At 52.1% G+C, this 57,671-nt stretch carries 50 protein-coding genes and 1 riboswitch (2 of these 51 cut by a window edge); of the genes, 32 read left to right on the top strand and 18 right to left on the bottom strand.

The window, feature by feature from the left end; all coding sequences use genetic code 11:
• The 8 genes from KP806_RS15760 to KP806_RS15725 form a co-directional block, all read left to right on the top strand.
• Positions 1 to 1,089: the 3' portion of an MATE family efflux transporter gene (locus tag KP806_RS15760; RefSeq protein ID WP_224724665.1), read on the top strand. The gene continues 432 nt to the left of window position 1, outside the view; 1,089 of the gene's 1,521 nt are visible here — the last part of the coding sequence; the start codon falls outside the window, past its left edge; the stop codon is at positions 1,087 to 1,089.
• Positions 1,090 to 1,188: 99 nt separating this feature from the next.
• On the top strand, positions 1,189 to 2,181 hold the full coding sequence (galE, locus tag KP806_RS15755) for a UDP-glucose 4-epimerase GalE (RefSeq protein ID WP_224724664.1): 993 nt from the start codon (positions 1,189 to 1,191) through the stop codon (positions 2,179 to 2,181).
• 265 nt (positions 2,182 to 2,446) lie between these two features.
• Positions 2,447 to 2,531: riboswitch (cyclic di-GMP riboswitch) on the top strand.
• A gap of 47 nt (positions 2,532 to 2,578) precedes the next feature.
• Positions 2,579 to 2,746: a hypothetical protein gene (locus tag KP806_RS15750; RefSeq protein ID WP_224724663.1), complete on the top strand. Its 168-nt coding sequence runs from the start codon at positions 2,579 to 2,581 to the stop codon at positions 2,744 to 2,746.
• A gap of 55 nt (positions 2,747 to 2,801) precedes the next feature.
• Positions 2,802 to 3,680, top strand: coding sequence for a hypothetical protein (locus KP806_RS15745; RefSeq protein ID WP_224724662.1), 879 nt, complete (start codon positions 2,802 to 2,804; stop codon positions 3,678 to 3,680).
• A gap of 213 nt (positions 3,681 to 3,893) precedes the next feature.
• Positions 3,894 to 5,105: an AAA family ATPase gene (locus KP806_RS15740; RefSeq protein WP_224724661.1), complete on the top strand. Its 1,212-nt coding sequence runs from the start codon at positions 3,894 to 3,896 to the stop codon at positions 5,103 to 5,105.
• On the top strand, positions 5,102 to 5,785 hold the full coding sequence (locus tag KP806_RS15735; RefSeq protein ID WP_224724660.1) for a hypothetical protein: 684 nt from the start codon (positions 5,102 to 5,104) through the stop codon (positions 5,783 to 5,785). Before KP806_RS15740 ends, KP806_RS15735 begins: the two co-directional genes overlap by 4 nt.
• A gap of 275 nt (positions 5,786 to 6,060) precedes the next feature.
• Positions 6,061 to 7,053 carry an HD-GYP domain-containing protein gene (locus KP806_RS15730; RefSeq protein ID WP_224724659.1) on the top strand — a complete coding sequence of 331 codons (993 nt, stop codon included), beginning with the start codon at positions 6,061 to 6,063 and terminating at the stop codon, positions 7,051 to 7,053.
• A 225-nt stretch (positions 7,054 to 7,278) separates the two neighbouring features.
• A complete protein-coding gene (locus KP806_RS15725; RefSeq protein WP_224724658.1) occupies positions 7,279 to 8,205 on the top strand; it encodes a copper amine oxidase N-terminal domain-containing protein in 927 nt (308 codons plus the stop codon).
• Between the two features lie 102 nt (positions 8,206 to 8,307).
• On the opposite strand, the gene KP806_RS15720 is transcribed toward KP806_RS15725, so the two are convergent.
• The 3 genes from KP806_RS15720 to KP806_RS27630 form a co-directional block, all read right to left on the bottom strand.
• Complete coding sequence (locus KP806_RS15720) at positions 8,308 to 8,832, bottom strand: hypothetical protein (RefSeq protein ID WP_224724657.1); 525 nt, start codon at positions 8,830 to 8,832, stop codon at positions 8,308 to 8,310.
• Positions 8,832 to 9,617, bottom strand: a complete 786-nt coding sequence (locus tag KP806_RS15715; protein WP_224724656.1) for a hypothetical protein — start codon at positions 9,615 to 9,617, stop codon at positions 8,832 to 8,834. The genes KP806_RS15720 and KP806_RS15715 overlap by 1 nt, the downstream gene beginning before the upstream one ends.
• A gap of 136 nt (positions 9,618 to 9,753) precedes the next feature.
• A complete protein-coding gene (locus tag KP806_RS27630) occupies positions 9,754 to 9,888 on the bottom strand; it encodes a hypothetical protein (protein ID WP_263575725.1) in 135 nt (44 codons plus the stop codon).
• Between the two features lie 194 nt (positions 9,889 to 10,082).
• Here KP806_RS27630 and KP806_RS15710 point away from each other — a divergent pair, with 194 nt between their 5' ends.
• From KP806_RS15710 to KP806_RS15690, 5 genes are all read left to right on the top strand, one after another.
• Positions 10,083 to 11,783 carry a sensor histidine kinase gene (locus tag KP806_RS15710; protein ID WP_224724655.1) on the top strand — a complete coding sequence of 567 codons (1,701 nt, stop codon included), beginning with the start codon at positions 10,083 to 10,085 and terminating at the stop codon, positions 11,781 to 11,783.
• Complete coding sequence (locus tag KP806_RS15705) at positions 11,783 to 13,189, top strand: response regulator transcription factor (protein ID WP_224724654.1); 1,407 nt, start codon at positions 11,783 to 11,785, stop codon at positions 13,187 to 13,189. The genes KP806_RS15710 and KP806_RS15705 overlap by 1 nt, the downstream gene beginning before the upstream one ends.
• A gap of 207 nt (positions 13,190 to 13,396) precedes the next feature.
• Positions 13,397 to 15,046, top strand: a complete 1,650-nt coding sequence (locus tag KP806_RS15700) for an extracellular solute-binding protein (RefSeq protein ID WP_224724653.1) — start codon at positions 13,397 to 13,399, stop codon at positions 15,044 to 15,046.
• 70 nt (positions 15,047 to 15,116) lie between these two features.
• Positions 15,117 to 16,007, top strand: coding sequence for an ABC transporter permease (locus tag KP806_RS15695; protein WP_224724652.1), 891 nt, complete (start codon positions 15,117 to 15,119; stop codon positions 16,005 to 16,007).
• Between the two features lie 15 nt (positions 16,008 to 16,022).
• Entirely contained in the window at positions 16,023 to 16,913 is an 891-nt protein-coding gene (locus tag KP806_RS15690) for a carbohydrate ABC transporter permease (protein ID WP_224724651.1), read from the top strand.
• A 96-nt stretch (positions 16,914 to 17,009) separates the two neighbouring features.
• On the opposite strand, the gene KP806_RS15685 is transcribed toward KP806_RS15690, so the two are convergent.
• The gene (locus tag KP806_RS15685) at positions 17,010 to 18,131 is read right to left on the bottom strand and encodes a Gfo/Idh/MocA family protein (protein ID WP_224724650.1); all 1,122 of its coding nucleotides are present in this window, start codon (positions 18,129 to 18,131) and stop codon (positions 17,010 to 17,012) included.
• Between the two features lie 108 nt (positions 18,132 to 18,239).
• Between KP806_RS15685 and KP806_RS15680 the strand changes: the two genes are divergently transcribed.
• The 9 genes from KP806_RS15680 (at position 18,240) to KP806_RS15640 (ending at position 30,925) form a co-directional block, all read left to right on the top strand.
• Positions 18,240 to 18,566 carry a winged helix-turn-helix transcriptional regulator gene (locus KP806_RS15680; RefSeq protein WP_224724649.1) on the top strand — a complete coding sequence of 109 codons (327 nt, stop codon included), beginning with the start codon at positions 18,240 to 18,242 and terminating at the stop codon, positions 18,564 to 18,566.
• 173 nt (positions 18,567 to 18,739) lie between these two features.
• Complete coding sequence (locus KP806_RS15675) at positions 18,740 to 20,737, top strand: methyl-accepting chemotaxis protein (RefSeq protein ID WP_224724648.1); 1,998 nt, start codon at positions 18,740 to 18,742, stop codon at positions 20,735 to 20,737.
• A 201-nt stretch (positions 20,738 to 20,938) separates the two neighbouring features.
• On the top strand, positions 20,939 to 21,217 hold the full coding sequence (locus KP806_RS28010; RefSeq protein ID WP_397376407.1) for a Spo0E family sporulation regulatory protein-aspartic acid phosphatase: 279 nt from the start codon (positions 20,939 to 20,941) through the stop codon (positions 21,215 to 21,217).
• A 562-nt stretch (positions 21,218 to 21,779) separates the two neighbouring features.
• Positions 21,780 to 22,292, top strand: a complete 513-nt coding sequence (locus tag KP806_RS15665; RefSeq protein ID WP_224724646.1) for a VanZ family protein — start codon at positions 21,780 to 21,782, stop codon at positions 22,290 to 22,292.
• A gap of 129 nt (positions 22,293 to 22,421) precedes the next feature.
• Entirely contained in the window at positions 22,422 to 24,701 is a 2,280-nt protein-coding gene (locus KP806_RS15660) for a choice-of-anchor I family protein (protein WP_224724645.1), read from the top strand.
• A 590-nt stretch (positions 24,702 to 25,291) separates the two neighbouring features.
• A complete protein-coding gene (locus tag KP806_RS15655; protein ID WP_224724644.1) occupies positions 25,292 to 25,645 on the top strand; it encodes a response regulator in 354 nt (117 codons plus the stop codon).
• A gap of 200 nt (positions 25,646 to 25,845) precedes the next feature.
• On the top strand, positions 25,846 to 27,600 hold the full coding sequence (locus KP806_RS15650; protein WP_224724643.1) for a GMC oxidoreductase: 1,755 nt from the start codon (positions 25,846 to 25,848) through the stop codon (positions 27,598 to 27,600).
• Between the two features lie 4 nt (positions 27,601 to 27,604).
• Positions 27,605 to 29,065: a GMC oxidoreductase gene (locus KP806_RS15645; protein WP_224724642.1), complete on the top strand. Its 1,461-nt coding sequence runs from the start codon at positions 27,605 to 27,607 to the stop codon at positions 29,063 to 29,065.
• Positions 29,066 to 29,410: 345 nt separating this feature from the next.
• A complete protein-coding gene (locus KP806_RS15640; protein ID WP_224724641.1) occupies positions 29,411 to 30,925 on the top strand; it encodes a malate:quinone oxidoreductase in 1,515 nt (504 codons plus the stop codon).
• Positions 30,926 to 30,985: 60 nt separating this feature from the next.
• Here KP806_RS15640 and KP806_RS15635 read toward each other — a convergent pair whose 3' ends face one another.
• Positions 30,986 to 32,011, bottom strand: a complete 1,026-nt coding sequence (locus tag KP806_RS15635; protein ID WP_224724640.1) for a zinc-binding alcohol dehydrogenase family protein — start codon at positions 32,009 to 32,011, stop codon at positions 30,986 to 30,988.
• Between the two features lie 124 nt (positions 32,012 to 32,135).
• On the opposite strand from KP806_RS15635, the gene KP806_RS15630 reads away from it, so the two are divergent.
• Complete coding sequence (locus KP806_RS15630; protein WP_224724639.1) at positions 32,136 to 32,492, top strand: winged helix-turn-helix transcriptional regulator; 357 nt, start codon at positions 32,136 to 32,138, stop codon at positions 32,490 to 32,492.
• 163 nt (positions 32,493 to 32,655) lie between these two features.
• The gene (locus tag KP806_RS15625; RefSeq protein WP_224724638.1) at positions 32,656 to 33,684 is read left to right on the top strand and encodes an NADH:flavin oxidoreductase/NADH oxidase; all 1,029 of its coding nucleotides are present in this window, start codon (positions 32,656 to 32,658) and stop codon (positions 33,682 to 33,684) included.
• Between the two features lie 169 nt (positions 33,685 to 33,853).
• Here the strand turns inward: KP806_RS15625 and KP806_RS15620 are convergent, their stop codons facing one another.
• Positions 33,854 to 34,738 (bottom strand): helix-turn-helix transcriptional regulator, encoded by an 885-nt coding sequence (locus KP806_RS15620; protein WP_224724637.1) that lies wholly within the window; start codon positions 34,736 to 34,738, stop codon positions 33,854 to 33,856.
• 164 nt (positions 34,739 to 34,902) lie between these two features.
• Here KP806_RS15620 and KP806_RS15615 point away from each other — a divergent pair, with 164 nt between their 5' ends.
• The 5 genes from KP806_RS15615 to KP806_RS15595 all read left to right on the top strand — a co-directional run bounded on the left by KP806_RS15615 (position 34,903) and on the right by KP806_RS15595 (position 42,465).
• On the top strand, positions 34,903 to 36,315 hold the full coding sequence (locus tag KP806_RS15615) for an MATE family efflux transporter (protein WP_224724636.1): 1,413 nt from the start codon (positions 34,903 to 34,905) through the stop codon (positions 36,313 to 36,315).
• A gap of 91 nt (positions 36,316 to 36,406) precedes the next feature.
• Positions 36,407 to 36,910, top strand: a complete 504-nt coding sequence (gene infC / locus KP806_RS15610) for a translation initiation factor IF-3 (protein ID WP_224724635.1) — start codon at positions 36,407 to 36,409, stop codon at positions 36,908 to 36,910.
• Positions 36,911 to 37,428: 518 nt separating this feature from the next.
• The gene (locus KP806_RS15605; RefSeq protein ID WP_224724634.1) at positions 37,429 to 39,783 is read left to right on the top strand and encodes an FdhF/YdeP family oxidoreductase; all 2,355 of its coding nucleotides are present in this window, start codon (positions 37,429 to 37,431) and stop codon (positions 39,781 to 39,783) included.
• Positions 39,784 to 39,810: 27 nt separating this feature from the next.
• The gene (fdhD, locus tag KP806_RS15600; RefSeq protein WP_224724633.1) at positions 39,811 to 40,638 is read left to right on the top strand and encodes a formate dehydrogenase accessory sulfurtransferase FdhD; all 828 of its coding nucleotides are present in this window, start codon (positions 39,811 to 39,813) and stop codon (positions 40,636 to 40,638) included.
• 108 nt (positions 40,639 to 40,746) lie between these two features.
• The gene (locus KP806_RS15595; protein WP_224724632.1) at positions 40,747 to 42,465 is read left to right on the top strand and encodes an ABC transporter ATP-binding protein; all 1,719 of its coding nucleotides are present in this window, start codon (positions 40,747 to 40,749) and stop codon (positions 42,463 to 42,465) included.
• A gap of 588 nt (positions 42,466 to 43,053) precedes the next feature.
• Here the strand turns inward: KP806_RS15595 and KP806_RS15590 are convergent.
• The 8 genes from KP806_RS15590 to KP806_RS15555 form a co-directional block, all read right to left on the bottom strand.
• On the bottom strand, positions 43,054 to 43,803 hold the full coding sequence (locus KP806_RS15590; RefSeq protein WP_224724771.1) for an ABC transporter permease: 750 nt from the start codon (positions 43,801 to 43,803) through the stop codon (positions 43,054 to 43,056).
• Between the two features lie 2 nt (positions 43,804 to 43,805).
• Positions 43,806 to 44,519 carry an ABC transporter permease gene (locus KP806_RS15585; protein WP_224724631.1) on the bottom strand — a complete coding sequence of 238 codons (714 nt, stop codon included), beginning with the start codon at positions 44,517 to 44,519 and terminating at the stop codon, positions 43,806 to 43,808.
• Positions 44,516 to 45,433: an ABC transporter ATP-binding protein gene (locus KP806_RS15580; protein ID WP_224724630.1), complete on the bottom strand. Its 918-nt coding sequence runs from the start codon at positions 45,431 to 45,433 to the stop codon at positions 44,516 to 44,518. The genes KP806_RS15585 and KP806_RS15580 overlap by 4 nt, the downstream gene beginning before the upstream one ends.
• 94 nt (positions 45,434 to 45,527) lie before the next feature.
• Complete coding sequence (locus tag KP806_RS15575; RefSeq protein ID WP_224724629.1) at positions 45,528 to 46,916, bottom strand: HAMP domain-containing sensor histidine kinase; 1,389 nt, start codon at positions 46,914 to 46,916, stop codon at positions 45,528 to 45,530.
• A complete protein-coding gene (locus tag KP806_RS15570; protein ID WP_224724627.1) occupies positions 46,913 to 47,590 on the bottom strand; it encodes a response regulator transcription factor in 678 nt (225 codons plus the stop codon). The genes KP806_RS15575 and KP806_RS15570 overlap by 4 nt, the downstream gene beginning before the upstream one ends.
• Before the next feature lie 440 nt (positions 47,591 to 48,030).
• On the bottom strand, positions 48,031 to 49,272 hold the full coding sequence (locus KP806_RS15565; protein WP_224724626.1) for a cation:proton antiporter: 1,242 nt from the start codon (positions 49,270 to 49,272) through the stop codon (positions 48,031 to 48,033).
• A gap of 2 nt (positions 49,273 to 49,274) precedes the next feature.
• Positions 49,275 to 49,766 (bottom strand): cation:proton antiporter regulatory subunit, encoded by a 492-nt coding sequence (locus KP806_RS15560; RefSeq protein ID WP_224724625.1) that lies wholly within the window; start codon positions 49,764 to 49,766, stop codon positions 49,275 to 49,277.
• 48 nt (positions 49,767 to 49,814) lie between these two features.
• A complete protein-coding gene (locus KP806_RS15555; protein ID WP_224724624.1) occupies positions 49,815 to 50,180 on the bottom strand; it encodes a hypothetical protein in 366 nt (121 codons plus the stop codon).
• Between the two features lie 202 nt (positions 50,181 to 50,382).
• Between KP806_RS15555 and KP806_RS15550 the strand changes: the two genes are divergently transcribed.
• Positions 50,383 to 50,844 carry a cupin domain-containing protein gene (locus KP806_RS15550; protein ID WP_224724623.1) on the top strand — a complete coding sequence of 154 codons (462 nt, stop codon included), beginning with the start codon at positions 50,383 to 50,385 and terminating at the stop codon, positions 50,842 to 50,844.
• Between the two features lie 78 nt (positions 50,845 to 50,922).
• Here KP806_RS15550 and KP806_RS15545 read toward each other — a convergent pair whose 3' ends face one another.
• Together KP806_RS15545 and KP806_RS15540 are read right to left on the bottom strand one after the other, a co-directional pair.
• Positions 50,923 to 52,587, bottom strand: a complete 1,665-nt coding sequence (locus tag KP806_RS15545) for a PAS domain S-box protein (RefSeq protein ID WP_224724622.1) — start codon at positions 52,585 to 52,587, stop codon at positions 50,923 to 50,925.
• Positions 52,588 to 53,158: 571 nt separating this feature from the next.
• Positions 53,159 to 53,971 (bottom strand): purine-nucleoside phosphorylase, encoded by an 813-nt coding sequence (locus KP806_RS15540; RefSeq protein ID WP_397376411.1) that lies wholly within the window; start codon positions 53,969 to 53,971, stop codon positions 53,159 to 53,161.
• 203 nt (positions 53,972 to 54,174) lie between these two features.
• Between KP806_RS15540 and deoC the strand changes: the two genes are divergently transcribed.
• Entirely contained in the window at positions 54,175 to 54,861 is a 687-nt protein-coding gene (gene deoC, locus KP806_RS15535; RefSeq protein ID WP_224724619.1) for a deoxyribose-phosphate aldolase, read from the top strand.
• A gap of 287 nt (positions 54,862 to 55,148) precedes the next feature.
• Positions 55,149 to 55,973 (top strand): phytanoyl-CoA dioxygenase family protein, encoded by an 825-nt coding sequence (locus tag KP806_RS15530; RefSeq protein ID WP_224724618.1) that lies wholly within the window; start codon positions 55,149 to 55,151, stop codon positions 55,971 to 55,973.
• Here KP806_RS15530 and KP806_RS15525 read toward each other — a convergent pair.
• Positions 55,966 to 56,781 (bottom strand): AraC family transcriptional regulator, encoded by an 816-nt coding sequence (locus KP806_RS15525; RefSeq protein ID WP_224724617.1) that lies wholly within the window; start codon positions 56,779 to 56,781, stop codon positions 55,966 to 55,968. The two genes, KP806_RS15530 and KP806_RS15525, sit on opposite strands and share 8 nt — an antisense overlap.
• 218 nt (positions 56,782 to 56,999) lie before the next feature.
• Positions 57,000 to 57,671, bottom strand: the 3' portion of a protein-coding gene (locus KP806_RS15520) for an aldose epimerase family protein (protein WP_224724616.1). The gene runs 201 nt beyond the window's last position; only the last 672 of its 873 coding nucleotides appear in the window; its start codon lies beyond the right edge, outside the window; the stop codon is at positions 57,000 to 57,002.

The following is a 57,671-nucleotide window of genomic DNA, read 5'->3' as shown; positions in this document are numbered from 1 at the left end:
GCCCCATTTAGTACTAATAAACTATATATTACAAAAGGTATAGAAGCATTAAATGCTATTTTAAAAGCTATATGTGTATTTATACTATTAACGGCTCTTACACCAAAGATTTGGTATGTAAATTTAGGGGCAATTATTGCAGGAGTATTGTCATTTATATTGGGTGTATTTTTTTTCAGAAAGTTGTTACCATTTATAAAATTCAATTATAAAGATTTTCAGCTAAGTAAGTTAAAAGAGATGCTTAGTGCAGGCATATGGAATTCAATAGGCCAAGTTGGTGTGATTTTATTTCTTGCAATAGATATATTAGTAGCGAATAAAACGGTAGGGGCAGAAAAAGCAGGGATATACGCTGCAATTTTACAGTTACCTTTACTGGTAAGATCACTTGCTGGAATTACAGCGAATGTTTTTGCTCCAGTCGTTGTTACACTCTACGCAAAGAAAAATATAAATGCTTTAGTAGAGTATTCTAATAAAGCAGTTAGACTAAATGGATTGCTAATAGCGTTACCTGCCTCGCTAATATGTGGATTGAGTAGTGCGCTATTAAATGTGTGGTTAGGGGAAGAATTTGAAACATATAATTGGCTTTTAGTTTTAAACTCAATTTACTTAGTTTTTGTATTAAGTGTAATGCCACTTAATCATATATTTACTGCAGTTAATAGATTAAAATTGCCTGCAATAGTTACTATAATATTAGGTATTACTAACCTAATACTTGCTTACCTATTATCTGGTCCGGTTGGTCTAGGTCTTTATGGGATAGTCATAGCTAGTGCTAGTTCTCTATGTGTAAAGAATCTTATATTCACACCATTGTACAGTTCATTTGTAACTGGCCAAGCCTTTTATAAATATTATAAAGGTATAATTCAACCAATAATCGGAGCTGCGTTTGCTGTTATAGTCAGTATAATTATTAAATTTTGTTATAATATCTCAAATTGGATGGATCTCATTATAGCTGGATTAATTATTACTATAAGCTATATTTTATTTTCTTATGTTTCGCTTTTAAATAGAGAAGAAAAACAACGAGTGAAAAAGTTAGTTATTAGATTGTTTTATAAAAATAACTAAGTTGACAACCTTTCCTCAAAACTAGTACTTCTCAAAAAATCATTACAGATTTTCTTACAATGACTTGATAACGATAGATACTGAGGTGAAATATTTCATATGAACATTCTAGTAACCGGGGGAGCCGGATATATAGGTTCTCATACATGTGTTGCCTTGTTGGCAGCAGGACATTCAGTAATAATTGCTGACAATCTTCGCAATAGTAAGCGAGAGACTGTTGCGAAAATTATGCAAATTGCAGTTAAAGAAGTTGCTTTCTACGAAATTGATGTCACAGACTCTCGCGCAGTTGATGAAATTTTTATGAACTACAAAATTGATGGTGTTATCCATTTTGCCGGCTTGAAGGCTGTTGGTGAGTCCATAGAAATGCCACTAGATTATTACTATAATAACATAGTTAGCACATTGGTACTTGCAAAAGCCTGTCAGAAATTTAACGTAAATAAATTTGTCTTTAGCTCCTCGGCCACTGTTTATGGAGACAATACTGTACCGTTCGTAGAAACTATGGATCTCTTGCCAACGACTAATCCTTATGGTGAGACCAAATCAATGAGTGAACGGATTCTAACTGATACAGCAAAAGCAAATCCTTCTTTTTCAGTATCAATTCTTAGATATTTCAATCCAGTAGGAGCTCATGAAAGTGGATTAATTGGTGAAGCGCCTAATGGAGTTCCAAATAATCTTATGCCATATGTAACCCAAGTCGCTAAGAGGAAATTAGAGAAATTACGTATATTTGGTAATGACTATCCAACAGTAGATGGTACAGGGGTACGCGATTATATTCATGTTGTAGATCTGGCAGAGGGTCATGTTGCTGCACTTGGTAATCTTATTAATGGTGTTCATACTTATAACTTGGGGACTGGTAAAGGAACTAGTGTACTAGAGTTAATAAAAGCTTTTGATCAAGCAAATAATATTAAAATACCTTATGAAATAAGTGATCGTAGACCTGGAGATATCGCTTCATGCTATGCTGATGCTTCCAAAGCAAAAAACGAACTAGGCTGGGAAGCCAGACTTAATATTTATGACATGTGCCGGGATGCTTGGCGTTTTGAAAAAAATCACAAATAAACAGTATTGAAAGTAATAAGTGCAAGCTACAACCTGATAAACATAAATTCGTTTGCAGTTTATTCGTAAAGCTAACTGTTGCAAAATTGAGCAAATGGATTATTTCAGAGGTTGTCTTGGAGTCTACTTTAAGAAGATAGATAAATAAATTTGACTTTTTAATTTCTAGTAATTAATATATTAAAGAAATTTTAGGCCCAAAAAACCATTTAAATGTCATTATTAATTTGTTAATATACCATTAAATAAAACACCCGCATAACCTACACGATAAAGGCAAAACCATTGAAAAATGGCGGCGCAAAGCTAGAGGGGCTAACCTTGAGAGAGTATGCCAGCCAGCTACCGAATATCGTGCCTCCCGTTGGGGTTATGGGGAAATTAGGAGGTCACCGTTATGGTGTTTCGTACGAATGTGGTAAAAGAATGGCATCAGCTGTGTGTAGTATTCTATGAGAATCTGCTGGATGGCTGCCTGGATGAAGGCAAACGGCTGGAGATCTATAGCAAGATCAATCATCATAGGAGCAAGCTGGCGGGTCTGGCTATGACTTCCGCGAGCTAGCGACGTGTCGGATGTAGAGGTTGAATACACCCATTTTGCAAGCTGACGCCTTGATTTGATCAAGCGTCAGCTTGTTTATGTTTTTACAACTAACTTACATAAGGAGAAGCATAGGGCGGAAGTCGGCAGCTTGCCGCTCTATGCCATTACGACGATGAATAAAATGCAAAAGATTATGCTAATCAGCGCAGCCGCCATTGTTGTGGTCGGTATCGCGCTGTATGGCGGACTTAGCTTGAATGCCAAGCTGAACAAAGTAGACGAGCTGAATGGTCAGATCGCGGATACGGCAAAACCAGGGGGCTCCGGGGCTGATGGGGAGCCGGCCGAGCCGGGTGAGCAGCCAACAGGTGAAACAAGTGAGCTGTCAGGTTCAGTATCGCCGGGAGCTTCAGCTTCACCGCAAACCGGGCAAAATACGGAAACCGCAGGTACGGGTTCTGGAGGTACGGATTCTGAAGATACGCCGGGTACGGACGATACACCAGCCGCAACCGATAAACCGGCAACCTCGCCTGACCAGGGCGGCACGGAGGAGAAGCCGACCGGCAGCTCGCCGGGCAGCACAGCTCCTTCAGCGGAGCAGGCAAAGAAGAAAAAGGCGATCGACGCTTCCGTCACGGGGCAAATGGAGCAGCTTCGGGCTTCCTGCAGAGCAGCCAGCAGCAGTCTGGTGGCGCAAATTACGCAGGAGCTGAAGAGTGATCCGGATGCATCGATGGATACGATTCAAAGCAAATATTTGACGAAGGTGTTCGCGGCCGAGGCGGATTGCGACGCGCAGTTCAATCAGCTGATGGGCGAAGCGCAGGCGGAGTACGGCGCCGCGGGAATCAGCGAGCAATCGATGCCTGACTGGGGCACCCAGTATGAGAACGCCAAGTCGCAGGCGAGAGCGGATGCGCTGACGGAGATCGCAAATGCTATGAACTGAGGAGAATTTCGAATCTGTCATAAGTGAGAAATGGAAGAGAGAACGACCCGTTTGATTGACGAGTCGTTCTCTACTTTTTTATCTTCTTTGCGATTAATCCCTATCAGGACCGTCAATACTGAAACAAGGGGAATGGTGAATGAAAGTTTCCATAGAATATGATTTAATAGATATAAGTGTGTTATTTATGATATGGGATGCGGGGTGCAATCGATGAAGATGAATATCTCGATAAGCAATTTCAAGTCGTTATCGAATGTTGAAATTGAACCTGGGCATATTAATGTTTTTATAGGCGCAAACGGAACGGGTAAAAGTGCATTGCTGGAAGCGTTAGGCGTATTAAGCGCGGCCATCTCGGAGAAGGTAGATGATGCGGCTCTTGGGAGCAAGGGGGTTCGCTTGGGGACTCCATCCTTATATAAATCCTCCTTTCGAACGCAGGACAGGCTGCCTAATACGATTGATTTTCATGTGAATTGGACGAATACGTACGGGAAATGGGAATATAAAGTACATTTGAACAATCCTATCGACAAGCCGAAGCCTGCATGGGAGTATTTCTCAGAGATGCTAAATCATGATGGCAAAAAGGTTTTTGGCAGATCAAGAGCCTCGACCTATAAACTAGAAAATTTTCCCGATATTACACTGGATGCGTTCAAAGGAATGTACTCCTTCCTTCAAGGCGTCAAGAATGAAAGCTTCGGAGAGGGATCCAAGGATCTTTATGAAGTGTTCAGGGATTATGCGATATTTACACCGAATACAACAACAATGAGAGGAATCCAGACCGATCCTTATCAGAGGGAACCGGTTGGCTTATTGGGCGGCAGATTGGCTGAGGCGATTGATGATCTTTTGGATCCAATTGATGAAACGTTTGGGACTATGGATTTGTACGATCTCTTCGATTTATTGCAGTGGACGAAAGGTGTTGCTGTCGGCAAGGCGGCAAAGGATAGCATTTCGCCTAACGTTCCTTTGCCTTCGAAGACGATTCGTTTCACGGACCGGTTTATGAGGGAGGGACGAAATGAGTTAACTCCTTATGATGCTAGTGAAGGATCGTTGTATGTACTTTTCTTATTGACATTGGCCTTACATCCGAAGGCGCCGAAAATGTTCTCGATCGATAACTTCGATCAGGCTCTGAATCCTCGTCTGGCGAGACTGTTAACCAAAACTTTTTGTGATCAAATATTGGAGAATGGAAAGACCGTTTTTATGACGACACATAATCCTCTTGTTCTCGATGGTTTAGATTTGAACGATAAACGAATCAAGTTGTTTACGGTAGAGAGAAATATGGAGGGCCATACGCAGATTGTTCCTGTAAACGTCGACACTAAATTATTGGAGGAAGGCAGCAGCCTGTCTAAGCTCTGGGTTTCCGGCATGCTGGGAGGAGTGCCTAATCTATGAGGCCTCTGACATTTGGCATGGTGACGGAAGGCCCTGTGGATGTCGAAGTGTTAAGTCATATTATACTAAAGGTTCTTCCCGGCAAACATCGTTTTTTGCCCATACAGCCCGATCTGTCCGAAACAGAGGGGTTAGGCGTGAAAAAACATAGCAATGGTTGGAAAGGTGTTCTCACATGGTGTGAGGCGAGTGCAGAGGGCGATGGCATCTTGAGTTATATGGATCAGACGAACGTTGATGTTTTGATTATTCAAGTCGATGCCGATATCGCGAGGGATGCTGAAATCAACTGTGCTCGCCCGTGTCCAATGGCTGAAGATACAGTTATAGAAATCGAGAAATTAATCAAAGAGAAGCTTAAGAGAGAGAATTTTCATGATCGGATCATATGTTGTATTCCTTCTGACAATACCGAAGCATGGGCGCTTGTTGCGTTCGATAACGATCGGCAATATCATGGTGAAGCCAATAAACATGTTGAATGTGTGCACGATCCGGATGATATTCTTTCCAAACCTCCGTTCAGGTTAATCAGAAGGAAGGACGGCAAGCCGAAGAAAAATGTATCCCTCTATAGGGAACAATTGATACCGACTATCGTCGAGAGATGGGACTACATCAGAGAATATTGCTCGCAAGCGGAGAAGCTGCATCAGAGGTTGCTGCAATTATCTGAATAAATTTTGTTGTGATAATAGATAGCAAAATCCCGAACTACAACAGCGTAGAACGGGATTTTTTGTTACAATCCTACTAGGAGATGTTTCACATCTAATAGAACCGGGTAAATAAACAAGGAAGAATGCATGTGAGGCTGTTACTGGAGGACATCGGGGCGGTAATAAGCGATGTTTGTACCTATTTTCCTCAAGACGGCGTTTTAAATACAGGAGGGATCGGAGCATTGAAACGGAACAACGGAAATGGATCAGGGGATGATAAGGGGAGTGGGCGCTTGAAGCCATATGACTATGCCGGTTTAAGGCTCAGCAGGGACATACATAACGATACGGGAGTTTTGCTGCTATCGGCCCGCACGCTGCTTACGTACAAGGAGATTGAGCTGCTCATCCGGCAAAATATCGCTCTAAAAGCCGGCGATGTAAAGCAGGCGACGACGGTGCAGCTGATCGATGACGCGATTAAGGAGATCAATGAGGCGTTCGGCGACAAAGAGGACGGCGGTCCGATCCCCTGTGACAGTATTCACGATCGGATCGTCCCCATGATCGTCCAAATGAGCCGGCATGCCTGCTTGACGAGCTTCTGGGAGCACTTGATTTTGCATGACGAATATACGAGCAGACACAGTATCGGTGTCGCTTTAATGTCGAGGCTGATCGGCAAAGCGATGGGGCTGAACGAAGAGAATTTAACGGAGCTGACGGTTGCGGGATTCCTGCATGACATCGGGAAGGTGGGCATTCCGCAGGAGATTATTAATAAACCCGGCAAGCTGACGACCTCGGAATACGAGCGGATGAAGAGCCATACGACTTACGGCTTCGATATGATGAAAAATACGAAAGGCATTACGAACCGCCAGGCTTTGGTCGCGCTGCAGCATCACGAGCGCGAGGACGGAAGCGGCTATCCTTACGGATTAAAAGGGGACCAGATCGACCCGTTCAGCAAAATCGTTGCGATTGCGGATGTTTTTCATGCGATGATCTCGAGCAGAGTCTATAAAAAGCCTATCCCGTTCTACACGGTGCTTCGGGAAATTTCGCGGCAGGCTTATCATTCTCTTGATGCTGCGGCGTCTCTATGCTTTTTGAAGAGGGTGATGGAGATGATGGTCGGGAATAAAGCCTTGCTCTCGAGCGGGGATGAAGCCACTATTATTATGCTTAATCCGGATGATCCCGTTCATCCGCTGGTTGAGGTGAATGGAAGATATATCGACTTGAGCAAGGAACGGTCCGTTCAGCTGGAGTGCATCGTTTAGGGCGGGACTGACGAGAGGGATGCGCGGCGCGGAAAATTCCATATTTTATCGAATTATGTCGTGGAATATACTATAATCTTTTTAGTATGCAGCTGACGGTTGGCGGGATGTGAGCGGGCCGCAGGAAAGGATGTCATAATGAAGATTAGAAGATGGACCATGATGGCACTTGTATGTTGTGTTTTATTTGGTTTGGCATTGCCGGGCGCGTCGGCGGCTTCCTCGGTGAAGACGAAAACCCAGCCGATCACGCTCGTGTTCGACGGACAGGAGCTGAAGCTGCCGGAGGGCCAGTATTCTTTTATCTACCAGGGGCGTACATATGTGCCGATCCGGTATATCTCTTATGCGCTGCTGAAAATGGTAGCGTGGGACGGCAAGAAAGCAACGGTATCCGAGCCGACAGCGAAGCAGCTGGAAGCGCTGAAGAAGCATCTCTTAAGCGCGGCGGACGGCGGTGCGAAGCCACAGACCGGCGTGACGATCAGCCTGAAGCCGGTAAAGGCTGCGCTGGTGTTTGACGGGGTCGCGAAGACGCTGCCGGCGGGACAGACTCTGTTTAACTACAATGGCTCAATTTATGTGCCTTTGCGCTTCCTTGCGGAGTCGGTCGGTACGGAAATTGGCTGGGATCCGGCTACCAAGACGGTGAGCGGCGAGTCGGCCGCGTACCGGGCGGAGCAGGGCAACGGCGGGGAGACGGACCCGGAGCCGGGTGAAGGCACCGACGGGACGGATGACGGCGGTACGGCGGAAAACGGCGGTGCAGCCGGCGGAGCCGGACCTGGCGCAGGTGCTGGAGCGGGCGGCGGCGTTGTTGGCGGAGGCGGCGGAGGTGCGGTCGAACCGACGTATGAGCAAATTACGTCAGCCGCGAAGTCGTCGTTGGAAGCGCTGCGCGCAAGCTGCCAGGCGACGCTGATGGATTTGGCCATAGACTATTTGGGGGCAAAGGATGCGGACAAACCCGGCATCAAGGCAAACGCAAAGCAGGAAATGGCCAGCTGCACGGCTCGGTTCGAAGCGATTCTCTCCGATACGACAGCGAAGCTGGAGGCAGGCGGGTACAGCACGGCGATTATTGCCGAGTACCGGGCAGCATTCGAGGCTGAGCTGAAGGCGGGGCAAGCGATCGCGGACAGCTTGGGGTAGTTGGGCTTGAGCGTTATGCGCAGAGCATGGAAAAAGCGACCTTGCGGGGTCGCTTTTATTTTTGGCATTTCAATTCCGAACTTCACTTTGTCTGCGATATGATCAATTTTCAAGCAGTGGAAGGTTAATTTGATTGTCAGTGGCCGCTGCCTCGATTTGGGCCGTTTGCATTCGTGTTTTTGCAACTCCCAATGCCAGGTTACCCCAAAGAGTTTGCTCCACAAATTCGGCTTGCTCATTTGTACACTGGACAATTAAGATAACTTCACCAAGTTTAGATTTCGATGCTCTAATCTTTTTTCGTTTTATAAGGTTCTTTATTAAATCGTATACAAAACCAATGGCAAAACCTCCAGCCGCTCCAATTAACCCCCAAAAAACAGGGCCCCAGTGGAGAACAAATCCTCTAGCCACCCCAATCGTCCCGCCCATCATGGCAAGTACAAGCCCAATATCGACTAAAGAGGTACCGTCTGCACCATGCATCGAATCAATAAGCTTCATATCCATTGAACGATTATCAAGCGGAACAGCGTAGATATTGACGATCTCGTTTACCTTCAGTTTGCTTATGGCGAGCTCAACATAATGAGAATGTTGAAAGGTAGAGAAGAACTGTATGTCCATCAGATTTTTTCTCCTTTATGCAATACAAAATTTTCCTGCTGATGGTTTCTTTTTAAAAAATCTGCTTGTTCCCAATCAAACAGTTTTGTTAGCTCTACGGCATTTGAGTAGGAATCATACATACCAAAGAAGTAAATCGATGGGAAGTAAAGGAGCCACTGGGCTCCCATAACTTCTCTGGATTTAGGGAAGTTCCCCAACAAAAAATAGTGAAGGCCTTCGATCATGTTTGAATTTATTACAATAAACATGGTCATTAATAGCGTCAAAACAGCGGCTATGATCCGATGAATATACAGTTGTCCGAGACTTGGAATTGTCATCGACCAAATCAAAGCAATCCATGGTTTTTTCTTATCCAAATAGTTCATCTCGAAGGGGCTCACCGAGAAATTAGGGTATCTGGCATTTTCTCTTCTCGCTAACAGGTGAATCTTATTTTCATCGACCGTAGTTCGGTAGCTGTCCCATATTGCAAATAAATAAACGGGGATATAGAGGTATATGTACTTTTCGTTTAATACAGCCTTTGCCTGGGTTATATTCCCGTTAAACGAATAGATGATGGCTGTATTCAGTTGGGTTAGTTGGTTGATATAAAACTCCCAAAAAAACAACGCAAAGCCAGTAACAAATTTGTGTACCAAGAAATGGCCAAATCCGGGAAACGCAACAGACCATAACGCAATGATTACCGGATTCCGCTGGTGAAGCTGGATTGTACCGAAAGGAGTCACATTGGCTTGATAATAACGATTTCTATATTTGTTTCTAAAATTATTCATTTTGACCGCTCCATGAAAATCAGATATACATGTATATTTTGTCAGTTGGAGACAGTCTATTCATACATCGAATCATAGTTATAAAAACAAAAGCAGCAAGTTCGAAAATGAACTCGCTGCTTTTGTTAGGGTGTCGCTATCTGCCGCTCATCAGCCTGCGCCGCTTGGAGTCGCGGACTTTGATCCATAAATGTCCCTCGTCGTCCTTGAACAGCTTGATTCCTACTATCGTCATCGGAGTCCAAAGCTCCTTGAAATAATAACTTGGCATAAAAGCGCCTCCCGAATTGGCATGTTTCTTATAGTGTACCAACTGTTCGTTAAAAAGTACGTCGATTTATGCTGTCGTAAAAACGAAATTCTTCTGTGCAAACGTTTCCCCAAAGTTATTATGCATGCTAAAATGATTAGAAAAAAAGCAAGCTGGGAGGAATCGTATTTTAGTATGAAAGGTTGTAGAAGAAAATGACGTTGAAGAGAAGAATTTTTTTAATATTTCTAGTCAGTTCTTTGGTGCCCTTTTTAAGTATTTTTATCATTTCGAACTACACGATCGACAAGATATTTGACAATAAAATTAAGAGCGGAATTAATAGTAACCTGAGACAAGTTGAGCTTTCATTAGGGAATTCCATAAGCAATCTCAATCATATTTCACAACAATTAGCATATGGCGGCAATATCGTAAAACAAATAGACGATGTTTTATTCCGATCAATGGATCCCTATCAAAGAATGGAAACAAAAAATCAGTTGAAAAGCGAACTAAACTTGATCACCTTTACCAACCCCAATATTGGACTAGCTTTTTACTATATCCAAAAAGAACATGCCATTCAATTTGAAAACTTCCCTGTGAAAGAAAATTATTCATTAGATTCTTTGCCTTTGCTTGCCAAGTATTATGATATTACGTATTTCGGTCCCCATAAAAGTCTGAACGAGTCCGATAATCAAATCGTGTTGTCAGCGTTAAGAAAGGTAGGATTGCCGGATCGTGATGATGTGTATGTCTATATTGAAACCGGGTTTTCTTTGACCCAAAACATTTTGGAAAACAATGAATACGGAGGAGGCTTATCGCATCTTATTTTGGACGGGAATGGTCGAATCGCTTATAGCGAGGCTCCGGAAATTTTTTCGAGCGGCGCACAATTCCCCAATTTTTCTAAGGAGGAGGGGACCGGTTTATATAAAGATCATTACTGGTTTAAGCAGACCTCTAATCAAAATTGGAGTGTTGTTTCCGTTATTTCGCAGACGGACTATAACAAAGAAAAAAACCAATGGATGCTTCAAATATTGATGGTTTCGCTGTTTTTTATTTGCCTGACGATTTTGCTCGCTTGGGTGCTCTGGAAGATGGTCTACAAGCCGTTAAACCTTTTTCATTCCGAGATGAAATGGATGTCTCAAAACCGCTTAAAACCGCAGCTTAAAAAAACTAAAATTCCCGAATATGATTATTTATTAAAACAATTTTCCGAAATGAAGGAACAGATCTGGAATTTGTTCGAAGAAGTAGAGCAAAAGGAAAAGAAACGTGTAGATCTTGAAGTGGAAAAATTGCTCTATCAGATCAACCCCCACTTCTTGATGAATACCCTTGATACCGTGCATTGGCTGGCTATGATCAACGGGCAAAAGGAGATTGACCGGCTCGTAAAGTCGCTGAACAAGCTGCTGTACTACAACCTGGGGAAAATGGGACAAGTGTCTACGATTGAGGAAGAGATCGATGCGCTCAGACAGTATCTTGTTTTACAGCAAATCAGGTACGATTTTCAGTTTGATGTCCGGATAGAAGTGGACGAGAGCGTGCTGAAACAGCCCGTGCCCCGCTTTATTCTCCAGCCACTCGTTGAAAACTCTTTATATCATGGTTTAAGCGATGATGGATATATCGAGGTCAGTGTCGCATTGGATAAAGATATTCGCATATCCATTCATGATAATGGAGCAGGGATGAAGGAAGAAACGATCCGGGAGCTCCTGAATAATCGCACGGTTGAACAGAAGAAAGTCGGGATGGGAATAGGCTTGAATTATGTGAAACGAATGCTGGATGCACGTTATGAAGATAAAGCGAGTCTGGAAATAAGGAGTGAAGTCGACAAGGGGACAAGCGTATTGTTGACTTTGCCTCTGAGCGGGGAGGATACATGATGTCGATAAAAGTTCTTGTGGTAGACGATGATAAGCTTGTTCGCAGAGGACTGATTTCGTTTATGCCATGGAAAGATTTCGGCATGGAGGTAGTCGGGGAAGCGAGTAATGGCGAAAAGGCATTAGAGTTTTTAGAATCTCATTCAGTCGATTTGTTGGTTACAGATCTTTCCATGCCGCTCATGTCCGGCATTGAACTTATGCGGATCGCGCGAATGCGGTTTCCGCATCTGCATTTGGTTGTATTGACACTGCATCAGGATTTCGAATATATCCAGGAAGCGCTTAGGCTTGGCGCAATCGATTATATTGCCAAGGTGCAGATGGAGGAGGAACAGTTTGAAGAAATTCTTGGCCGAATAGCAGCACGTATTAACGAACAAAGAAGTCAAAGCACAAAATCGTTACATCCGGATAAAATTGTTGCCGAGAATAAGTATGGCTATGCGATGTTATCCTTGGATCGTGAAATTGACCCTAATTGGCTTCATGAGCTGCAGCTTCCGGCACATGCTTTCATGATGGAAGCGGATCGAAACTGCTCGGTGTGGTTTACTAAAGAAGAACAACATAGTGAAGTATTCGACACATTGTCGGAAAAGGTGCATCTGGAGCAGGAGAGCGTGCTGCTTATTCTATCTGATATAGACGGGTATAGCTGGAAGGATATGCAGCGCTCGTTAAGGGTTTATAAAGAGAACGTTTTATTTTATGACTATCATCCTGATCACAAAATCATTCATGTTTCCCTAAGTGAGGATGTACATGTCCAAACGGAAACGGATGAATCAGCATTGGAAAAAGTAAAAGAAGGCTGGCTGTTCTCCACCTGGTTCCATAACGATACTTCGTTCAATAGACTCCTTCAAGAAATGAAGCTGCTGAGGCTGCAAGAAAAACAATTAATAGGACTTCTATATTCTCTTGTAATCGAATGGAACCGTCGATTTACTAACACTCAGCTAAGCAAAATTCAAATGATCAACAATGTCCGATCTTGGTATCAGGTTGAACAATGGTTCAGCAAGATCCGAAAGGACATTCAGGAGTCTATCGGAAACTCAGCTTATTCACAAGAAATCATGGATTGCATTACGAGGGCCGTTTTAATGGTGCAAGAGGAATTAAGCGAGCAGCTTACAGCAGCCGAATTGGCCCAACGCTTAAATTTAAGCCGGGGTTATTTTAGTCAATGCTTTAAAGATATTATCGGAAAAACGTTCAACGAGTATTCCAGGTCTGTCCGAATAGAAAAGGCAAAAGAGTATTTGTTGAATACGAACCATACCATTGTGTGGATCGCGGAACAAACCGGCTATTCGGATGAAAAATATTTCAGCAGAATCTTTCGTGAGTTAACCGGCGAGCTTCCAAGTGAATATCGTCAAACCCATCGAATGAATTAGTAACGGGGACTCGAATTCAAGCAGGTAGATAAATGGATGATATTGGGGAGGGAAATGTTAGGAGTAAACTTCCATTCTGCGTTCCTGCTCGCATGAATTGCCTTCATTTCTCTAACTGAACCTCCTCTCGCTATCTATCTCAAGGTGCTGGCGTTCAGGTATATACTGAACTCCGAGGCAAAAACTTAGCGAAAGAAGGGGACATGCATGTTTAAAAAGATCATCATGGTGCTGCTTGCTGCATCAATGGCAGCGGTATCAGCGTGTTCGAACGGATCAAATGAAAAAACGGCGGAAAAGCCGCAGGCAAGTGCTAAACCTGCCGCACCTGCTGATCCGTTCGGTAAATACGAAGAGCCGGTAACCATCACAACCGCTTACTCCGTAGACCCTGCCTTCAAGTCCACTAAAGGCGAAACACTCGAGAACAATGCCTGGAAAACAGCGATGAAAGAAGAACTTAATATCGAAATCGATATTGCGTGGCAGGTATCCAAAGAAAATTTTGATCAGAAAATGAATTTGTCCATTGCCAGCAACGATTTGCCCGATGCAATGGTTGTCAGCCAAGTACAGCTGAATCAAATGGTGAAAGCCGGGGAATTGGAAGATCTCACGGAGGCTTACAACAACTATGCGTCTCCTTCTGTAAAAAGAATTATGGAAAGCACAAACGGGCTTGCTATAGAGCAAGTTACCTTTGACGGAAAGATGATGGCTATTCCGCATGTAGGTGCAGAAGACTTTAACATGCTGTGGATCCGTCAGGATTGGCTCGATAAGCTTGGACTTCAGCCTCCCAAAACGGTAGAGGATCTGGAAAATGTGGCGAAAGCCTTCGTGGAGCGGGATCCTGATGGAAACGGTAAAGCGGACACGATCGGTATCGCTACGGGTACGGGATTATACAATGATTTTACTGCCGGTCCAGGCGCCTTCGATTTAACGCCGATTTTTGGAGCCTTTAATGCGTTCCCGGGATTTTGGGTTGAAGGCGAAGACGGTAAGCCGGCGTACGGATCCATTCTGCCGGAGACTAAAAATGCGCTTGCCAAGCTGCGCGACATGTATGCGGCCGGTTTGATCGATAAAGAAATAGGCATTCGCAAAGCTGCCGAAGAGACGGTCATAAGCGGTAAAGCGGGCATGTTTTTTGAAGGCTTCTATGGAGGCTACTGGCCGCTGCCGAGCGCATGGCAGAACGATCCCAAAGCCAACTGGCAGGCTTATGCCGCGCCGTTGGATAAGGAAGGCAAATACAACGTCAAGATAACCAACCCATCGAACGGTTACCTGGTTGTCCGGAAAGGATTCGAGCATCCGGAGGCTCTAATTAAGCTGAATAATCTTTATTTGAGAGACGAAGCGATACACGGGCCTGATTTTATGCTCATCCGTAACTTCTTTGCGCCTCTGGACGAAATTGGTTTTGAATATAAGGCTATGCAAGAAGTATTGGCGGGGACCAAGAAGCCGGAAGATTATGCAGACTTGCCGGAATATAAACTGCTGAAAAATTCATTAGAAACGATTAAAAATGCCAAATTAGAACCTTATGACAAACTGGATATCCAATATTGGAATCAGAGCGACAAAGATTTTATGCGTGCCTATTCCATCATGGTTGGGGCTAGAAACCATTTCGATCCAAATCTCAATAAAATCAAAAGTCTATCCTACACACGTACCGAAAGCGTCGAGAAAAGGTGGACGAACTTAACCAAGCTGGAAAAAGAAACGTTTTTGAAGATCATTATGGGTTCGGCACCGCTTGACACCTTTGACCAATTCGTTAAAGACTGGAAAAAACAAGGCGGCGATGTTGTAACAGAGGAAATTACAAAAACGATTCAATAATAACCATGTTACCGGAAAGGACGCCGACATAACGACGGCGTCCTTTATATCAAAACAAGGAGTGACAGTTGTGAATAATAAAGGGTTTGCCAAACATTATTACTTCATGCTTCTCCCCGGGTATGTATGGTTAATCATGTTTAGCATCGTACCGATGTTCGGGGTACTGATAGCTTTTCAGGATTATCAGCCTGTGCGGGGCGTATTTCGCTCGGAATGGATCGGTCTGGAAAACTTCGAATATATGTTTGCGCTTAATGACAGCAAAATGATCTTTTTTAATACCATTTTTATCGCACTAATGAAGATGGCAGCACATCTGATCGTACCGGTTATTTTTGCTCTCATGCTTAATGAATTACGGGCAGCCATCTTCAAAAGATGGGTGCAGACGATAGTCTATTTGCCGCATTTTCTATCCTGGGTCATTCTCAGCGGGATTATCATGGATGTCTTTTCTTTTACGGGCCCGGTTAATAACATGCTGTCTATATTCCATATGGATCCGATTCTATTTATGGGCAAACCGGAGTTGTTTCCGTATCTTGTTGTCGGGAGCGATGTGTGGAAGGAGTTTGGCTTTAATACCATTATTTATTTAGCAGCTTTAACGGGAATCAATCCCTCCTTGTATGAAGCGGCGGCACTGGATGGAGCGAATCGCTGGCATCGGCTCAGGCATATTACGGTTCCGGGTATCGCGCCAACCGCATTGCTGCTTCTAATCTTAAGCTTGGGGAATGTACTGAATGCCGGATTCGATCAAATCTTTAACTTGTATAATCCGCTTGTGTATTCCACCGGCGATATCATTGATACCTGGGTATACCGCGAAGGTCTTTTGAAATTGCAATACGGTTTGGCTACGTCCGTCGGTTTGCTGAAATCCGTTGTCGGCTTTATCTTGATTACATTATCCTATTACCTTGCCAATCGATTTACGAATTACCGGATCTTTTAACGAAGGAGCATGGAAATGATTAGAGAAACGAGCGCAGCCTCCAAAATATTCGATTTAACCCTAATTATCGTATTAGTTGCCATTTCACTTCTGTGTATCCTTCCTATCTGGTATACGCTGATGGTTTCCCTGAGCCAAAAATCAGCAGCTGCAGCCGGTATCGTAAGCGTATGGCCGAAAGGGTTCAATCTGAATTCATACCAGCAGATTATGAAGGATGCTATGTTTTTCAACTCTTTCTGGGTATCCGTTCAACGTGTAGGATTGGGGGCTGTCATCAGTTTTGCAGTTACGGTGTTAATGGCGTACCCGCTATCCAAGAGCACAAAAGATTTTCGATTAAGAAACGTTCTAATGTGGGTACTGGTATTTATGATGCTGTTTAGCGGAGGGCTTATCCCGCTCTATCAAACGGTAAAGGCATATGGACTGATCGACAGTGTATGGGTATTGGTGCTGTCTGGCGGCTTACCTATGTTTAATGTCATCCTGGTCATGAATTTCTTCCGGAACCTGCCAAAAGAGCTGGAAGAATCCGCTTTTGTGGATGGGGCAGGACCGTGGTATACCCTGATTAAGCTGATTATCCCTCTATCCGTACCGGTGTTAGCGACAGTTACACTGTTCAGCATAGTCGGTCACTGGAATGAGTTTTTCAGCGGTTTGGTTTTTATGACGAAACCTGACAATTATCCGCTGCAAACGTATATTCAACAGATGGTCGTTCAAATGGATTTGACCTCTATTAGTAATGATCCCGAGGCGCTGAAACGCTTAAATGAACTATCCAATCAGACCCTGAATGCGGCAAAAATCTTTATTGCCATGATTCCAATTCTAGTGATTTATCCTTTCTTGCAGCGATTCTTTGTTCATGGGATTACGCTAGGGTCGGTAAAGGAGTAGTTTTGCGAAAACGTCAAAAAGACCGCCAGCCGCCTGGATAGACAGGCCGGATAGGCGGTCTTTCTGTCTTTCTGTCTTTCGTTTCATGCATCCTATCTACCCTCTACGGTCAGGCTCCATTTCTGCGATCACGGTATCCTCATAAGCGCGTTTCGAGCCGTTCCGGATCTCCTCGACTTTGACAGGCTGACCGGTTGCGGCGGATTCCAGAGCGGCAAAAACGACATCCAGCGCATCAAGACCGCGCTCGCCGCTGCTGATCGGCATTTTCCCGTCCGCGATCGCTTCCCACAGCTCCACATAGGAGTGGGCAAACGGATGTGCCGGTATTTCCGGCGCATATTGGCCGATCAGATCCGCCGCCGGGATGATTCGGCCTTGCTCAAGGGAAACATGCTTGCCGGGCCGGAAGCAGCCCTTGCTGCCGTAAATCCAGACGCCGCTCATGCCTTCGCCATGCGCAGCCGTACTGCACATCCAGTGGCCCAGTCCTCCATTATCGAAACGGAACACCGTAACGCTTGTATCCTCCCCGGTCGGATGGATGGTAGTCACTCCGTCGCTCAACGTTTTCTCGAAAATTTCCGTGTAGGCGAACACTTCATGAACGGGCCCGTTCACTTCCGTGAACAGGTGCGTGCGGTGCACGCCGTGGTCGTTAATCCAGCCTGCGCCGGCTCTACCCTTCATGTGCCGCCAAGCGGTTCCTGCAAAAAAAGCCCGGTTCAAACTGACGGCCGCATAGTCCATGACCATAGTGACGGAGCCGATCAGGCCGTCCTTAATCGCCCGGGCCATGGCGGTATTCTCCGCTCCCAGCACGCTCGGCTCGGAAACGGTTAATACCTTGCCGTATTTGCGGGAGTCCGCCACGATTTTGCGTCCGAACACCGGAGAGATAGCCAGCGGCTTCTGCATCTGGACGTGAATGCCGGAGGCAAAACAATCCTCCGCCACGATGTGATGCAAATCGTGATCCAATAGGACGGAGACGGCATCGAGCGGTTCGGCTTCGATCATTTTCAGGTAGTCTGTGTACACCTCAGGCCGTCGGCCCAGCCGTTCTTCCGCCAGCTTGGCGAATGCATGGGCTTTGTCCGCGTTAAGGTCGCAGACGGCCGTCAGCTCGAAGGTTTCCCGGTCATTTTTTCGTAAATGCTCCAATCCTTCCAAATGTGCGGTTGATATTATGCCGCATCCGATAAATCCAATGTTCATCGCATTTCCCTCCTGCGGCTGTCTTGAGGCAGCCGGATATAGTGGCGTATAATGTAGACAGGTAAACGATTAACTCGCATAAAAAAGCGGTTCAAAGGAGACAGGCTGATGGAACGGGAAGAGAAGCAAGCAATCCCTGCTCAATGCTCGATAGAAAAATCTCTTGATGTCGTCGGAGGCAAATGGTCCTTCCTTGTCATCCGGGAGATGATGTTTCATGAGAAAAAAAGATTTGGCGAACTGAAGCAGGCCGTCGTCGGGATCAGCTCCAAATCGTTGACCGACACGCTCCGGCATCTGGAGGCCAGCGGCGTCATTACCCGGACGGCTTATCCGACTGTTCCTATGACGGTAGAATACGCTCTGACGGAGAAGGGGCATGCTCTTCACGGCATCATCCACGAAATGAAAAAGTGGGGCAGCGAGTGGGCCTGACCGCCTTATTACTACCTTAAGACAAAGCGTATGATCTGAAAAGTAGGCACTTTTTCATTACAAGATTACCTCAAGGTAACTATAGCGATCAGATGAAAGATATTCGTTTACAAAAAGCCGGTTCATGCTATATTCTGGTAATGTCGAACATTGTCAGAGAGGACTAATGAACTATGCTTAATTCCATTAAGTACAAAATCATGCTTCCTATGCTCGTTATTCTGCTGCTCGTAACGGCCGGCACGGCTGCGGTTACTTACCGCTCAACGGCTGAAAGCCTGCAGCAAAAAGGAATGACGACGCTGCTTACAGCCAAGATCGGCATCGAGAATGAGCTTATCGCAAGGCGTACGGCCGAAGAGGTCATGGAGACGGAGATGAAGGGGCAGGCAGTGCTTGCGTCCTATATCCTGGAGCAGGGGCAGCTGACCTACGAGCAGATCGTGGAGCTGGCCAAGCGCTCGGGCATCGACGAGTTCTGGATTACGGATGGCAAAGGGCAGACGGTGCTGACGAACAACGCACCGAAGGTCGATTTTAACTTCGGCTCCGATCCGGAGGGCCAAGCCTATGAATTTATGGATCTGATCAACGGCGAAAGAGATTTTGTCAGCCAGCCGGCCCAGCCGCGGACGATCGATCCGAAGGTGTTCAAATATATCGGGGTAAGCGGCTGGAACAGTCCCCGCATCGTGCAGGTCGGCCGCGACGGCGCGCGGCTGACGGAGCTGGAGGAGCTGATCGGCGCGGCGCCGCTGCTGGAGCAGCTGAAGAAGGAGCTGGGCGGCGACGTGCTGTTCGCGGCCATTGCAGCGGCGGACGGCAAGCTGCTGTACGCCACCGACGCAGACGCGGAGCAGCTGAGTCCGAAGCTGCTGCCTTACTTGGAGGCGAGCGCGAACGGAAATGAGGTCGTGTCGCAAAGCTATAAGGGCGAGAAGGCCAATTATTATTTTACGAGATTGTCTGACGGTTCTACACTTGTGCTCACCTTGTCGAATCGGGTGCTGATGAGCAACGTTTATTGGACCAGCGCTGCGGGCCTGACAGGTGCAGCCATTACGGCGGTTCTGTTCTTCCTTATTGTAGGGAATCAGACGAAGCGGCTGCGGCGCCTGGAGGCGGCGATGAACTCGCTTGCGGAGGGAGACGGCGATTTGACGCAGCGCCTTCCGGTCGGCTCGGGCGACGAGGTCGGACGGTTGTCGGAGGCGGCGAACCGTTTTATCGGAACGATACATCATATTGTGCAGGAAGTGAAGCAAGCGGCGCTTGGCAGCAAGTCGGACTCGGACCGGATACTGGAGGAGACGGGGAACGTCCGCGAAATTGCGCGGGAGCTGAACGGCGCCGTACACGACATCGCCGCGGCGGCATCGAAGCAGGCGGAGTCGGTGGAGGACGGCATGGCCGGCGTGCAATCGCTGGCGGACCGGATCGACGGGGCGAAGAATACGACCGGCGAGCTGTACGACTACAACGCCGAGATTCACAGCCGCCAGGAAAGCGGCATGGCCGCGCTGGAAGCGCTGCTCGAATCGATCCGCCAAAGCGTGGAGACGTCGAAATCGGTGGAATCCAGCATGGGCAAGCTGATGACGGATATCGATGCGGTCAGCCGCATGGCGTCCGCCATTCATGAAATTTCGCGGCAGACGAATCTGCTCGCGCTGAACGCCGGCATTGAAGCGGCGCGCGCAGGCGAGCACGGACAAGGCTTCATGGTCGTCGCTAAGGAAGTGCGAAAGCTGTCGGAACAGGCAAGAAGCTCGGCCGAGGAGATCCAGACGACGGTGGCGAACGTGCTGGCATCGGCGGGCCGCACGACGGAGGCGGTCGGCGCATCGCTTGCGATTGTCGGCAATCAGGAGCAGCAGGTGCAGCTGTCCTCCGATGCGTTCAGCGCGATCCGGGAATCGATGGCCCATGTGCATGAGCTGACGGAACGGATGGCCGGGGAGATGGACGTGCTGGGCAGCCGGAAAAACGATCTGCTCCAGTTCATCGAGCTTTCTTCCGCCAGCACGGAGGAGACGGCGGCCAGCTCCGAGGAAATGCTGGCAAATGTGGAGTCGCAGACGTCGATTTTCAGCCACGTTCATGACAAGGCGGCGGAGCTGCAGCAGCGGATGAACCAGCTTTTGACCGGGGTGAACCGGTTTAAAGTGTAGGGCTGTGCGGGTAACGCCTGAATAGGGGATCAAAGAGGAAGCCGTCCTTCTGAGTTGAGGGGCGGCTTCTTTTTTGCGCGCGGTTTGCCGGGTGTAATTTAATCGGCTTTTTGAAAGCCTTTTCAAGGACTTTTTTCCTACTTTTATACAAGTTCTCTCCCCTTCAAGCAGGATATTGTTAATTTCTGTAGAATAGTATTAATGTTTACTTTTTCTTTATATGGAGAAAAGGTGTCCCCTCAATGCCGGCATTATGATGGGTTAGGAGAGCTCTGTATGCATATCGCGGAACTACAACAGAAAATTGAGTTTCTTCGGGGGCAAATGGTAGAGAAGTTTTTGCGGAGCGGATCTTATCAATCGGAGGAAGTCATTGATGCCAGTCAGGAGCTGGACAAGGTGCTTAATTGTTACGATTGCCTGCGATATAAACGAAATTGCCCGTATAGAGCAAAATGCGAAATTGGCGAACGCGGATGAGGCCTTCAGCATGCGATGTCCTGTGAAATAGGGCGGCGCAGTCTGCAGGCCTATTTGTTTTGTTAAGATACGCAAGGGGAAGGCGGCAAGTGTGTAGGTAAGCGTGGTCATTCCAGGGTACCAAAATGAAAAGATGCGTTTCCGTTTGTTGTTCCTGAACTTGTACCCGTTTGGGATAACTGGATTTGTTGATGTTATTTTGGTCCTTAGAGCGGGGAAAGAGAATTAACTGGATAGGGTACAGGTAAAATCGGCACTTTAGAGGTAAACGAGTGAAATCGGGTGATTTAGATACATGAATTCCAGTTATTTGGGCGTGGGAAGCAAAATTTAGAAGATTTAGATACACTAAATCCAGTTATTGCACGGGCGAGCCTGGCCGGCTTGGCCGGGAGGTACCGTTCAGGTGCCAACGGCGGGTGCTATATAGGAGAAAGCTGCCGTTCTCTAACGCTTAGAGAGCTTTCCCCTTTGCGGGATTTTAATATTGCTGACGCATCATGTATCATAGAGATCATAGAAATCATAGAGATATAAGCTTTGGAGTGGAGGTGCAGGAGCTGTGAGAAAACAAGTTGTAGGATTCCCTTCCCTGCTATGGGGAGCATTGTTCGCGGGATGGCTGTGGCTGTTGTTCACGTTCTCGTCGCAGTCGTATGAGCAGCAATCGATTCAGCCGTGGCTGCGCAGGACGTTTAACATGCAGCAGCTGATCCGGCTGCTGCCGGATATGACGATTACCTACCGGGCTAAAACGATGCATTCGCATACGGATCCGTTCCAGTTTGTGGAGTTTCTGTTCCGCAAAGGCGCGCATTTGTTCGTATATGCGATGCTGGCGGCGATTCTGTTCATGCTGATGCGCTCGTTCAATCCGAGGCGCTGGCTGCGGGCACTCGCGGTGACGCTTGTGACGGCATGGGTTGTCCCCGCACTCGACGAGTGGAATCAACTGAGCTCGGTGCACAGAACGGGGAACGTGACCGACGTCTGGCTTGATTTTGTAGGAGGCTGCGCAGGGGTTCTCGTATGCTTGTGCATTCTTGGGGTCGTCAGACTGCTCAGGAGAAGATGAACAACCGGCGGATTTACAATAACGTTAAGTTAACCTTACACGGCAATAATATTTCTCCGGTATGATCTAGCATGAACGGGCGAGCAAACGGGGCGCCTCGTACAATCTGGATCCCAGGGGGAAACTAGCGTGAATGCACGACGCAAAAAAATTCGGAAGCTGCTCAAATTAATGATGGCAGGCTCGCTGACAGCGGCCTGCCTTGCTCCATTTGGAGCGGTTTCCGCGCAGGAGCCGGCGGGGAACACTTCCTTTGAAATGGACAAGATCGCAGCATACGACAGCGGAGCCGGCTTTGAAGCGGGCGGAACAGAGATTGTGGCGTACAACTGGGAAGGCAAACGCGCTTATTCCACGAACTCAAAGGAGAAGGCCATCGATATTCTCGACCTGTCAACGCTTGGAGAGCGTGACACGATCGAGAGGATCGAACGGGTTACGATAGAGGATTTTGGAATTAAAAATTTTACGCCTGACGGGATTACAAGCGTAGCGGTTCATCCTTCAGGCGCTTATATTGCGGCTGCGGTGCCGGCGAGCCCGCGGACGAATAACGGCAAGGTCGTATTCATGGATTTGAACGGGACGCCGCTGAATTCGGTCACGGTCGGCGCGCTGCCGGACATGCTGACGTTTACGCCGGACGGCAAGCTGCTGCTTACGGCGAATGAAGGCGAGCCGGCGACGGACTATTCCGTTGATCCGGAGGGCTCGGTATCGATCATCGACGTCTCGCGCAAAATGCTTAGCGAGCTTACCGATTCCGACGTCGTCACGGCAGGCTTCGGAGATGTTGCCATTCCGGACGGTGTGCGCGTGTTCGCAGGCCTGCCTGAGGGCAAGCCGTCCTCGGCCGCGCAGCATATGGAGCCGGAATACATTACGGTTTCCTCGGACAGTAAGCTTGCCTATGTGGCCCTGCAGGAGAATAACGCAATCGGCGTGCTCGATTTGACGACTCTTGCGTTCCGTGAGGTGCGGGCGCTTGGCGTGAAGGATCATTCGCTTGCAGGCAGCGGCATGGACGTATCGGATAAGGACGGCGCTGCCGATATCAAGCCGGTTCCTTTGCTCGGCATGTACATGCCTGACGGGATGGCGATGGTGGAGAGCGGCGGCAAATCGTATATTTTGACGGCTAACGAAGGCGATGTGCGCGAGTATGACGCCTATGCGGAAGCGGACCGTGCGAATAAGCTGGAGGAAAGCATCGCGCTGGACGCTACGTATTATAAAGGATTTACGCAGCAGGAGCTTGATGCGCTGCTTGCGGACGGGGCATTCGGAGACGACAAGAAGCTCGGCCGGATCCATGTAACGAAAGCCGGCGGCTGGAATGCGGAGAAAGGAAAATACGACCGGCTGTATTCGTTCGGCGCACGCTCGTTTTCGGTATGGGAGGCGGAAACCGGTAAGCTGGCGTATGACAGCGGCGGCGACTTTGAGCGGGTGACGGCTGAGGTTTATCCGGAATATTTCAATGTGTCGAACAGCAATAATGAAAAGGATAACCGAAGCGACGATAAAGGTCCGGAGCCGGAATACGTAGAGGTCGGACAAGTGGCGGGACGTACGTATGCGTTCATCGGTCTGGAGCGGATTAGCGGCATTATGGTCTATGATGTGACGAATCCGGTATCTCCTAAGTATGTGACCTTCGTGACGAGCAGGGATTTCGCAGGCGACGTGGAGCAAAATCAGGCGGGAGACGTGGCGCCGGAGGGGCTGGAATTCGTGCCTGCGGAGCAGAGCCCGACAGGTAAGCCGCTGCTGCTGGCGGCGCACGAGGTATCCGGCACGATTGCGGTCTATGAAATAACGGCAGTGCGTACCTTTGCCGATATGCAGACGCATTGGGCGAAGGGAGAGGTCGAGTCGCTCGCATCGAAGCAGATCGTTAACGGCGTTAACGAGAGGGAATTTAAGCCGCAGGCGGCGGTGACGCGCGCCGAATTTACGGCGCTGATCGTACGGGCGCTGGGGCTGGACGGAGCGGAGGCGCGGTCTGCCGCGTTCGACGACGTCAGCGAAGGCAAGTGGTATGCAGGTGCGATCGGAACGGCTGACGAAGCGGGGCTGGTTGGCGGCTATGAGGACGGAACCTTCCGTCCGGAGGAGCGGATTACCCGCCAGGAAATCGCAGTGATCGCGATGAGGGCGTTGAAGTTCGCCAGTGGCGGAGCTGCAGGCGCGGACGGCGGCGGGGAAGGCGGGGAAGCGGAGCTTCCGGCATTTGCGGATGCGGCATCCATTGCAGTCTGGGCGCGCGCGGCGGTGGCGGAAGCGGTGAATGCCGCCCTCATGGAAGGTCTGCCAGGCGACGAGTTCGCACCGGCGGCGCCGGCGAATCGTGCCGAAGCGGCCGTGCTTGTTTACCGGCTGCTGAAGCTGACCGGTAAGATCAGCTAGCGATGCTGCCGGGAAATTTTGCTGCTAAATAAGTTGTAAGGACCGACCACTTTCGGCAGAAGAAGCTGAGGAGGGGCGGTCCTTTTTTTAGAAAAGGAAGGAGGTGAAGAGAGGAGATTCGTTATAACGAATTTTAGGGAGTGATTATCCGCCGATATGGGTAGGAATCCGCATGTATGCGCTCAAAAAGATATGTTTTTTGGCTAAAAGTTTAAATATATAAACTGCACGGTGTAAAAACAAGATAAATACACGTTTTAAGCGCTTTCATGGTCGTTATAAGCGATTTTTGCCCAATATCGGGATGTACCTTCCAACTATTGTGGAATATACTAGATATAAGTCGAAAATTTAGTGCTACATAACTATTTACTGGCTGGATATATATAATTTCTATTTTTTGTAAACGCATACATTTACAATTTAAATGAAAAAGGATGTGATCGTCTTTCCCCTTCTTTCCTTTATGTCATTAACGATTCCAAAAGCTCTGCCGCATACGGCAGAAGCCGTCGTCCCTCTTTTTAAGCTTATGGGCTTCCGTTCATTGATCTTCAGTTAAAAATTTCGATCAAGAAGGGGTGTAAGGGATGCAAAATGTGCTGCTTATCGAAGACTACCTGAATGTAAGACTGGTGCTCAAGCTGCTTTTGGAAAAAAATAACTTCACGGTAGTGGGCGAAGCCTCCGACGGTGTAGACGGCGTAGAGAAATACATTCATCTTCGTCCCGATATCACGATTGTCGATTATTCGCTGCCGATTCTGAACGGTTACATCATTACGCGGCTGATCCGAAGCCTGGACGAGAATGCCTGCATTATCCTTTGCAGCGGCCAGGCGGAGCAGGTGCGGGAGGTATTCGGCCAGCTTGGCGTTTTTGCGGTACTGCCTAAGCCGTTCACGGAGGAGCAGCTGTTGGAGGTCATCAAGGCTTGCTCATGAATAGAGAAGGGAACTGCCAAGGGCCGCTTGGCAGTTTTTTTGTTGCGAGAAGGGCCGCGTCAGGGGGTGCACGATTCTTCTAACAGGCGGAAAATTCGCATAAAATAGCCGAATGAGATATTGGAATGCGAACGCGTGAAAAAATCCGGGGACTTGTATGGTATGGAGCCGCAGACCGGAAAGGCAGGGGGTTAAGGAGCATGAGAATGTATGTCGCCTCTGATAGGGATACGCTTCGTACGATTGCAGAGCGTTACGCGGCGAGTGTCGCTGCGGTCATGCGAATGAACCCGGGGATCGGGGATCCCGACAGGTTTATCTCAGGGATGACAGTTCGCCTTCCGTCCACCCCCACGACCGCCGACGCCATAGCCGATACATCGGACGATCCGACTGAGGGAGGGATGAGTGCGCCCGCTATCGACACCGCTGTGCTCCCGTACCCCGTATCCCCGCCACGCTCAAGAGTGCATGCGGACAATTGGATTCCGGTCATACCGGCCGGGACTATGGCGGAAACCGAATACGACGTGCTGATTGTCGGCAGCGGCGCAGGGGGAGGAGCCGCGCTTTGGCGTTTAGGCGAACGATGGGTCGACAGCGAAAAGCGGATCGGCGTGATCGAAGCGGGCGATACGCTGCTTCCTACCGCCGCGGCCAATTTGCCTATGTTTACGGAATGCCGCCTGAGGCACCTGTGGCGGAGCCCGAAGTATTTGAACCGGTACGGAAGCTTCGCTTTAGGTCAAAAAGGCGCTGCCTCCGCTGATCCCTCCATGTTTACTCAATTTATTGCCTTGGGAGGCAGAACGCTTATCTGGCCGGCAGTCTGTCCCCGCATGGCTCCTGCCGATTTCGCCGGCTGGCCGGTGACATCCAAAGAAATGAACAATTACTACCACCTTGCCGAGCAGGTGATGAAGGTGAATTCCAATTACGCCAGAGGCTCCGCCTTGCAGGATACGCTGCTTGGCCGGCTGCGGAGCGGCGGGTTTACGGAAGCGGTCGACCTCCCGATGGCCGTCGATTTTGCCGAGACCCGGTTCGGACTCATGCATTCGAACGTGTTTTTCAGCTCGATCCTGTTTTTTGCTTTGACGATGAACCGCCGCAGCGTCGATTTGGCTGTGCAAACCCGTGCGGTCAAGGTGCTGGTGGAGAACAACCGGGCCGCCGGCATTGAAGTGAAGTCCGAGGACGGCAGCACTCATGTGATCCGGGCCGAAACCATCGTTCTGGCGGCAAGCACAATCGAAACGCCGAGGCTGCTGCTGAACTCCGGCCTTCAAGGAGAAGCGATCGGCCGTTATTTGACGAATCATTCCTGTATCAAGGCATCGGGAATCGTACAGAGGGCCGATTTTCCCGAGGAGCTCGGCACGCTCGGCATTATGCTTCCCCCGGATGAGCGCCGTCCTTATCAGCTTACGATTAAGGGTCCCGGCAGCTATTTCTGGTACCAGGACACCCTGAAGCCGTTCCGGAAGGAGTGGGGGATCGAGATGACCGGTACGGGATACGTTCAATCGAGGGCCGAGAACAGAGTGACGCTCGATCCTGTCCGGAAGGACAAATACGGCGTGCCGGAAGCGCGAATCCAGTTTGCGTACAGCGAGGCCGATTGGGACGTGATCGAACGAATGGCCGACGGCATCAGAAGGGTATCGCTGGCGATGAACGCACCTTTCACTGCGGAGAACGGCCGGCCCGCCTTCTATTTGCTATCGCCGGGGGCCGACAATCACGATATGGGGACGTGCCGTATGGGGGTCGATCCATCGACTTCGGCTACGAACCGGTTCGGGCAAATTCACGGCATCGACGGCCTCTTCGTCGCGGATGCGAGCGTCATACCAGGCAGCGGAGCGGCCGATCCGGTGCTGACGGTCACCGCTTTGGCCATTCGGACAGCCGACTACATTGCGGACCTGTCCGAAGCGTCCGGAAGGAGGTAAGCCAATGGCTTATTGGGATGTATGGTTCCCGTTTACCGATCCGGGCGAGATGGAACAAACCGATTACGACGTGCTGATCGTCGGAACCGGCGCAGGAGGCGGTGCGGTGCTATGGCGGCTATGCGAACGGTGGGGGTTAAACGCCAAACGGATCGGAGTCGTCGAAGCGGGCCCGCCTTTTTTGCCTACGCACCAAATTAATCTCCCGACTTATAATGTCGATCAGGTTGGACGGTATTGGGTAAATCCGAGGTTTCTCGAAACGGTCGGCACGGCGCATTCGAACAACGAATTTCCGCCGCTGCCGGTCGAATATACGATGGTCAAAGCGCTGGGAGGAAAAATGATGCATTGGGGCGGCGCCACGCCGCGTATGGACCCTGTTGATCTCGCGGGGTGGCCGGTTTCGATGAAGGAGATGAATGAATATTATACGGCGGCCGAACGGGTCATGAACGTGACCGGTTTTTTGACCGACGGCTCCTCCATTCAGGAGCAGATGCTGAAGCGGCTGCAGGCAGGCGGCTTTCCCGATGCCGTCGTTATGCCGCGCGCCGCGGATCTTCAGCCGACCAGGTACGGCAGGATCCATTCGGGCGTTTTTTTCAGCGCGATGGATTTTCTGTCCAAGGCTTTGAACCGGAAGCCGTTCGATTTGGCGGTAAGGTCGCGTGCTATTCGTGTATTGATGGAGGGGGGCCGGATCAGCGGCGTTCAAATGATGACCCCGGACAAAAAATCGTATGTGCTGAAAGCGAAGACGGTCGTCGTATCCGCCGGTACGATCGAATCTCCGCGACTGCTGCTGTATTCGGGAATTCCGGGCGAGGCGATCGGGCATTATTTGGGCAATCACTCCAGACTGGATGCGCGGGGAGTCGTTGAACGGACCGATTTTCCCGAGGTGCTCGGCATTATGGATATCCGGGTTCCCCGGACGATAACGCGTCCGTATCAAATCGAGATCGCATGGTCGCCGCATTATCAATATAAGGAGAAGCCGGTGCAACAGGAGTGGGGGGTCGCAATCCTTCCTTCCGGCGTGGTCGAATCCCGGTACGACAACCGGATCACGCTTGATCCTGCGGAAAAGGACGAATACGGCGTGCCGAAGGCGCTTGTTTATTTCTCCTACAACGAGCGGGATTATGCGGTCATCAGGCAAATGGGTGAAGGTCTGAAAACGGCCGCGGCGGCGATGAAGGCGACATTGACGGGGCGGGACGGCTTGCCGCCGATCACGCTAAGACGGCCGGGAGGAGAAAACCACGACTCGGGCTCCTGCCGGATGGGCAGCGATCCGCGAACCTCGGCGACCAACCGGTACGGGCAAATTCACGGTGTCCCCGGCCTGTACGTTGCCGACAACAGCGTGCTCCATACGACGGGAGCCGCCAATCCGACATTGACGACGGTTGCCCTGGCCATCCGGACGGCGGACTACATCGTCGAACAAAGCAAATGAGGCGTGCTTTCAAGGCATGCAACCGAAGGGAGCCGAAAGGCTCCTTCCTTGCGATACGGGCATTTGCCGCCGGGGGACGGTACAGAACCGGGCTGCACAAAGCTGCAGCTGACGGTTCGTGCGCAGTGCCAGCCAATTGGGCATGTTACCAACTTTTTTATAGCCTGTTCCTATTATAAAATTGTAAATAAATATTTTAATCTATATTTAATAGTGATAGACTAAGATTAGTTAATAATTGCTCCAGAAAAGATGTGTGACCAAGTCGCGCCCGGTTTTCCTGCGGCGCCCCTGCAGTAGTGCCAACATCCTTTCTGCAAATCGTAGGGGATAAGGACGGTAAAAATGAGTAACAAACAAACGAAATCAGACGTTTTATTGATCGGTGCCGGTATTATGAGCGCAACCCTCGGGGCGCTGCTGAAAGAATTAGTGCCGGATTGGAAAATTACAGTGTTCGAGAGACGTGCCAAAGCGGGAGAAGAAAGCTCTAACGAATGGAATAATGCGGGAACGGGACATGCTTCCTTGTGCGAGCTGAACTACACCACCCAGAAACCGGACGGATCCGTAGATATCAGCAAAGCGATCAAGGTCAACGAAGAGTTTCAGGTTTCCAAGCAGTTCTGGTCCTATCTAGTAAACAGCAAGCTGATCCGTAATCCGCGGGACTTTATCGTTCCCGTTCCTCATATGAGCTTTGTGCAAGGGGAGAAGGATGTCAAGTTTTTGAAGAAACGGTTCGAAGCGATGTCGAACAACCCCCTGTTCCAAGGCATGGAATTTTCAGATGACCCGGACAAGCTGGCGGAATGGATTCCGCTTATGATGAAAGACCGGGCGGTGAACCAGCCGATCGCGGCGACTCGAATGACATCCGGTACGGATGTCAACTTCGGCGCTTTGACGCGCATGCTGTTCTCCCATTTGAAGAGCAAAAACGTCGATATCAAATTCAACCATAATGTTGACGATGTGAAACGTACGAGCGACGGCTTGTGGGAATTGAAAGTACGTAATGAGAACGGCGCCGTCGAACGCCATACCGCCAAGTTCGTGTTTATCGGCGGCGGGGGCGGAAGCCTCCATCTGCTGCAAAAATCCGGCATTGAAGAAGGAAAAGGCATCGGCGGATTCCCGGTAAGCGGCTTGTTCATGGTATGCCAAAATCCGGAAATCGTAGCGAAGCATAATGCGAAGGTATACGGCAAAGCTCCGGTCGGAGCTCCTCCAATGTCGGTTCCGCATCTTGACACAAGAGTTATCGAGAATAAAGAATCGCTGCTGTTCGGACCGTTTGCCGGCTTCTCGCCGAAGTTTTTGAAATTCGGTTCCATGTTCGATTTGGTCAATTCCGTCAAACCGCATAATCTCGTCACGATGATGGCGGCCGGCGCGAAGAACATGCCTTTGACCACTTACCTGATCAAGGAAGTTATGTTATCCAAAGAAAAGCGCATGGAAGCACTGCGTGAATTTGTCCCGAACGCCAAAAGCGAAGATTGGGATTTGTTAGTAGCAGGCCAGCGTGTTCAGATTATTAAAGACACGGCTGCCGGCAAAGGAACGCTGCAGTTCGGTACGGAAGTCATCAGCGCTGCCGACGGCTCGATCGCGGCTCTGCTCGGCGCTTCTCCGGGCGCTTCGACCGCCGTTTCCGTCATGCTTGAGGTCATTAACAAATGTTTCCCACAGCATGTCAAAGCGTGGGAGCCGAAGCTGAAAGAAATGATTCCGTCTTATGGCGTGTCACTCGTGAAGAAGCCTGAGCTCATCCAGGAAATTCATACGTCAACGGATCAGGCGCTTGGTTTAGGCGAAAGGTCGCCGGTAAAAGCGGCACGCCGAACCGTATCTTAAATAAACAACCGACAGGCTGCCGCGGCAGCCTGTTTTTTATTGGTAGGACGGATCAGTGCTTTAAAAATGCTCCAGGACGATTTTGCCGATTGAACGGCCGGCCTCTAGCAAGGAGTGGGCTTTTCGCAAATTTTCCGCATGGATGGGCGTCAAACGTTGCTGAAGGGTCGTTTTGATGGTGCCGCTATCGATAAGATCGGCTGTTTCGTTTAAGAGACGATGCTGTTCGATCATGTCTTCCGTCCGATACATGGATCTGGTGAACATAAGCTCCCAGACAAAGGTCGCGCTTTTGTTCTTGAGCAAGGTCAGATTAAGAGGTACGTCCGTTTCGACGATGGAGCAAATTTTGCCTTGGGGAGCAATGGCTTGGGCCATGTTCACCCAATGCTTCTCTGTTGCATTAAGGCAAAGAATGTAGTGGACGGTATCCAGGCCGAGCTCTTTTAACTGCGGAACAAACTCCTCAAAATGGTTAATGATGTGGTCGGCTCCTTGTTCCTTGGCCCAGGCGGCCGACTCGGATCTGGAGGCCGTGCCGATCACGGTCAGCCCGGAATTTTTCGCCAATTGGGTGGCTATGGAACCGACACCTCCAGCGGCGCCGATGATTAATAACGTTTTATTGTTATTTTCCGCCGGGCTGCGGCTAATATGCATGCGGTCAAAAAGCGCTTCGTATGCGGTGATGGTAGTCAAAGGTAAAGCGGCAGCTTGTGCGAAGTCTAGAGATTTCGGTTTTTTCCCGACGATCCTTTCGTCAACAAGATGAAATTCGCTATTGCCGCCCGGCCGGGTAATGTCGCCTGCGTAATAAACCTCGTCACCCGGTTGAAATAAAGTGCACTCCGGGCCGGTTTCTTCTACAACTCCCGCCACATCCCAGCCTAAAATCCTTGCTTTTTCCTCTACCTTGGCTTTTGGGGATCTGACTTTGTAGTCGACCGGATTCACGGCTATCGCTTTTACGCGAACAAGCAAATCCCTTCCTGTCGCACTTGGCTTCTCCACCTCTACATCCAACAAGCTTTCCGGCTGGTCAATGGGAAGATAACGGTACAAACCGACTGCTTTCATCGTTGTCATCGTTTGGTTCATCCTTTCGTTACTGGTATATTTGTTATCTTACCGTGTATGTTTTAGAATGATAAGTACGCACATTATTGATATGTAGTATCGATTTGTATACTGTAAAAGGGGTTGAATTCTGTTGAATAACGGTAAAGATATTTGTCCGAATGACGAAGGGTGCCCGGTAGAATATACGTTAAGCTTGATCGGAGGCAAGTGGAAAGGGATTATTTTGTACCACCTGATCGGAGGGGTCAAACGATTTAATGAATTCCGCAAAATATGCCCCACCGTCACTCAAAGAATGCTGACGCTTCAATTGAGGGAGCTCGAGCAGGACGGAATCATTCACCGCGAAGTGTATCAGCAGGTGCCCCCCAAGGTAGAATATTCTTTAACCCCCTTCGGGCAAACCTTGGTGCCGATTATTATGCTGATGAAAGAATGGGGCGATACCCATAAACGCAATTCGGAAGCCTCTTCTACGGAAGCTTAACGGCATGAAGAAATGGGCTTCATAGTATCAAAAATGATAGTATCGCACAAAAATGTGTGTACTTGTCAACAATGAAGCGCCGTATCATAATGGCCTATGTATAGTTTGATGGTGCCGCTGGGAATTTTATCAGATAAAATACAGGGAGCAGGGGATGAACCGTATGTCAGCTTCATTATTTTCTTCGTATCAAGTGAAGGGTTTGCAGTTGAAAAACCGTGTCGTCATGGCTCCGATGTGCCAATATTCCGTAACGGCGAAGGATGGAAGCCCGAACGATTGGCATTACGTGCATTATGTCAGCCGCGCGGTCGGCGGAACGGGACTCATCATCATGGAGATGACGGATGTGGACCCGGACGGCCGCATTACGGATCAGGATCTGGGCTTATGGTCCGATGAACAAATTCCGGCTTACGCCCGGATTGTGGATGCCGTTCACTCGTACGGAACCAAGATCGGCATTCAAATTGCGCATGCGGGTCGCAAAGCCGAGGATGCCGAAGTGCCCGTTGCGCCTTCTGCCATTGCTTTTCCAGGTGCTCAATACAAGCTTCCGCGGGCTTTAACGACTGAAGAAGTGCAAGGGCTCGTCCGGCAGTTTGGCGATGCGGCGCGCCGTGCGGTAGAGGCCGGCATGGATACGATTGAGCTGCACGGCGCACACGGTTACTTGATTCATCAGTTCCATTCGTCGCTCACGAACAAACGGGAGGATGTCTACGGGCAGGATCTCGCCAGATTCGGTGTGGAAGTGATTGAGGCCGTAAAACGTGAGATGCCGGCCGATATGCCGTTATTGTTCCGTATTTCCGCGGTCGAGTATGCGGATGGAGGCTACGGGATTGAACACGCGATTGAGCTAAGTAAAGCTTATCAGGCGGCGGGCGTGGACGTGCTGCATGTATCCTCAGGCGGAGAGGGCCCTGCGGGAGAACGGAAGCCGGGCAATTATGCAGGCTATCAGGTTGCCTTTGCCCGTCAAATCCGAGAGGCGCTCGGCATTCCGGTCATTGCCGTCGGCAGGCTGGAGGATCCGGCGCTGGCCGAAGCCGTTGTCGGCAGCGGCGACGCCGATCTGGTGGCGATCGCCCGCGGGATGCTGCGGGATCCGTACTGGGCGACGCATGCGGCCGTGGCTCTTGGAAGCAAACAAACATTTGCTCCAGAGCCGTATTCGCGGGCGTATTGATCATCTACAGCCGCAGGAGGCTTTTGTCTCTTGCGGCTGTTTTTTTGGGTTTGTGCTGCATGGGCTCTGTGTGATGCTATAGTAACTCTGCGATGGCTAGAATTCCAAATCGTATGTTTTGGAGCAAATAGCGAGTCTGGGATTCGTTAGGTTCGGACTCGGGCGAAGGTCAACCGTGCGAAAACCGCTGGCGGTATTTGCGCGGGGAGATGCCTTCGTAGCGGGCGAAGCAGGAAGCGAAGTAGGCGGCATGGTTGAAGCCGACCTCCTCGGCAATGAGGGCAACAGCCAGGTCGGTCTGGACCAGCAGCAGCTTCGCCTGTTCGATGCGAAAATGCATCAGGTAGTCGAACGGTGCGCAGCCGAATTCCTTTTGCATGCATCTCGCGATGTAGACGGGGTGGAAATTGACCGCCTCTCCCAGCTCTTTGGCCGTCATGTCCTCGCGGTAATGCTCACGCAAATAGGAGGCCGCTTTCTCTGCGCACAAGGCGGAAGGGGAGGGGCCTTGCGCTTCCATCGAAGCCGACAGCTGCTCGATCACTTCTTGAAAGATCAGCTGCTGCTTCCATTTGACGCTAGGAATATGATCGTTCAGATTCAGCTGCACGAGCTGGCGCAGCAGGCTTTCCAGCTTCGAGGGCTGCAGCAGCTTCGCAAATTGGGGGAGCTGTTTTGTAAAGGTTTGCATTGTATAAAAATTACCGCTGAGCATACGCTCGGAGGTGCCGGCAAGAGGCGGCTGCGCCTCCGATCGCTCGCACACGCACCAGTCGCTTATCGTCTGAAAATGAAGCCAGAAGTAAGTAGTCGCCTCCCGGCAGGCATGCGTGGCATAGTGATAGGCATCCGGCCGCAAAATGAGGGCATGTCCGCCGCTCACCTCATACTGCCGCTCTTCCTCCCCGATATATAAACAGCCCTTCGTCACGACCAGCAGATCGAATACCCCTATGTTGCGGCGGCTCGGATGCTTGCGTCCCGCAGGCGCGTCGGCGAAGCCGCCGATAATGTAATGGGGCAGCGGCGGGACGGTCATATGGATAATGGTCATGATGGAATGGAGGCTCCTTCCCGAACTGAAGTTTCTATCGTTATAGTATCGGTTTTCAAAATGATACATCAAGCCCAGTATAGCATCTATAATTTCAGTTGACGAATGCTTCATGTGACATCGGGTTGGCGGCCGCTAAGGGGCCGCAGAAGGGGATACGAGTAATGGCTGTTGTTACGGACAAAAAATTTACGTTGTGGGTGCTCGCTTGGCCTATTTTTATCGAGCTGTTTTTGCAATTTTTATTGGGGGCCGCGGATACGCTTATGGTCAGCCGGATTTCCGACGACGCGGTGGCGGTGGTCGGCTTCTCCAATCAGCTGTTCCAGGCGTTGACGACGCTGTTCATCACTGTCGCCAGCGGAGCGGGCATCCTCATCGCCCAGAAGCTGGGCTCCCGCAAAACCGAAGACGCGCGCACGATCGCCATTATGGCGGTCAACGTCAGCGCCGTAATCGGAATCGTACTCAGCCTCGTTCTCTATTTCATGCCGGGTGAAATCGCCGCACTGCTGCAGCTCCCGGAGCGCCTGATGCCGCTTGCGGAAACGTATATTTCGATTGTCGGCGGAGGCATGGTGCTAATTGCCGTCATGTCGGCGCTGAGCACGGCGATCCGCAATACGGGGAATACGAAGGGGCCGATGTATACGGCGATCGGGATGAATGTCCTTCATGTGTTTCTTAACTATGCGTTTATTTTCGGCGCGTTCGGGTTTCCGCAATGGGGCCTGACTGGCGTGGCGGTATCTACCGTGGTCAGCCGTTTGCTTGCCGTTATCGTCCTGTTCATCATGTTCACGGGGGCGTTCGAGCGCACGATCGGACTGCGAGACCTGAAGCTGTTCAACCGCAAGCTGTTCGGCGACGTGATCCGGATCGGCTGGCCGATCGGCGTTAATTTATCCTGCTGGGTGTTCACTCAGCTGATTATTTTTACCTTTTTGGCTATGCTGGGGGCGAATGAGCTGGCGGCGAGGACGTATATGAATACGCTCGAATCGTTCTGCTTCTTGCTCGGCTATTCGGTCGCGCTGGCGGTGCAAATCCAGATCGCCCACCTGTTCGGGGCGGGCAGGGTGAAGGAAGCGTACGGCATAGCGTACCGGGCAATGGGGATCGGTCTGGCGGTCGTGACGGTCAACGCTTTTCTCATTTTCCTGTTCGGGAGGCAGCTGCTCGGCTTGTTTACGGATAATAAAGAGATTATCGCGATGGGCGTTTCTCTGCTTGGGATGAACCTGCTGCTGCAGCCCGGCAAAATGGTCAACATGGCGCTCGGCAACTCGCTTAATGCAGTCGGAGATACCCGGTTTACGATGTGGACCTCGGTTTTCTCGATGTGGCTGATCGCCACGGGGCTCGCTTATTGGGTGGGCATCGGGCTCGGCTGGGGCTTGCTCGGCATTTATGCCTGCATGATTCTCGATGAGTACGTGCGGGGGACGCTGTCCCTCATCCGTTGGAGAGGCAAGAAGTTTCTGCGCAAGGCGGAGCTGGGCGATCCGGAAGCTAGAGCGGCGGCGGAGCAGGCCGATGGCGGGATGCTGGGGAAACAGACTGCTCTCGATGCGTGAAAATGGAGTATAATAGAAAAAAGGAAGCGACAGCGGCTGGCGTTTGCCGGCTGCTGTTTTCTATATTTCCGGTAAGGGAGCGGTAAAGAGCATGTCATCTTCGATCATCATGAATGAAAAAATACGCGCCTCCGAGGTTCATCTGACCGGCCTCCGCGGCGAAGATTTCGGCATTGTGTCGCGCGATGAGGCGCTGGCGAAGGCGCGGGAGCTCAAGGCGGATCTCGTATGCACGTCGCTGATGAGCAGTCCGCCTCCGTGCAAGCTTGTCGCCAAAGGGCAGGCGAAGCAGCAGGCCGGCCAGGAGATACGCTCCAAAGCGCAAGCGCAGGGGCAGCAGCCGGCGAAGGTGAAGGAGCTGCGGCTGACGCCTCATATCGAGGAGCACGATTACGATACGAAGCTGCGCCAGGCGGCCAAGCTGCTTGGATCGGGCAACGGCGTCCAGCTCGTCGTGCGCATCCAGGGCAAGGAAGGCGCAAAGGCGAAGGAGCTGCTGGAGCGGCTGGTCAAGGATCTGGCGGAGAGCGGCCGGAAGCAAACGGGCATCCAGGTCAGCGGCAAGCAGGCGGCGGTTCAGCTGATTCCTTTGTGAGCCGGTGGAGCGAGGCTGCTGGATAAATTCAGTGCAGGGCGCTGAATGAAGCCTTAGAGGGGAATAGATATTTCCGATTCAGCCGTCCAGAAGCCGTCTTTTTTGGACATCATAACTGGATTTTGTGTATCTATTATTTCGGGATAACGCCGTTTGGTGAAAATAACTGTATTTCTGGTATGAAATTCGGCCGAAATGATCGGGTTGGCTCGCTCAGCTGCGATTTAGATACATGAAATCCAGTTATTTTTTATGAAATGACCGATATGCCCGCAAATAGATACACTTAACCCATTTATCTCCTCTCCCGGATCGGTGTAGGATAAGGTAAAACTAAGCACATTTAATGTTCACATCCTAAATTAGTTTTTTGCAAACGTTTTCTTCTAAGAGCCGCATAACGAAGCATTCGCAAGAAGTTCTAGTACCGTTCGTTCATTTTTCGATGCAGCTAACGGTCATGCATAGCAACAGCCGTTTGCGTTTGGAATACGATAAGCTGCGAGGTGGAATTGGATATGAGGAAAACATTGCATACGGGGCCGATCAAGCTGCCGAAGAGGCCGGATCCGAGCCTGTGGGTGAGCAAGGCGCCGTTCGGACTGGGGCGAATCAAGCCGCGCCATATCCGGGATACGATGAAGGTTGCGTGGGAAAACCGGGATAATTTGCCGTATGCGTACCGGATCTTGACGCAGGGGGTGTGCGACGGCTGCGCGCTTGGCGTATCCGGCCTGTACGACCGGACGCTCGACGGTCCGCACCTGTGCACGACGCGGCTCAACGTGCTGAGGCTGAACACGATGCCGGCGATCAAGCCGGAGATGCTGCACGCAGACATCGATGAGCTCCGAAAGCTGGACAGCTCGCAGCTGCGCAAGCTTGGACGGCTGCCGTATCCGCTCATCCGCCGCAAAGGGGAGCGCAGCTTCAGCAGGCTGTCCTGGGATGAGGCGGTGGACCGCATTGCGGCGAAGGCGCGGGGAATCGATCCGAAGCAGCTGGCTTTTTATTTGACGGGGCGCGGCATTACAAACGAATCGTATTATGTGGCGGCAAAAGCGGCGCGGCTGATCGGAACGAACAACATCGACAACGCTTCGCGGATTTGCCATTCCCCCTCCAAAACGGCGCTGAAGCGCTCGGTCGGGATCGGCGCTTCGTCCTGCAGCTACAAGGACTGGATCGGCACCGATGTGCTCGTGTTCTGGGGCAGCGTAGCGGCGAACAATCAGCCGGTATCGACCAAATACATGTATGCGGCCAAGCGAAAAGGGACCCGGATCATCGTCATCAACCCTTACCGTGAGCCGGCGATGGAGGGGTATTGGATTCCGTCCATTCCGGAATCGGCGCTGTTCGGCACCAAGCTGGCGGACGATTTCTATCAGGTGAATATCGGCGGCGACATCGCATTCATGCACGGCGTGATGAAGCATTGGTTTGAGATGGAGGAAGAGAGGCCGGGGTCGGCTATTGACCATGCTTTTGTGAGCGGACATACAAAAGGCTATGAGGAGCTGAAGGCTCACGTGTCGAGCCAAAGCTGGGAGCCGCTGGAGCGATCCTCCGGGCTGACGAAGGAGCGGATGCTGGAGCTTGCGAAGCTGCTGGCCGGCGCGAAGTCCGCCGTCTTCGTCTGGAGCATGGGGCTGACGCAGCACCGGTTCGGCGCGGACAATATTTCGCAGGTGGCGAATCTGGCGCTGCTGCGCGGTTTTCTCGGGCGCGAACATTGCGGCCTGATGCCGATCCGCGGGCACAGCGGCGTGCAGGGCTCGGGGGAGATGGGAGCCGACCCTTTCAGCCTGCCGGGCGGAGAGTTTAAAGGAGCGGATATCGCAAGAGTCGAGAGCGTCTGGGGATTTAAGCTGCCCGAATGGCAGGGGGATATCGTGGGCGTCTCGCTGGAAAATGCGCTCCTGCCGCATCATAACGAACGGAAGCTGAAGCTGTTCTATACCTCGGGCGGCAATTTCATCGAGACGATGCCCGAGCCGGATTTTGTCAGGCAGTGCCTGGAGGCGGTCGAGATGAGGGTGCATCAGGACATCGTGCTGAACAGCTCGACGCTGCTTGATGCGCAGGAGGAGGTCATCGTTCTGCCTGCGATGACGCGGTACGAGCAGCCGGGCGGCGGCACCTCGACCTCGACGGAGCGGATGGTGTATTATTCGCCGGCCATCGACGGTCCCCGTATCGGAGAGGCGCGTGCGGAATGGGAAATCTATGCGGACCTGGCCGCGCGGATCAAGCCGGAGCTGCGGGAGCGGATTGAATTCCGGGATGCCGCGGCGGTGCGGCGAGAAATAGCGGAGGCCGCGCCTAATTATGACGGGGTGCAGCATCTGGGCAAGCGGGGCGATTTTTTTCAGTGGGGAGGAGCCTGGCTGTGCGAAGACGGCATTTGTCCGACCTCCGACGGCAAAGGCCGCCTCATGGCGATCGAGCTGCCGGAGCTGCGCAAGCCGGAGGGTCATTTTTATGCGACGACCCGGCGTGGCAAGCAGTTTAACTCGATGATCTACGGAGAAAAAGACGCCTTCAACGGGGCCGGCCGTTACGATGTGCTGATGAACCGCGCGGATGCGGCGGCGCTCGCGGTTGCGGAGGGCGACGCCGTCGTCGCGTACAACCGGAGCGGCGTGTTCCACGGCAGGGCGAAGCTGGCGGACATCGCCTCCGGGAACATCGAGGTGTATTGGCCGGAGGGAAACGGCTTGTTCGCCAAAGGGGTCTATGAGCCGCAAGCCGGCATACCGGAATACAACGCTTCGGTCGTCGTGGAGCGTGCGGATACGTATCATGCCTTGAAGGATACGCGGTACGCGGAGAAGCGGATCGACGAGCTGGAGCTGGAGCCGCCCGTGTAGGGGCGGACGACGGGGAGGAGCGGCGGTATGGAGGAGCAAGAGCCATTATCGAAACCGAACACGACGCGATGGACGATACTCAAATACGACGGCAGCGGGCTGACGGAACGGGAGGATGAGATCGCCGCGGAATTTCCGCTTACGATCAGGCTTGACGGCGTAGAATTCGCAACGATCGTCTGCTCGCCTTCCGAGCTGCGGGAGCTGGTAATCGGCTTTCTGGCGTCGGAGGGCGTGATCCGCGAAGCGGGGCAGGTGAAATCGCTGGTCATTGACGAAGATACCGGCTTTGCTTATGCGGAACTCGCGCACAAGCACGAATCGGGCATCGACCGTTATGCGAAGCGGGTGATCGGCTCGTGCTGCGGGAAGAGCCGGCAGTTTTATTTTCACAACGACATGCTCACTGCAAGGACGATTATGACCCGCACGGTGATCGAGCCTGAGCAATGTCTACGCCTGATGCAGGAGCTGCAGGACAGCTCCGCGGAATTCCGCAGCACGGGCGGCGTGCACAATGCGGGCATCGGCACGGCCGGGGGCGGGCTGCTGGCGGTGCGGACCGATATCGGGCGCCACAATGCGCTGGATAAGCTGTTCGGTTACTGCCTGCTGCGGCGATTAAGGACCCGCGATAAGGTGATCGCGTTCAGCGGCAGGCTGTCGTCGGAGGTCGTGCTGAAAACGGCCAAAATCGGCTGCGGCATCCTGCTCAGCAAGTCGGCGCCGACGGACCTTGCGCTGCGCCTTGCGGAGGATCTCGGCATTACGTGCGTCGGTTTTATCCGCGGCGGCGAGATGAATGTATATACGCACCCCGAGAGGATCGCTATCGATTCGGAGGCTGCTAATTGACAGCGTTAAATAGATTGGATATGATTTAATTGAAAACGGTTATCAATGAGCTGCATGCGGCTGCCGCGGCCGGTTCGGTCCGCGGTGCCTGACAGAGAAGGAGTTACGATGCTTCGTCAATTTTTTTCCTATTACAAGCCTTACAAAAAGCTGTTTCTGGTCGACTTCTTTTGTGCGGTCGTGCTTGCCGTGCTGGAGCTGGGCTTTCCGCTCGCCGTCAGCTATCTGATCGATACCCTGTTGCCGGATAGGAACTGGGGGCTCATCGTGACGGCTAGTGTAATATTGTTAATTGTTTACTGCATTAATACTCTTTTACAGTACATTGTCACCTACTACGGCCATATGCTCGGAATCAACATTGAGACGGACATGCGCAAGAAGCTGTTCGATCATGTGCAGAAGCTGAGCTTCCGTTTTTTTGACAATACGAAGACGGGGCATCTCATTTCGCGGCTGACGACCGATTTGTTCGAGATCGGGGAGGTGGCCCACCACGGGCCCGAGGATATGTTCATCGCGGCGATGACGCTGGTCGGGGCGTTCGGCATTATGGCTTATATTAATTTGGAGCTGGCGGTGCTGACGTTTATTATTGTTCCGGTCATTATTTGGCTGGTGCTGTACTTCAACGGCAAAATGACCAAAGCGGTCGACACGCTGTTCTCGAACATGGCCAATTTCAACGCCCGCGTTGAAGATACGGTCGGCGGGATCCGCGTCGTTCAGGCTTTTTCAAACGAGAAGCACGAGGGCAAGCTGTTCAAGGCGGACAATTTGCGCTTTCGCGACGCGAAGCTGTTTTCTTACCGGCTTATCGGTTTGAACTCCTCGATCACGTACATGCTGATGCGGCTCGTTTCGATTTTTGTGCTGATCGCCGGCACCTGGTTCGTTATCCAAGGGGAGCTTGCGTACGGGGAGTTTCTGGCATTTGTGCTTTTGACGAATATTTTTTTCAAGCCGATCGAGAAAATTAATGCCGTTATTGAAAGTTATCCGAAGGGGATTGCCGGCTTTAAGCGCTTCATGCAGCTGATGGAGACGGCTCCCGACGTGTCGGATAAGCCGGATGCGGTTCACGTGGACCGTCTGCACGGCGATATTCAGTATCGCAATGTGACGTTCGGGTACGAGGGCGAAGCGAAGGTTCTGCAAAATATTAGCCTGACGATTCGCGCTGGCGAGACCATCGCTTTCGTAGGCCCGTCCGGCGCCGGCAAAACGACGCTGTGCAGCCTGCTGCCCCGTTTCTACGAAGCGGAGGCCGGCAGCATTATCATCGACGGCCACGATATCCGCGATTTGAAGCTGGAGTCGCTGCGGAAGCAGATCGGAATCGTGCAGCAGGACGTGTTCCTGTTCGCCGGAACGATCCGGGAGAACATCGTATACGGCAAGCTTGGCGCATCGGAGGAGGAAATTTGGACGGCGGCCAGACGGGCGCGGCTGGAGGAGTTCATTCAAGCCCAGCCGAATGGGCTGGACACGGTCATCGGCGAGCGCGGCGTGAAGCTGTCGGGCGGGCAGAAGCAGCGGCTGGCGATCGCGCGGATGTTTCTGAAAAATCCACCGATCCTCATTCTCGACGAAGCGACCTCGGCGCTTGATACGGAGACGGAAGCGGCGATCCAGCAGTCTCTGGCCGAGCTGTCGGTCGGACGTACGACGCTTGTGATCGCGCACCGGTTGGCGACGATCAAAAATGCGGACCGCATCGTCGTCGTGACCGAGGAGGGCATCACCGAGCAGGGGCGGCACGACGAGCTCGTCGCGACCGGCGGCGTATACAGCCGCCTGCATCAGGCTCAGTTCGGCGGCAGGTAAGGGAAATGGCTTGGCAGGGGGCGGGTACGCCTCTGGCCAAGCCATTTGTGTTGGGGCGACCCGACTGCCGGGCCCCCACATGCGTGCGCCCCAGCCGCGAACAACGCTAAAACGTATCGCTATTGCTCCCCAAGTAACTCGCCCCGCCGGAATAACGCTAGAAATTAGCGTTCTTCCGCCCTGCAGCCGTCCCGACACCCCCACATGCGAGCGCCCCAGCCGCGAACAAAGCTAAAACGTATCGCTATTGCTCCCCAAGTAACCCGCCCGGGCGGAACAACGCTAGAAATTAGTGTTCTTCCGCCCTGCAGCCGTCCCGACACCCCCATGCGAGCGCCTCCGGCAGCGAACAACGCTAAAACGTATCGCTATTGCTCCCCAAGTAACTCGCCCCGCCGGAATAACGCTAGAAATTAGCGTTCTTCCGCCCTGCAGCCGTCCCGACACCCCCACATGCGAGCGCCCCAGCCGCGAACAAAGCTAAAACGTATCGCTATTACTCCCCAAGTAACCCGCCCGGGCGGAACAACGCTAGAAATTAGCGTTCTTCCGCAACCCCGAGCCGGCCCGCCAGCTCCAAAGGGGCGGCTAAACCTCCTTCCGGTTAAAATAAACCAGCCCCGCGGCCAAAAATACAACGAAGCTGCCCGTCACGGTGATCAGCACGTTCTCCAGCGGAAGCGCAAGCCTCCCGAGCTCGGAATCGCCAAAGGAAAGCATCGCCAGCATCGGCTGGGCCCACGGATAAAAGGGAGCGAACCGCTCCGAGTTCAGCACCAGCATGTTCGGCACCGTCAGCATCACGTTGATGACGAGAGGGGCGGCGAAGCTGCTCCAGCCTACGGAGACCAGCAGCTGCAGCGCGGCAAGCGGAAGGCAGGCCAGCCAGCCGCTGAACACGCTGGTCAGCAGCATGCCCCACGGCACGCCATCGCCAAGCCCCTGATAAAAAGCTGCAGCGACAACCGCGCCCAGAAACAGCAGCTGAGCAATCGCCAGCAGCGCCCCGACGGTCAAAAACTTCGCAAAATAAAGCCCCGTCCGCGACACCGGCATCGCCAGCAGCTGCTTCCAGCCGCCCCCGGCATGCTCGTACCTGCACACGAATGCGGAGAAGATGCCGGTCAAAATCGGCAAAAACAGCATCGCATGAAAGGCCGCCATCGCCGAGACAAGCACCTCATACTTGATGGCGTTATCCGCCTGGCCGAACTCATCCAGATTGACGAGCAGGCCGATCACCAGCGATAGCAGCGGACTCAGCGGAATGAGCAGCCAGATCGGCGATTTGGCCAGCTTTAGCCGCTCCGAAGCGGCCAATCGAAGGAAGCCGGACATCATCAATTCACATCCTTTCGGCCGAAATGGAGAAGACCCGCCAGCAAAATCACCGCGCCTAGCGCCGCGCCGGCCCCCGCAAAGGCCCATGGATGAGTTCCATGATAACCGAATAGAGGCCAATTCACAGGGACCCACTCCGACAAGCTGTACGAAAAAACGGAGCCAATCGCAAGCACGACACCTAGCGTAATAGGAAGGGCCTGGTTTTTCATCGTCATGCACAGCCATAGGAACAGCGCAAGCGCCGGCAGGGCGGCGAGGAAAGGCATGAAGCTCAGCCTGAGAATGTCACCGTACGGAATGTCCGTGCCGAACCGGAGGCTGAGGCCAAGCGCGATCGTCCCGACAGCGAGCACCGAGCAGGAGACGGCCAGCAGCAGAAAGCAAAGCGCGAACTTCGCGCCGAATACGGCGCTTCTGGCAATCGGCAGCGCGAGCAGCTGCTTCCAGGCGTTCGTGTGATGCTCGACATTGGCCAGCAGCGAAGCCACCAGCGTAATGCCCAAATAAAGCGCAATCGGGACGAACATCAGAATATTTTCAAGAAGCGTCTCCCAAAGCCGCCCCGAATACCGCTCCGTCAAATAGTCGTACCGAAGCCCGAAATTGAGCGCCTGCATCGCCACGAGTCCGGCCGGACCGAGGAAGACGAGAAACCAGAGACCTTTGCCGCGTATTTTCAAAAAATCCGAAGAAAGCGCCTTGCCCATCATGCGCGCAGTCCCTCCCCGACGATCTGGAGAAAAAGCTCCTCCAGCGATTTGCGCCGCTCCTCGACCCGGTAGACCGAATGTTCCCGTTCGACGAGCCGCTTGACCGCCCCCGCAACGGCGTCGTCTCCCTGACCACCGTTCAGCCACACCGCAGATTCCTTAAGCTCCGCCCGGAACCCGTGCTGCATCAGCGCTACAGTTGCCTGCTCCGGTTCGGATACGACAAGTCTGATCTGCCCCTGCGCCTGACGGTGCAGGCTTTCGATCGTATCCTGGAACACAAGCTCGCCCTGGCGGATAATGCCGACCGTTCCGGCCGTCAGCTCCACTTCGCTGAGCAGGTGGCTGGAGATGAGCACCGTAATGCCGTGCTGCCTCGGCATATCCTTGATGAGCTCGCGGATCTCGAGGATGCCGGACGGGTCGAGCCCGTTGGTAGGCTCGTCGAGCACGAGCAGCTCCGGGCTGCCAAGCAGGGCGCTTGCGATGCCGAGCCGCTGCTTCATCCCGAGCGAGAAGCCCTTCACCGGCCGGCGCGCTTCCTTCGCAAGTCCGACGATGTCCAGCACCTCGGCGATTTTGCCGACGGGCACATCCAGAATGCGCCGGATCGCTTCCAAATTGTCGACGGCGCTTAAGTGGCCATAGTACGACGGATATTCGACCAGCGAGCCGACTCTGCGGAGGATGGACAACCTCTCCTTTTGGAGCTCCTTCCCGAAAATATGAACCGAGCCGCTCGAAGGCTTAATCAAGCCGAGCAGCATGCGGATCGTCGTCGTTTTGCCCGCGCCGTTCGGCCCGAGAAAGCCGTAGATGTCTCCTTTTGCGATTTTCAAATTCAGGCCCGACACCGCATAACGCCCCTTGTAGCGCTTGCTTAGTGCCCTCGTTTCAATAACCCATTCGTTCATGCGAATCACCTCACCGATAACTTTACCGGCCGAAGGTTAAAACGAAGAGGGGGCCAAGTTTAAATTCAGTTTAAAAAACATTCCGTCCGAAGCCTCACTTCGGATAGATGAGCACCTTCGTGCCGCTGTCCGCGCTTTCGGTGTGCCACGCAAGACCCATCTCCGACAGGAGATAGCCGACGATGGCCAGACCAATGCCTGCGCCTTTGCCGCCGGAGTCCGCATTCATTCCCGCTCCGCGGTCGCAGACGGAGAGGATCTGCCTGTCCCCGTGCGCCTCCACGGAAATGCCGATATACCGGCCGCCCTTCGCATGGCGGACAACGTTCTGGAACAGGTTGTCCAGCACGCGGCGGAAGCCTTCCTTGTCGATCCGCCAATAGACCGATTCGTCCGGCAGGCCGATGTCCGCTTCGATGCCTTCCTGCTCCCAAAGCGGATACCAGTCGGCGGCGCTTTCCCTGATGAGGCGAAGCATGTCCTGGCGCTCCAACTTCAAGGGATAGCGGCCGCTCGTCATGAGCGTGTAGGACAGCAGGTTGTCGATGAGGCTGCCGGTGCCGGCGATTTTTTGCTCGATTTGCTTGACGGCTGCTTGGCCTGCTTCACTCAGCGCTTCTTTTCTTAACGAGTAGACATGGCTGTTCATTACGGTGAGCGGGGTGCGCAGGTCATGAGATAAATTCGCGATCAGCCGCTTGCGCAGCTCCTCCTCGGCGCGCTCCCGTTCCTTGCCGGCCTTAAGCTGCTCGACCATGCGGTTGAAGGACTGCTCCAGCTGGCCGATTTCGTCCGGCTTGGTTTGCACGACCGGCATTGGCAGACCGTCGTCTCCATGGACGGCCATCGCGGCTTGCAGCCGCAGCAGCCGCCGGCGGATATGCCGGAAGAAAAGCAGGGACAGTGCGATGAAGAACACGAACATGACAAAAATAAAAGCGATATAATACGGCGTATCCACGCCGATCGGGTTCTGTATTTCGATGACCGAGCGAGGCATCTGCATAACCATAAAGCCGGTTTCCGCGCCGCTTGCCTGGCCGATGAACGCAACGACGGTATAAGGGTCGCCGCCTACGCTGGCTTTCATGAACCGGATCGCGTCCGCCTGCGTCCATTGCGCGGGAAGCCGGTCCTGCTCCGGCATCTGCAGCCGGGTCGCACCTGAAGCGTCGACCCAGAAAACCGAGGCTTCGGGATAAGCCTGCTTCAGCTCGCGAAGCCTGCCGTCGATCCGCTCCGGCTGCGCCTCGGACAGAAGGGAGGCTTCCTTGTGCCACATGGCTTCCAGCGATGCGGCATTGCCGTATTTTAAATAATCGGATTGCGGATTCGCGTTCTTCTGCATGACCATATAACCGATGGAGGTGAGAGGGAAAATAACCGGTATAAACATAAACGCGAACAAAATGATCAGCAGATAGCGGGACAGCAGCGTTTGGCGGAAGCGGATGCCGCCTTCTCTCGTGCCAGCTTTCCTCACTTGCGCACCCGATAGCCGATGCCGCGCACCGTTTCGACGATTTCGGGGGCTGCGGGGTCCCGCTCGAGCTTTTCGCGCAAATACCGGATATGCACCTGCAGCGTTTTGTCCCCTTCGATATAAGGCTCGCCCCAGACCGCCTCGTAGATTTGCTCTTTGGTGAGGATTTGGCCCAGATGCCGCAGCAAATAGCTGAAAATATGAAACTGCTTGCCCGTCAGCGTAATTTCCTCGCCCGTTTCGCCGTTTTCCACGCGGTTTTGCTGTTCGTAGACGAGCAAATGCTTGATGGCGAGCGGCTCCGCGGATGAGCGATTGCCCGACCGGCGGAGCAGCACTTCGATGCGCGCCGTCAGCTCGTCGGGATGGAACGGCTTGGTCAAATAATCGTCCGCAAACTGCAGCCCCTGCAGCTTGTCGTCGATCGATGTACGTGCCGACAGCATCAGAATGGGGATGTCCGGCTCCGCTTTTTTCAGCCGTTGTCCTACCGTGAAGCCGTCGAGGCCGGGCAGCATGACATCGAGAATGACCAGCCTGCAGCCGGCTGCCGCCTCAAGAGCTCTCTCGCCGCTCGTCACCCAGTTCACCTCGTAGCCCTGCTCCTTCAAATGCGTACTGACAAAGCTTCCAATTTCTTGATCATCCTCGATATATAACAAAGCTGCACTCATGGAGTCCGCTTCCCTTCTTTATGTAAATTGGTTCTTGCGGGGTTACCGGTTTCGATTCGATTATAAGGGAGAGCGGGCGGGGGCGACAAATAAATGGATGGGATGTCTTTATTTTTGCCGGAAGGGCGGTCATCGGCAGTATAACTGTATTTCTAGTATATAAATCATGCAAATGAGCCGGATTCGTAATTTTCGGCGGGATTATATACACAAAATACAATTATTTTCATCGAGGGAAGAAAAATCCGGTGAATTAGATACATGAAATCCATTTACTTCTATAAAGCGATACTAAAAAAGCAGCTCTCCTGACGCCATATTCACTAAGCGCCGCACGCCTAAGCAATACTTTCACCCGGAGCTACATCCGCCACGTACCAATCTCAACCAACATCCAGCCGCAAAAAAACCGGCCGAGGTCACCCTCAGCCGGCTCATTCTTATACTCCCCCCGCGGAGTCCTTGGCAGTCTCGGGACTGAGGGGCTTTTTCGCTTTTTCCCACCGGAACACTACGTTCAGGCTCTTGAAAATCGTCTTCGACTCCTTCGTCAGGAGCGGGCCCAGTATCGCGAGGATCAGCACGTACAGCGCCGCGAACGGCTGGAGCATATCCAGCAGGCCGCCCGCTTTGCCCAGGTTCGCCATAATGATGGAAAACTCGCCTCGCGACACGATCGTCAGGCCGATGTTGGCGGACGCCTTCGGCGACAGGCCCGCGCTCTTTCCCGCCAGCATGCCGGCGAGGAAATTGCCGAAGAGCGTGATCGCGACCGCGCCGAGCGACAGCCACACTGCGCCGCCGAGCGCGAACGGATCGATCGTCAGGCCAAAGCTGAAGAAGAAGAGAGCGCCGAAGAAGTCGCGGAACGGCAGGATCATATGCTCGATTCGCTTCATATGGACCGTCTCCGCCAGCACGAGGCCGACGAGAAGAGCGCCGATCGCTTCGGCGACGTGAATCGTCTCGGAGAAGCCTGCCACGAGGAACAGGATGCCGAAGACAAGCAGCAGGAACAGCTCATTCGAGCGGATATTAAAAAATTTATTGAGTAAAGGAGCGGCCTTGCGCCCGATAATAAGAAAGAGAAGCATGAAGCCCAGCGCGTACGAAGCGGACAGCAGGACGCCGCCCAGAGAGGACGAATCGCTCAGTACCAGCCCGGACAGCACGGAAATATACACCGCGAGGAAAATATCCTCAAACATGATGATCCCGAGAATCATCTCGGTCTCCGGGTTGGCCGTGCGCTTCAAATCCACGAGCACCTTCGCGACGATTGCGCTTGAAGAAATCGTTGTAATGCCTGCTATGACCATCGTCTCCGCAACGGGAAAGCCGTTGATCCAGCCGAAAAACAAACCTAATGTGAAATTGATCAAAATATAGATCGTTCCGCCAACCGCAATATTGCGGCCCGATTTCATCAACCGGCCTACAGAAAACTCCAGACCCAAATAGAACAGCAGGAAAAGCACGCCCAGCCGCCCCATGAATTCAATGAGCTCTGCACTATGAATAAACCTGAAGTCCAATATGCCGACGTGCGGCGCATGCGGACCTACGGCCATGCCGATCAAGATATAAAACGGGATGACGGAAAACCGAATTTTGGACGCCAATAGCCCGACTAAGGCAATAAGAACGACGGCAAGACCGATTTCCAGCACCATGTGATCCATAATTAACGGCTCCCGTTTTGCAGCATCAGCTTAAGAAGCTTCAAATGCTGGCGTTCCCCTGCAACGATCAGGGTGGTGTCAGGCTTGAAAACGTAGTCGGGACCCGGATTGATATGCTTGGCGTCTTTCTCTACCGCTGCGATGATCGTCGCGCCGGTCGTTTGGCGGATATTCGCTTCGCCGATCGATCTGCCGATGCAGGCGGAGTTCGGCTCGATTTTGTACCATTCGATCGTCAGGTCGTCAAGCGCGACTTCGATCGTCTCCAGCGCTTTCGGCTTATACGTCATTCCGCCGACGATGGCGGCGATCTGTCTCGCTTCCTCGTCCTCGAGCGTTACCATGGAGATGCTGTCGTCCGGATCGTCGTAGTCGAAATGGTACAGCTCGCGGCGACCGTCGTCATGGATAATGATGACGAATTTGTCTCCGCTGCGCGTCATGACTTGGTATTTGCGCCCGATGCCGGGCAGGTCGGATTCTCGGATATTCATGAATTGTGCCTCCTCATTTGTTGATCGTATTCGAACAAAATGAGAAGTTTAGCCAACATACCTGGAGGTGAATTTAATCGGGGTCATCAGCAGATCGCGCATGCGCTGCGGCACGGCACTGCTTAGGGCATAGAAAGGGTGCGGGGGCAGCAAATAAACGCGGACAAGCGCGCGAACGAAAGCCAGCGCCCTCGCTTTGAGCAGCCACAATTGCTTGCGGCCCGCTTTTTCCCTGTCCGACATTTCAAAGGTTGCCCTGGAGACGTTGCTCACGCGGCTGGCGCCGGCTGTAAGCTCGAAGGAATTGCCCGCCTGGTACGCAAACAGAGCTGCAAGGAGCAGCGGAACGATAAGAAGCACATGCATAATCCGGCTGCGGTACAGCCTTTCATCGATGCTTATGATCCGGTTCATCTGCTCACCTCCCAAGCGGTAAAAAAGTTAGTTAATATAAGTATAACTTATAAATGTGAAATAACAAAGTGTGTTCCATATATTACTGCGGCAATTTTATGAACCATTGCCTACCATCCCCACCCGGTTACTGAATTGACGCTTCAGGCGGACCGATATACAATGGGGGAATGATTTTTCGAGATAGAAAGAAGGTAGAGAGATGGGAGCATTAGTGAAACAGCTGTCTCCGCTCGTGCAGGCGCTTGATTTGAAGCCGCATGTCGAGGGCGGATGGTACAAAGAAATATGGAAGGCCGGCTTCACGATTCCGCACGAAGTGCTGGGCGCCCCTTACTCGGGACCGAGATTCGCGGCATCCTCGATTTATTTTCTTCTGCACCCGGATGAGTTTTCCGACTGGCATACCGTTTATTCGGACGAGCTCTGGCTGTGGCATTCCGGCAGTCCGCTTATGCTGACGCTGGGCGGCACTGCAGAAGATCCGTCGGTCCGCCGGGAAATTATCGTCGGTCCGGACGTGGAGGCGGGACACCAGCCCCAAGCGCTTGTGCCGGCGAACGAATGGCAGATGGCGCGCCCGCTCGGCGACGAGCCCGTGCTCGTATCCTGCGTCGTCGCTCCAGGCTTCCATTACGACGATTTTAAACTGATCAAGCGTTAATTTTGCACGAAAGCTATCCTAAAAAAATGCTCACGGCCAAGCGGCAGCTCCGCGGCTGTGAGCTTTTTTATCGTTCCGTCAGGATGGGATGGAGGACCTGTTTTTGCCCTCGCGTTTTGCCCGGTAAAGCGCCTGGTCGGCGTGCACGAACAATTCGTCCCGGGTCATGTCGGAGCCAGGCTTCCAAGTAGACGCTCCGAGGCTTATCGTGACAAAAGGCCTGCCTGTCGGCTCCGCATGCGGAATTTGCAGCCGGAACACCGCTTCGCGCAGCTGCTCCGCTATTCTGGCCGCCCGTTCCTCACCCGTCTGCGGCAGAATGACGGCAAATTCCTCGCCTCCGTACCGGGTCACGATATCAAGCGGCCGTTTCAGCATCTTTCTCATGCAGATGGCGATGGACCGGAGGCATTCGTCGCCCTTCTGGTGCCCGAACGAATCGTTGTACAGCTTGAAGTCGTCGATATCGCAAAGAAGAAGGGACAAAGGCATATCGTGGCGGTGCGCATCCTCCCATTCCCGGTTCCAGGTCTCGTCGAAGGTGCGTCGGTTGGCAATGCTTGTTAACTCATCCATATGTGAGAGCGCATGCAAAATTCTGTACTGCTCCAGCATTTGCAGCTCGACCTCTTTGCGGGGGGTGATGTCTCTGGAGACGGCGACCGTCGTGTAAGTCAAATCCTCATCGTGGAAGACGACGTTGCTCGTTGTCTCGAACCAGCGGTACTCGCCGTCCTTGCGCCGGAGCCGGTAAGTAATTGTGTTCGAATCCTGCTGGACGTAGATCAGCTCCTGGTTATCGATCATACGCTGCTTGTCGTCGGGATGGCAGAAATGTAAGGGCGTCCGTCCAATCATCTCGTCGTTCCGGTAGCCGAGCAGAAGGTAGCAGGCAGGCGAGACGTAGGTGAACGAACCGTCCCGGCCGTGCTTCGAGATCATATCGCTGGAATTCTCGGCAAGCAGACGGAAGCTTTTTTCGCTTTCCTGCAGCTTGTCGGCCGTGCGCTTGCGCCGCGTTACCTCGCGGATATGAATGGACGTGCCGGATTCGGACGGGTAGATATTCGCTTCGAACCATTGGTTAAGCAGGGGAATGAACTGTTCGTACATGCGCGGCTGCTGCGTCTCGAGAGCGATCCGGTATTCCCGGCCGCTGACGGTTTCCCGGAGCCAGGGGAACAAAGCCCAGATCCTTTCGCCGATCAGTTGTTCTTCGGTTCTATTGAACAGGGCGCATGCTGCATTGTTGACATAGATGAAACGGGCTTGATCGTCCAGCGTGAAGAAGACGTCCGAGATGCTCTCCAAAATATTGGAAATCCGTCTGGTAAGCTGCTGCACCTCGTTCTCGGCTTTCATCTGATTCGTCATATCCAGCATCTGCGAAATAAAATGCAGGGGAATGCCCTGCTTGTCGAAAACGAGCGACACTGTCAGAAGGGCGGTGACGATGCTTCCTGATTTATGTAGATATCGTTTCTTAAGCTGATACGAATCGATTTCGCCGTTCAGCAGCTGTTTGACGCAGTGCAGGTCCGGCTCGACATCTTCGGGATGTGTAATATCCGCGTATGTCATGCCGTACAGCTCCTCTTCCTCGTAGCCCAGCATTGCCAGCGCAGAGGGGTTGGCGAGCATCATGCGGCCGTTTAAGGCGACTAAAGCCATGCCGGTCGGGGCGTAATAGAAGGCGCTGCGGAACAGATCCGCTTCGCGGTCCGGTTTCTGAATCGGGGTCAAGCTGTGCACCTCACCTGTTGTGGGAACTGGAGTATCTTCCGGTAATTTACTCGTACTCTTCTAGTACAGAATAGTGCAGGTGCAGGCTTTTGTCTACAAAATACAACCAATATTTACATGGAAATGACTTTTTTCAACAAAATTCGCGGTTAGGGTGGTTCGAAAGTCCTTTGTCTCGGTACTCGCTGGTGGCGCGATGCTAACGGAGCTGACATCGTGGATCATGTGTGCAATAAATGGATTGCGTGTATCTAATTTCGCCGTGGTGCCGATTTTTCAAAAAATAGCTGGATTTTATGTATCAAAATGGCGGGGAAAGGTGGAATTGGAGGAAAAGCGGCTATTTAGCTGTATCGAATCCATTTATCATTTCCAATGCTAAAATTACTTAAGAAATAACTGCACTAAATCCGGTTATGGATGCTGCATGAAGCGTCGACGTTGGATGAGTACGCTCGAAGGTTCGGAGTGGGGCGGGAGCAAATCTGCTCCGGAAACTATAATTTGATGTTGCTAACAAAAAAGGCGCCCCAAGCTGCAGCTTGGGGCGTTATCAACCTCGGAGTTTCAGCTAAAATGTGCCTACCGACGCTTTGACGAGGGAAATGAATGTCGGCCGGGCCTCTTCCGCCACTCGAACGACCTGCTCGTGGGTCAGCGGCTCCAGCTCGTCGCCGATCGCCATATCGGTGATGCAGGTAATGCCAGCGACGCGCATTCCCGCATAGTTGGCGGCAATGACCTCCGGAGCGGTCGACATGCCGACGGCGTCGGCGCCCCAGCCGGCCATCATCGTCAGCTCGGCAGGCGTACAGTAGGCCGGTCCGGAGATGCTCACGTATACTCCTTGCTGCAGCTTGATGCCAAGCGCTTCGGCCCGGCCTGCGACGATGGAGCGGAGCTCGCGGTTGTAGGCTTGCGACATATCCGGAAAGCGAGGACCGAGCTCCGGAATATTGGCCCCCATAAGCGGATTGCTGCCTGTGTTGTTAATATGATCGGTAATCAGCATCAGGTCGCCTGCCGCGAAGGAACGGTTCATGCCGCCGGCGGCGTTTGTGACCAGCAGCGTGCCGATCCCGATCTGTTTCATGACATAGACGGGGAACACAACTTCCTTCATGGAGTAACCTTCGTAATAATGGAACCTGCCCTTCATGACGAGTACGGTTTTGCCTTCGAGCTGTCCGATGACAAGCTCGCCGGAGTGGCCTTCAACCGTTGAAACAGGGAAGTGAGGGATTTGTTCATAAGGAATAACGATGGCATCGGTAACCTCGTCGGCCATGACGCCGAGGCCCGAGCCCAGAATAAGGCCGATTTGCGGTTTGGCTTTCAGACGGTCGCGGATGTACGCCGCGGCTTCGTTGATTTTGCTTAACATATTTTCCAAGGGGTTGTCCTCCTTATTCTGTATGCTAATGCCATCATAGCCTACGAATCGGGCGGAAGTAAAATAGGACGGAAATCGAGTCTGGATGCAACGCCGCTTGCTGTGGAGTATTTGTCGCGGCATGCAAAGCTAGTATAATGAATGGTGGTAATCATTGAACGTATCAGAATGAGAACGAATCGGAGGAATGAAGCATGAGCAGCTTGAATCTTACGCCGGAAGAAATGGCCGCGATGATCGATCATACGATTTTGAAGGCGGATGCGACGAAGGACGAGGTCTTAAAGATCTGCCGGGAGGCGAAGCAGTACAAGTTTGCTACGGTATGCGTGAATGCAGGCTGGGTGAAGACGGCCGCTGATGAGCTCGAAGGCTCGGGCATCGGCATTACGACGGTGGTTGGCTTCCCGTTAGGCGCTACTTCGACGGCTTCGAAGGCGGCGGAAGCGAGGTTTGCTACCGAGGACGGCGCAACGGAGGTCGATATGGTCTTAAATATCGGCCTGCTGAAATCGGGCGATCTTGAAGGCGTGCAGCGCGACGTGGAAGGCGTAGCGGCGGCCGTTAAAGGCCGTGCGGCATTGAAGGTGATCTTGGAAACGGGACTGCTGACGGATGAAGAGAAGGTTGTCGCCTGTGAGCTTTGCAAAAAAGCGGGAGCCGACTTCGTCAAGACGTCGACCGGCTTCGGCAAAGGCGGCGCAACGGCCGAGGACATTGCGCTTATGCGCCGTACGGTAGGTTCCGGGCTTGGCGTAAAAGCTTCCGGCGGCGTTCGCGACCGCGAAACCGCGCTTCTGATGATCGCGGCCGGCGCGAACCGGATCGGAGCAAGCTCCGGCATCGCGATCGTGAGCGGCGGCAAGGGCGAGGGCTACTAGCAGAACGGGGAATATAAGGATATCGTCAACACATAATCGTACGACAAAGGCCGCTTCAATCGAAGCGGTCCTTTTGGCATTGGTCGGGCAAGCAAGCGTCGGAGACGATTATACATCTTATTCAAGGGAAGCGGCGGGATAGTTGACTAAATCTGTACGATTGTACATGCAATACATACGGTGATCCATGGAACGCTCCGGTCATTTTACCTACACTTGGAGTGAAAGCGCCGAACCGAAGCCTCCAACGCTTCGGCAATTGAACACGCAAAGGAGGGCAGGTATCAATGATGGTAAAAGTGGGCAGCCGGGAATTGGAAATGGGAGGACCGCATTTAACGGAGCTAAGAAGCTCGAACGATATTCTGCATGATGCAGCTGCGCTTCGGGAGCGGATGAAGGAAGACGGCTTCCTGCTGATCCGCGGATTCCATGACCGGGAGAAGGTGCTGCGCGCACGTACCGGTATTTTGGAAAAAATGGACCGGATGGGAAAGCTGGACCGGGACACGCTGCTGGAAGAAGGCGTCATGGCCGATGGCAGCAAAAGCATTTTCATGGGCGGAACGAATGAGGATTTGCCGGATTTGCTCGATGTGTTGAACGGGGAGCATGTGATTAGTTTCTTTGACCGGTTTCTTGGTGAAGCCTCGCTTACGTATCATTACAAATGGCTTCGGGCGGTGGGAACTGGCGATTTCACAGGCGCTCATTATGACATTGTCTATATGGGCAGGGGAACGCCTAATGTTTATACGGTCTGGTCGCCGCTCGGGGACATTTCGTATGAGATGGGCGGTCTGGCGGTTTGTCTCGGGTCGCACCGGTTCGAAGAATTGAAGCAATCGTACGGCAAAAAGGATTCGGACCGGGACGGGATCGGCCATTATACGGATGACCCGCTTGTCATTACGGAGAAATTTGGAGGGACTTGGGCGACAACGGCCTTTGAAGCCGGAGATATCCTTATTTTCGGAATGTACTTGTTTCATTGTTCCCTCGAGAACACGACAAACCAGTATCGGATCAGCGTAGATGCCAGATACCAGTCGGCGAGCGAGAAAGTAGACGAGAGATGGAGCGGCAAAAAACCGCGGGGGCATTTCAAGTAACGGAGTTTTGCCGACGGTATTCGCTCGGGGTCAGACCGCAATATTTTTTGAACAGCTTTGAGAAGTGAAATTCGTCATAAAAATGCAGACCCGCTGCGATTTCTTTGACCGATAAGCTGGTCGTTTCGAGCGAAGCCTTGGCAGACTCCAGCTTCAGGTTCACCATGTAGGCACCGGGCGACTGCCCGGTCGCCGAACGAAATCGGGCAAAGAAAGCGGACCGCGATAAGCCGCTGATTCGCACAAGCTCGTCGATAACGAGAGGTTTGTTTATATTTTTGTGCATCGCGTAAAGCACCGGATCCAGTTCCGTATGACGGTCGGCTTCGGAAGCAGAACGTTCCCGGGCGAACAGAAGCAGCATTTCCTGCAGCAGCAGATTAGCCGTATAAGCGTATCCGAGCGGCTGAACGATCATGTTGTCGATCAGTTTCTCACAAAGCTGTACGGCCTCGGCTGTTTTCTCAGATGCAGCGGTCTCGCCTTCGGAAAGCCGGAGAAAGCGAATCATATCCAAACTGTTGAAATCAAGAAAATAAAACTTCCAATCGTTATCCTGGCATTGATAGCTGCACGGAATACCTTTCTGAACGATAAAATAGGTGTCCTGATACAATTCATAACGCGCACCTGCTTGAGTCAGGCTTCCTTTTCCTTCATAGGTAATAAAGATGCCCGGAGCCGCGAAGCCTTCTCCTTTGTTCACTTGATAAGTGTCGTCGGCCTGCACTTGCCATACGGAAAGCAGCCTGCAGAGGGGAACTGCCGACCTTTCTCCCAGTCCATATGGGATATTCATATAGGTCATTCGAACACACCTGCCTAATGATCGGATTGGGGAAGCGTCAAATGCCCGGACATACATTCCGCTATTGCGCGAAATTACGCCGTAATCTAGAAAAGAAGGACAGAGGATCCTTTATCCGGAGAAAAAGCATGCTCCCGAGTGCCTTTTTGACTCGATAGGAGAACTCCGAGAGGGAAAGCCGATCAGGACTTCCCCTGATCGGCCCCCAGAAACTCGGGTTAGCGCTCCACGCCGATCGTCAGATTGGCGCGCAGCTCCGCGCCGGGCTCGAGCATAACGAGCTCCTCCTGACGGTTCAGCTCGCCGGTTTTCGCCATCCAAGGTTCAACGCAGACGAACGGGCGGTCCTTCACCGACCACAGCACGGTATATTTGAAAATATCGTCATAGCTCATACGGACGCGGGCGCCCTCAGCGCCTGGGAACGAGATTTCGCTTGTTTTCATGTCCAGCAGGCAGACGGACTCGACAAGGCCTTCCAGATCGACCGTTCCGACGAACGGCTTCACTTCGTTGTCATTGTAGTCCAGATAGCGGGTGGCGTCCGCCTCGTAAGCGATACGTTTGCCCGAATCGACCAGGAAGTAAGGGTGGAATCCGGCGTAGAACGGCATCGCTTCGGAATCGCCGAGGTTCCGGTACTGCTGGCGAGTATGCAATTGGCCGTCCTTCAGCGCGTAGGTAAAGACCAGCTCGAAGGCAAAAGGGTACGACTCAAGCGTCTGCTCGTTGCTTTGCAGCCGGATCGTAATGGAAGCTTCGCCGTCCGTCCCGGTACCGATGACTTCCCACGCCGCTGTACGGGCGACGCCGTGGTTGGCCATTTTGTAGGAGGTTCCTTTCCATTCGTAGGAAAGCTCCTCCAGCTGGCCGCAGATCGGGAACAGAAT

Origin of the sequence: Paenibacillus vietnamensis (genome assembly GCF_020169515.1) — a bacterium.
GTDB classification, from domain to species: domain Bacteria; phylum Bacillota; class Bacilli; order Paenibacillales; family Paenibacillaceae; genus Pristimantibacillus; species Pristimantibacillus vietnamensis.
The sequence above is the reverse complement of the archived record's forward strand: the minus strand, read 5'-3'. Positions and strand labels throughout refer to the sequence as shown.

Coding starts and splice junctions, on each gene's coding strand:
- galE (WP_224724664.1), top strand. CDS start 1,189: ATGAACATTCTAGTAACCGGGGGAGCCGGATATATAGGTTCTCATACA.
- KP806_RS15750 (WP_224724663.1), top strand. CDS start 2,579: ATGGTGTTTCGTACGAATGTGGTAAAAGAATGGCATCAGCTGTGTGTA.
- KP806_RS15740 (WP_224724661.1), top strand. CDS start 3,894: ATGAAGATGAATATCTCGATAAGCAATTTCAAGTCGTTATCGAATGTT.
- KP806_RS15735 (WP_224724660.1), top strand. CDS start 5,102: ATGAGGCCTCTGACATTTGGCATGGTGACGGAAGGCCCTGTGGATGTC.
- KP806_RS15720 (WP_224724657.1), bottom strand. CDS start 8,832: ATGGACATACAGTTCTTCTCTACCTTTCAACATTCTCATTATGTTGAG.
- KP806_RS15715 (WP_224724656.1), bottom strand. CDS start 9,617: ATGAATAATTTTAGAAACAAATATAGAAATCGTTATTATCAAGCCAAT.
- KP806_RS27630 (WP_263575725.1), bottom strand. CDS start 9,888: ATGCCAAGTTATTATTTCAAGGAGCTTTGGACTCCGATGACGATAGTA.
- KP806_RS15710 (WP_224724655.1), top strand. CDS start 10,083: ATGACGTTGAAGAGAAGAATTTTTTTAATATTTCTAGTCAGTTCTTTG.
- KP806_RS15705 (WP_224724654.1), top strand. CDS start 11,783: ATGTCGATAAAAGTTCTTGTGGTAGACGATGATAAGCTTGTTCGCAGA.
- KP806_RS15700 (WP_224724653.1), top strand. CDS start 13,397: ATGTTTAAAAAGATCATCATGGTGCTGCTTGCTGCATCAATGGCAGCG.
- KP806_RS15690 (WP_224724651.1), top strand. CDS start 16,023: ATGATTAGAGAAACGAGCGCAGCCTCCAAAATATTCGATTTAACCCTA.
- KP806_RS15685 (WP_224724650.1), bottom strand. CDS start 18,131: ATGAACATTGGATTTATCGGATGCGGCATAATATCAACCGCACATTTG.
- KP806_RS15680 (WP_224724649.1), top strand. CDS start 18,240: ATGGAACGGGAAGAGAAGCAAGCAATCCCTGCTCAATGCTCGATAGAA.
- KP806_RS15675 (WP_224724648.1), top strand. CDS start 18,740: ATGCTTAATTCCATTAAGTACAAAATCATGCTTCCTATGCTCGTTATT.
- KP806_RS28010 (WP_397376407.1), top strand. CDS start 20,939: ATGTTTACTTTTTCTTTATATGGAGAAAAGGTGTCCCCTCAATGCCGG.
- KP806_RS15655 (WP_224724644.1), top strand. CDS start 25,292: ATGCAAAATGTGCTGCTTATCGAAGACTACCTGAATGTAAGACTGGTG.
- KP806_RS15650 (WP_224724643.1), top strand. CDS start 25,846: ATGAGAATGTATGTCGCCTCTGATAGGGATACGCTTCGTACGATTGCA.
- KP806_RS15645 (WP_224724642.1), top strand. CDS start 27,605: ATGGCTTATTGGGATGTATGGTTCCCGTTTACCGATCCGGGCGAGATG.
- KP806_RS15640 (WP_224724641.1), top strand. CDS start 29,411: ATGAGTAACAAACAAACGAAATCAGACGTTTTATTGATCGGTGCCGGT.
- KP806_RS15635 (WP_224724640.1), bottom strand. CDS start 32,011: ATGACAACGATGAAAGCAGTCGGTTTGTACCGTTATCTTCCCATTGAC.
- KP806_RS15625 (WP_224724638.1), top strand. CDS start 32,656: ATGTCAGCTTCATTATTTTCTTCGTATCAAGTGAAGGGTTTGCAGTTG.
- KP806_RS15620 (WP_224724637.1), bottom strand. CDS start 34,738: ATGACCATTATCCATATGACCGTCCCGCCGCTGCCCCATTACATTATC.
- KP806_RS15615 (WP_224724636.1), top strand. CDS start 34,903: ATGGCTGTTGTTACGGACAAAAAATTTACGTTGTGGGTGCTCGCTTGG.
- infC (WP_224724635.1), top strand. CDS start 36,407: ATGTCATCTTCGATCATCATGAATGAAAAAATACGCGCCTCCGAGGTT.
- KP806_RS15605 (WP_224724634.1), top strand. CDS start 37,429: ATGAGGAAAACATTGCATACGGGGCCGATCAAGCTGCCGAAGAGGCCG.
- fdhD (WP_224724633.1), top strand. CDS start 39,811: ATGGAGGAGCAAGAGCCATTATCGAAACCGAACACGACGCGATGGACG.
- KP806_RS15595 (WP_224724632.1), top strand. CDS start 40,747: ATGCTTCGTCAATTTTTTTCCTATTACAAGCCTTACAAAAAGCTGTTT.
- KP806_RS15590 (WP_224724771.1), bottom strand. CDS start 43,803: ATGTCCGGCTTCCTTCGATTGGCCGCTTCGGAGCGGCTAAAGCTGGCC.
- KP806_RS15585 (WP_224724631.1), bottom strand. CDS start 44,519: ATGATGGGCAAGGCGCTTTCTTCGGATTTTTTGAAAATACGCGGCAAA.
- KP806_RS15580 (WP_224724630.1), bottom strand. CDS start 45,433: ATGAACGAATGGGTTATTGAAACGAGGGCACTAAGCAAGCGCTACAAG.
- KP806_RS15570 (WP_224724627.1), bottom strand. CDS start 47,590: ATGAGTGCAGCTTTGTTATATATCGAGGATGATCAAGAAATTGGAAGC.
- KP806_RS15565 (WP_224724626.1), bottom strand. CDS start 49,272: ATGGATCACATGGTGCTGGAAATCGGTCTTGCCGTCGTTCTTATTGCC.
- KP806_RS15560 (WP_224724625.1), bottom strand. CDS start 49,766: ATGAATATCCGAGAATCCGACCTGCCCGGCATCGGGCGCAAATACCAA.
- KP806_RS15555 (WP_224724624.1), bottom strand. CDS start 50,180: ATGAACCGGATCATAAGCATCGATGAAAGGCTGTACCGCAGCCGGATT.
- KP806_RS15550 (WP_224724623.1), top strand. CDS start 50,383: ATGGGAGCATTAGTGAAACAGCTGTCTCCGCTCGTGCAGGCGCTTGAT.
- KP806_RS15540 (WP_397376411.1), bottom strand. CDS start 53,971: ATGTTAAGCAAAATCAACGAAGCCGCGGCGTACATCCGCGACCGTCTG.
- deoC (WP_224724619.1), top strand. CDS start 54,175: ATGAGCAGCTTGAATCTTACGCCGGAAGAAATGGCCGCGATGATCGAT.
- KP806_RS15530 (WP_224724618.1), top strand. CDS start 55,149: ATGATGGTAAAAGTGGGCAGCCGGGAATTGGAAATGGGAGGACCGCAT.
- KP806_RS15525 (WP_224724617.1), bottom strand. CDS start 56,781: ATGACCTATATGAATATCCCATATGGACTGGGAGAAAGGTCGGCAGTT.